Here is a 55,499-nt window from a genome sequence, read left to right as displayed (position 1 = left end):
TTGCAGATCGTCCTCCTTACGTGCTTGACAGTGATCCAAAAGATCGGGCATGTCGGACATGTCGTCCCCAATCGCGTTAACACGCAGGCAACTTGACTGTCGCAGCTCCGATATACGGACGTAGCAGTCTGAACAACGTACGGACGCGCGGTGACGACCGGCCCGCCGAGGCCGTGGCCGGGGCCTCGACCGGCCGTTTCGTGAACTTCCCCCGACCGCCTTTCGCATTTTTGAATCGACTGTTCCTACCCAAGTTGCGCGGGTATATCTGAGGGAACACTCGGCCGTCGGGGGAGAAGGCCATGCAGCAGTACATGCCCAACGACGCGGTGTCCGGCGGGGCGCCCGGCGTCCGGCGGGAGACCACGCTCAGCACGAACGCGCGGATGGCGGGGGCGCTGATCTGCGCGGCTCTCCTCGTCGTCGAGATCGCCTGGACCGTCAGGGACATCAACGCGATGGGATTCCACGACACCGTGTGGGGCTGGCTGAACCTCCAGCTCCCGGGAACCAAGCACGCGCTGCTGGCCACCGGCGGACTCGACGGCATCCTGGTCGCGGTGATCGCCGGGGCCTTCGTCTGCGCCTGGCGACCCGGCGCCGCCTGGGCCTTCGTGACCGCCGGCCTGTTCGCCGCGCTCTTCCGGATCCCCGCGCTGTGGGTATTCACCGCGCACTGGTCGCAGGGGGCGCCGCTGCGCGGCCGCGCGCTGGCCACCGGGATCGGATTCGCCGTCGCCGGGGTGGCACTGGTGCTGCTCGGCCTGCTCGGCAGGGAGCCGGTGCTGCCCGGCGGCAGCGGGGTCGCGCCCCGCCCGCCGCGCCGCGGGCCCGCGCTGGCCGGGGGAGTGGTGCTGCTCCTGCTGGCGGTGGAGCTGGCCGGGTGGCAGTTCTACGACCTGCAGAAATACAACGACGAAGGGTATCCGCCGCATCTGTACGAGCATCTGCTGACCGGCGAGGGCACCCTGTCGTCGCTGCTCGACGCGCCCTTCGTCTGGGCTTCCTGGGTGCTGGTGGCGCTGTCGGTGGCCGCGGCGGTCGCCGCCTTCCGCGGCGCCCCGCTGGCCCGGCCGCTCGGGATGGCCATCGGCGGCGCGATGTTCTTCAACGCCGTGGTGGCGCTCGACGCCTGGCACACCGAGAAGATGCTTTTCAAATTCAACCAGTTGCCGGACTCCATGAAGAGCCAGCAGGTGACTCTGGTATTCGAGTTGGTGGCGGGGCTCCTGCTATTCGTGTTGTTCGTGGTGCGTGGAAATCGCATTGTGCCGCCGAATTCGCCCTGGGCCCCGCAGCCGCCCCGCTACGGACAGCCCGGCTGGGGTGTGCCGCCCCAGCAGCCCGCTCCCGGCGGCTTCGGACCGCCGCCGCCCCTGCCGTCGAACTACCCGCCGGGAGCCCCTCCGTCGCCCTCCGGGCCGCCCTCCCAGCCCCCGGGAGCCGGGGGCTGGGGCCCGCGCTAGCCGGGCCACGGGCGGGCTCGGGCCGGGCGCCCCGGCCCGCCCGCTCAGGTCGCGGGGCCGGCCGTGCCCAACGCCCGCTTGAGGAAGTCCACCTGGAGCAGCAGCAGATTCTCCGCGACCTGCTCCTGCGGGGTCATGTGCGTGACGCCCGACAGCGGCAGCACCTCGTGCGGACGGCCCGCGGCGAGCAGCGCGGTGGACAGCCGCAGCGAGTGGGCGACCAGCACGTTGTCATCGGCGAGGCCGTGGATGATCATCAACGGGCGGGCGGGCTCGGCCAGTTCGGTGATGCCGGCCTCGGTGATCACCGAGTTGCGGTCGTATACCTCCGGCCGCTCGTCGGGGTGGCCCAGATACCGCTCCATGTAGTGCGTGTCGTAGAGCCGCATGTCGGTCACGGGCGCGCCGACGACCGCCGCGTGGAAGACGTCGGGGCGGCGCAGCGCCGCCAGCGCGGCGAGGTAACCGCCGTACGACCAGCCGCGGATGGCGACCCTGCCGAGGTCCAGCGGATACTGCGCGGCCAGCGCGTGCAGCGCGGCGATCTGGTCGCCGACCGAGACGCCGGCGAAGTCGAACGCGATGGCCTTCTCCCAGGCGGGGGAGCGCCCCGGGGTGCCGCGGCCGTCCGCGACCACCACCGCGAAGCCCTGGTCGGCGAACCACTGCGAGACCAGGTGCGCGTTGTGCGCCGCGAGCACCCGCGCGCCGTGCGGGCCGCCGTACGGGTCGAGCAGCACCGGCAGCGGCCCGTCGCCCTCCGCGTAACCGGTGGGCAGCAGCACGGCGCACGGGATGCGGTCCTCGCCCGCCTCGGTCAGCCGCACCCGCGCGGTCAGCGACGGCCGCTCCGCGTACGACGCGATGTCCACGACCGGCTTGCCGCCGCGCAGCACCTGGACGGTGCTTCCGGGCCGGTCGAGCGCCGCGGAGACCAGGACGGTCAACTCCCCGCCGCGCACGGCCCCGTGGACCCCGGGCCGCTCCGAGACGCGCACGGCGCCCAGCGCGCTCACCCGGTAGACGTGCACCTCCCCGGTCTCCGGCTCGGCGGCCCCCTCGCCCGCCGCCGCGGTGACCAGGACGTCCTGCTCCCCGGCGTCGAGCACCGCGCGCACCTGGAGGTCGGCGCCGGTCAGCACCCGGTCGCCGACCGCCAGCACCCGCGCGCCCGCCTCGTCCGAGATCCGCACGAGCCGCCCGTCCGGCGTCCAGGCCGGGACCCCAGGGAAGAGATCCAGCCAAATTCGATCTTCCTCCGCGTGCACCGGACGCGTGGCACCCGTCGACTCGTCCACCGTCAGGTAGAGCTGGCCGCGCTGGTCGCGGCTCTGCACCAGGAGCAGCGGCGGGCCGGCCGCCGACCAGTGCACCGAGGCCAGGTACGGATAGCGCTCCCGGTCCCATGTCACGTCCTGCCGGGAGCCGTCGAGGCCCAGCAGGGCCAGCGTCACCACCGCGTTGGCCGTGCCCGCGGCCGGGTAGGCCACCTCGGCCGGCGGCCGGTTCGGGTGCGCGGGATCGGAGATCCACCACCGCTCCACCGGGGACTCGTCCACCCGCGCGACCAGCAGCGCCGTGCTGTCGGGCGACCACCAGAAGCCGCGGCTGCGGTCCATCTCCTCGGCCGCCAGGAACTCCGCGAGCCCCCACGTCACCGACTCCCCGTCCGGCTCGGCCAGCGCCCGGTCCGAGGCCCCCGCGTCCTCGCCGTCCGCCGCGACCAGCCGCAGGGCGCCGCCCGACGCGTACGCCACCCAGCGGCCGTCCGGCGACGGCCGCGGGTCCACCACGGGCCCCGGCACCGGCAGTTCGCATGCACCCGGCCCCTGCGGCAGCAGCCCGGCGGTGAACAGCCGCCCCGACAGGGTGAAGGCGGCCATCGACGCCGCGTCGTCCACCGCGTAGCCGACGACGCCCGCGGAGCCCTCGCGGCTGCGCTCCCTGCGGGCCCGCTCCTCCGGCGACAGCCGCTCCTCGCCACCGCCCAGCAGCGCCGCCGGATCGGCCGCCACCCGCTCCCCGCCGTCCGCCACGTCCAGCACCCACAGCATCTGCGCGCGGTCGGATCCCGACCGCGACCGCAGGAAGATCACACGGGTCCCGTCAGGGGCCACCGAGAAGGAGCGCGGGGCGCCGAGGGTGAACCGCTGGGTCCTCGCGTACTGCCGGGGAAATGAGAGCTGCGTCATATCCGTGACAGTAGGGGGTACCTCTGACAGTCGGCCCGAACGCCGCGTCCGGACCCCCGGCGTACCGCCCCACCTGCGCCGGAGCGTCAGGGCGCCCCGGCGGCCGTTGGCTGGATCTGGTCATGCGCCCCCGTGTGCTTCCGTGCCCCGACATATGCGGTGGCACGTAAAGTTATGATCAGTAGCCGTGGGTGGGTAATAAGCATGTGGCAACTGACATGAACCCTGCGTACTGGGAGGTGAGCCGCTGTGGCACTCTCGATTTCGGCGGTGCTGCTGCTGCTGATCGTCGTGGTCCTGCTGATCCGCCGGTCCGGGCTGAAAGCCGGGCACGCCATCGCCTGTACGTTGTTGGGCTTCTATCTGGCGAGTTCGACGGCCGCGCCGACGATCACCGAGTTCACCAACAACGTCGCCGGGATGATCTCGGACATCAAGTTCTGAGTGGTCGCGGTGGGAGCCTTAGGCTTCCCCCATGACCGACCTTCCCGAGCGGCGGCTGTTGCTCGTCCACGCTCATCCGGACGACGAGACGATCAACAACGGCGCGACCATGGCCAAGTACGCGGCCGAGGGTGCCCTGGTCACCCTCGTCACCTGCACCCTCGGGGAAGAGGGTGAGGTGATCCCGGCGGAGCTGGCGCACCTCGCCGCCGACCGCGACGACACCCTCGGCGAGCACCGCGTCGGCGAGCTGGCCGCGGCGATGGCCGAGCTGGGCGTCAGCGACCACCGCTTCCTCGGCGGCCCCGGCCGCTACCGCGACTCCGGAATGATGGGCGTCGTCCAGAACGACCACCCCGACTGCTTCTGGCAGGCCGACGTCGACGAGGCGGCGGGCCATCTGGCCGAGGTCATCCTCGACACCCGCCCGCAGGCGATGGTCACCTACGACAGCAACGGCGGCTACGGCCACCCCGACCACATCCAGGCCCACCGGGTCGCCCTGCGCGGCTACGAACTCGCCGCCGACCAGGGCCACCTGGTCGACCGGGTCTACGAGATCTGCACCCCGCGCTCCGTGGCCGAGGAGGGCTTCGCGCGGCTGGCAGAGGCGGGCAGCCCGTTCCCGTCGATCGCCACGCTGGACGACATCCCCGGCGTGCTCGACGACGATCTGGTGACGGCCACCGTCGACGGCGCCGAGTTCGCCGGCCGCAAGACCGCCGCGATGCGCGCGCACGCCACCCAGATCGCCGTGGACGGCCCCTTCTTCGCGCTCTCCAACGACCTCGGCCAGCCGCTCTCCGCCATCGAGCACTACCGGCAGGTGCGCGGCGAGGTCCCCGAGGGCCGGGTCGACACCCTCTTCCCCGCCGAGTCCGTCGTCACGGCGGACTCCGTCACGGCGGATCCCGTCACCGCGGCGCAAGCGGAATCCGCCGCGAGCGGTGGGGAGGAGCGATGAGCCAGCAGGGCCGTATCGTCAGTTACATCCTCCTCGGGGTGCTCGGCGTCGTCGTCGCGGGCGCCGGGTCGCTGGTGCAGGCGGGCTGGTTCCCGGGCGGACTGCTGCTCGGGCTGGCCGGCTGCGCGGCCGTCTTCTACGGCGGCGCGAAGCTCACCGGGACCCGGCTCGGAGCCGTCATCCCCGCCGCCGTGTGGCTGGTGTGCGTGGTGTTGCTCAGCTCCACCCGGCCGGAAGGTGACTTCCTGTTCGCCGCCGGTCTCGGGCCGTATGTCTACCTGCTCGGCGGGGCGCTGGCCGGCGTGATCTGCGCCACCCTGCCCCAACTACCCGCATCCAGGGCGAACAGCACCTGACTTGGCGGTCCGGGGCGGGCGCGTGGTTGGCTGAGACCGAGCGTTCCGCAGGACCACGGTCGGTGTTCCGCACCGATGGGTATGGTGGTGCGCGCCGGCGAGCCGCCCGCGGAGAACCGTGACGGGTGGCGAAGCTAACCGGGAGAGCCTGCTTTGAGTCGTGAATCTGACAGTTCGTCCTCCGGGCCCCAGGGCCGCGGAGGTGCCGCGTACCCGTCGGGGACGCCGCCGTACGGCAGCCGTCCTTTTCCCTCGCTGCACCCGCAGGAGCGGCCGAGGCCGGGCGGCGCCGACGCCGACGGCGCTCCCGCCGTGCCCGAGGCGCCCGCCGCCGCGCCCGACGAGCCGAAGACCGAGACGACGCTGACCACCCGGATCCGGATCAACATCCCCGGGTCGCGCCCCATTCCGCCCGTCGTCGTCCGCACCCCGGTCGACGAGAGCACCGTGGCGCCCGCGCCCGAGCCCACTCCGGTCGCCGAGGCGGCGCCCGAGGCGGAGGCCCCGGCGACGGAAGCGGAACCCGAGAAGACCAGCGACTGGTTCGCGCCGCGCAAGCAGCAGGCGGCCGCCCCCGGGGCGGCACCGGCAGCCCCCGCGCCGCCGCCCGCCGCCGGCCCGGCAGCCGGTCCCGCGCCCTCTTCGGCGCCGGGCCCCCTGCCCGGTCCCGACTCCACCGGTTCCACCCCTTATCTCCCGCCGCCCGTCGGCGCCCCGTTCGACGACGGCCAGGGCGGCCCCTCGGCCCGCGGCCCGCACGACACCCCGGCGGGCGGCTTCGCGTCGCCGTTCGCCCCGGACGAGCCCTTCGCGCCGGAGCGGCCGCACGGTACGGAGGAGCCGCAGTTCGGCGGCGGTCCCTCCGTGTTCGGCACCGACGCCTTCCCGCCGGGCGTACCGCGCCCGAGCGAGGCGTTCCCCAACGAGCCGTTCCCCGGCCCCGATCCGTTCGCACCGCGCCCCGACGACCCGCAGGGCCCGCCCGCCGGGACGCCGTTCGGCACCGCGGCAGGGCCGTACGCCCCGCCGCGCGAGCCCGGCACCGACGACCCGTTCCCCGACTACCAGCCGCCCGCGGGCCCCACGGCGGGACCGGTCACCGGGGACATGCTGGTGCCGCCCATGCAGGGGGGCCGCGGTCCCGCCGGTTTCCGGCCGCCCGTGCCGCCGCCCGGCGCCGGACCCGACCAGAGACCCGGCCCCGAGTCGGGCCTCCGCTTCGACCCCGACTTCCGTCCGGACGAGCCCGGCTACCCGGCGCCCGGCGAGCGGGTGTCGGGCGACACCCTCGTCAGCGGCATCCCGGCCGTACCCGTCCCGGAGCAGCGCGCCCCCGCGGCGCCCGCGCCCGCCTCCCGGCCCGCCCCGGCGAAGAAGAAGGGCCGCTCCAAGTTGGTGCTGCTCGGCGCCGGTGTGTGCGCGCTGGTCGTGCTGGCGTACGGCGCGGGCCTGTTGATGGACCACGCCGACGTGCCGAAGGGCACCACCGTGCTCGGCGTCGACATCGGCGACCAGACCAGGGACGACGCGGTCAAGATGCTGGACAGCGCGCTCGGCAACCGGACCACCGCCCCGCTCGTGCTCACCATCGGCGGCCGCAAGGCGAGCCTGAAGCCGTCGGTGGCGGGTCTGTCCATCGACACCCAGGCCACGGTCCGCGCGGTCGCGCACTCCGACTACAACCCGGTCTCCGTCATCGGCTCCCTCTTCGGCGGCAGCCGTAACGCCGACCCGGTGATAGTGGTCGACGAGGACAAGCTGAAGGTCGCCCTCCAGTCGGTGGCGGGCGCCAACACCCCCGGCACCGACGGCATGGTGCGCTTCGCCGACGGCAAGGCCATCGCCGTGCCCGGCAAGCCGCGGCAGAGCTTCGACGTGGACGCCGCGGCCAAGCTGGTCGCCGCCGCGTACCGCACCCGGGCCGAGACCGGCGCCGACCAGCCGATCGCCCTCACCGTCACCACCGCGCCGCCGAAGGTCACCCAGGCCGCGCTCGACGCGGCGGTCAACGGCTTCGGCAAGACGGCGATGTCCGACCTCGTGTCCGTGCGGGCCGGTGTCCACAAGATCAGGTTCGGGCCCAACAAGTCGCTGCCGAAGTTCCTGACGATGGTCCCCGACGCCACCGGCAAGCTGCAGCCGCACATCGACCTGACCGTCCTGCAGAGCCTCTACGGCAAGACGTTCGTCGGTGTCCAACTGCAGCGCTCCAACGGCACGAAGAGCGCGGTGACCGCCCAGGACGTCGCCAACGCCCTGATCCCGGCGCTCAGCGCGACCACCACGGCGGGCCGCAACGTGGCGCTGCCCAACAGCTCCGGCTGAGCCCGCCCCTGACGTTCCGTCAGCCCCGGCGCCGCTGCCACCAGCGGCGCGGGCTGGTGGGGGCGAGGGCGTGCACGGCCGGGCGGATGCGGTCGAAGGTCACCACGGTGTACGGCGATTCGCCGGGCAGCACCAGGCCGAGGCAGACCAGCTTGAACTGCTCCTCGCCGAGCGGGATGCCGAGGAAGACCGGCGCGCCCGCGTAGCCCGCGGGGAGTTCACCCTCCCAGCGGACGACCCCGCCGTCGTCGCGGGTGACCGAGCCGACGACCGTCGACTGCGGGCGCTCGTCCTGCTCGGGGTCCGCGGCGTGCCCCAGGACGTACGCCGGGACCGGTTCGGCGCCGAGCGCGGCGATGTCGTCGGCGACGGCGGCCAGCCCCTCGGTGATCTCCTCGGTGGTCCAGGTCCAGCCCTTGCGCTCGGCGTGGGTGTGCAGGTCGACGGTGGGCATCACCGCGACGCCGAGGCCCTCCAGCCGGATCCACTTGCTCGCGAAGTCGGGCATCATCAGCTGGTCGGCGCTGCCCTCGGGGGAGCACAGGCCGTCCCGCAGCGTCCACTGCCCCAGCTCGTGCCGGGTCAGCTCCTCGGCCGTCACCAGATACTGCCGGATCACCTCCCGGCCGGGTGTGGAGGAGTCGACGAGGTCGTTGTACCAGAACGCCGTACCGGCGTCGCGGTGCGCGCGTGGCTCCGTGAACGGCAGGGTCGAACGACCCGCGACATCCAGGACGGCGTTGACGATCAGGCTCTGGGGAGCGGGAGTCTCAGGCACGCTGTCGGACACTACTACCCCGCCCCCCGCCGCTTCTCGCCCCATGCCCGTCGCGGGCCGGGCACGCGCCCTGGCCGGGCGCTAGTCGCCGAGCGGCTCGGCCCCCACGGGCGCCGGGTCGGTCGGGACCGTGGCGCGCAGCGTGAAGCCGCCGTCGCCCGCCCGGTCGGTGGTGAGGGTGCCGCCCGCCAGGATCAGGCGCTCGGTGAGGCCGGTGAGGCCGTTGCCCGGGGTGTGCTGCTCCGCGGGGCCGCGGCCGTCGTCCGAGACGGTGAGGGTGGCGGTGGTCGCGTCCGCGGCGGAGGACAGCGCGATGACGCACAACTGGGCGCCGCTGTGGCGTACGACATTGGTGACCGCCTCGCGCAGCGCCCACGCCAGGGCGCTCTCGCCGTCCGGGGCGAGGCCCGGCAGCCGCTCGGGCTGGTGCACCCGGGCGGCGATCCCCGCGGAGGCCAACGCCGAGCGGGCGGAGGCGAGTTCGGCGGCCAGCGTGGGCCGCCGGTAGCCGCTGACCGCTTCCCGTACGTCGACCAGCGCCTGCCTGCTGACCTTCTCGATGTCGGCGACCTGCTGGGCGGCGTCCTCCGGGCGGTCCGGCAGCATCCGTCCGGCGAGTTCGCTCTTCAGAGTGATCAGGGACAGCGAGTGCCCGAGCAGGTCGTGCAGGTCGCGGGCGAGCCGCAGCCGCTCCTCGGTGGCCGCCAGGTGCGCCACGGTCTCCCGGGCCTCCCGCAACTCCCGCATGGTCCGCACCAGTTGCCTGATGCCGACCATCGCGAAACCGCCGAGCAGCGCCGGGATCAGCAGCGCCGGGTAGAGGTCGCCCGGCCGGTCCACGGCGGTGCCGACCGCCGCCAGCGCGGCTGTCACGGCCGGTACCGCCCACCGGGACTGCCTGCCCGGCAGCGCCGCGCCGCAGCCCACCGACACGTACACGAAGAGCACCAGCCAGTCCTTGCCGAGCGTCGCCGACAGGGTCAGGGCGAGCACCGCCTCGGCGGCGAGGACCCCGTACACCCAGCGCTCCGGCGGGTGGCCGGTGTTGGTGCGCAGGAAGACCACGGCCAGGTACGAGCAGACGAAGGCGGTGAGGCCCAGGGCGGCCAGTACGGTGACGACCACGCCGTGGCCGCCGTCCGCCAGATCGCTCACCGGCGAGCCCAGGTAGAGCAGCCAGATGCCGATCCACATCAGCTTGACCAGCGCCTGCTTGCGGGTCTCGGGCACGCGTCCCATAGCGGTGGTGTCCATCGACTCCACCTCCTGGCGCCATGGCGGCCAGCGCTCTTCGAGGTTCATACGCTCATGCTTTCCGGGTGTCCTTGCGGTACATCCACGCCGCGCCGCCCGCGAACAGCAGCAGGTAGAACGCGAGGACCAGGATGTCCTTCATGTGCGGGGCGCTGCCGAACTCGATGGACTGGCCGAGCGCGGCGTACGGCCGTCCCGGCAGATAGCCCGCGAGGGTCTGCAGCCAGCCGGGGAAGTTGGTGATCGGCAGCCACAGGCCGCCGAGGCCCGCGAGCCCGAAGTAGAAGATCATCGAGATCGGCCGGGCCGCGTCCGCGGTGGCGATGTAGCCGATGGCCACGCCGAGCGCCGCGAAGACCATGCTGCCCGCCCAGGTGCTGAACGCGATGGCGATCCACTGCCAGGCGTCGAGCTTCACGTCCTTCACGGTCGCGCCCAGGACCAGCACGATCAGGATCGACGGCAGGCTGACGGTCGCCGCGGAGGCGATCTTCGCGATCACGTAGCTGCGGCCGGGCAGCGCGGTCAGCCGCAACTGGCGTACCCAGCCCTTCTCGCGCTCCCGGGCGATCCGCTCCGCGTTGCCCATCAGCACGGCGGTCATCGCGCCGAAGGACGCCATCGCCACCATGTAGTAGGCCACGTAACTCAGGTGCAGACCCTCGATCTGCTTGTGCTTGTCGGTGCCCAGGGTGCTGATCATGAACAGCATCGCCGGGTACAGCACCGAGAAGAACATGAACTTGCGGTTCCGCAGGGTGCGGACGATCTCCAGTCGGACCAGTGTCTTCATCGGTCTCCCGCCTCCTCGGCGGTGGCAGCGTCGGTGATGGCGAGGAAGGCCTGCTCCAGGCCGAGCCCGGAGACCTCCAGATTGCGCGGGTAGAGCCCCAGGCCGTACACCGCGTGCATCGTGGCGTCCGCGTCCTCGGAGCGGATCCGCACCGTCGGGCCGGTGACGTCCAGCCCGGCCAGGTGCGGCAGGGCACGCAGCGCGGCCTCGTCGACCGGGCCTTCGAGGTCGAAGGTGATCCGGCGGGCGCCCGCCCGCGCCTTGATCTCGGCGGCGGTGGCGTCGGCGATCAGCCGCCCGTGGTGCATGACCAGAACGCGGTCGGCGATCGCGTCCGCCTCCTCCAGGTAGTGCGTGGCGAACAGCACGGTACGGCCCTGCTGGACCTGGCCGCGCATCGTCGCCCAGAACGCCTGCCGGGCGCTGACGTCCATGCCGACGGTCGGCTCGTCCAGCACGATCAGGTCGTTCGCCCCGGCGGTGGCCAGCGCGAAGCGGACCCGCTGCTCCTGGCCGCCGGAGAGCTTGTTGACCTTGCGGTCGTGGATGTCGGCGATGCCGGAGTCGGCCAGCACCTGCTCGACGGGGTAGGCGCGCGGGTGCAGGTCGCAGGCGAGCCGGACCAGTTCGCGCACCGTCACCTCCTCCATCAGGCCGCCGCTCTGCAGCATCGCGCCGACCCGTCCGGCCGCGATGGCCTGCGTCGGCGTGGTGCCGAAGAGGCGGACGGTGCCGCTGTCCGGGTTGCGCAGGCCCAGCAGCAGGTCGAGCGCGGAGGACTTGCCCGCGCCGTTCGGCCCGAGCAGCGCCACGGTCTGGCCGGGGTAGAGGGCGAGGGACACGTCGGCCACCGCGTGCACGGCGCCGTAGCTCTTGTTCACTCCGGAGAATGCGACCACGGGTTCGCCCTCGTGGGCGGCTCCCGGGCCGTTCGCGGTGGTCACGACAGTTGCGGTCATGAGCACAGCTTCCCCGGCACGCGGGGTGCGGCGGCAGTGCCTGCGCGCGCGACATCCGCATGACAGATGTCATGCCGACGGCGTGACGGGCCACTCGCGCGGCGGCGGTAACGGCGGGCGCGCGGCTGCCGGGCCACGCCCGCCCGGCGCCCCGTCTGTGTGTGGGCGCGGCTGACCGGTGGGTACGGGGAGCCGGTAGCCTGCCCGCATGATCCGTGTGCTGCTCGCCGACGACCAGTCGATGGTCCGCGAGGCCCTTGCGACGCTGCTCGGGCTGGAGGACGACATCGAGGTCGTCGCGCAGGTCGCGCGCGGTGACGAGGTGCTGGCCGCGGCGCGGGAGCACCGGCCGGACGTGGCGCTCCTCGACATCGAGATGCCGGGGCTCACCGGGATCGAGGCGGCCGCGCTGCTGCGCAAGGACCTGCCCGCGGTGAAGATCGTGATCGTGACGACCTTCGGGCGGCCCGGCTATCTGCGCCGCGCCATGGAGTCCGGCGCCGACGCCTTCCTCGTCAAGGACGCGCCCGCGGCCCAACTCGCCGAGGCGGTACGCCAGGTGCTGCGCGGCCAGCGGGTCATCGACCCCACCCTCGCCGCAGCCGCCCTCGCCGAGGGCGCCGACCCCCTCACCGCCCGCGAGCGCGACGTCCTCAACGCCGCCGCCGACGGCTCCGTCAACGCCGACATCGCCCGCCGCCTCCTCCTCTCCGAGGGCACCGTCCGCAACTACCTCTCCACCGCCATCCAGAAAACCGGCGCCCGCAACCGCACCGAAGCCGTCCGCATCGCCCGCGAAAAGGGCTGGCTCTAACGCCTGGCCCCCGGGTGGGGGCGGGCCGTCATCCCCGGTGCTGACGCGGTCAGTTGAGCATGGCGCGGGCCGCGCGGGCCGCCTGGCGGATGTGGGTGGCGGATTCGGGGTCGAAGGCGCCGATGACTTCGGCGTATTCGTCCATGGCCTCGGCGCCGCCGAGGAAGTCGCCGAGGCGGACGAGGAGTTGGGCGCGTTCGTAGCGCAACTTGGCGGGGTGGCGGGGGAGGAGGAGGGCGAGTTCGACCGACCAGAGCTCGACGGCGGGGCGTTCGGGGCGGGCGGCGGCCCAGGCGCGGATGTTGTTCAGGACGCGGTGGACGATGTCGAGCGGGTCGGCGGGGGTGAGCATGGCCGGGGCCGCGGGGCCCCCGGTGGCGCCCGCGACCAGCAGATCGACGTCGGCGTCCGAGAGCAGGCGGCCGCCGTCGAAGGGGTCGGCGAGCACATGCGCCCCCGCCGGATCGCCGAAGCCGACGACGAAGTGGCCGGGCAGCGCCACCCCGTACACCGGCGCCCCGGCCCGCCGGGCGACCTCGATCCACACCACGGACAGCAGGATCGGCAGCCCGCGCCGCCGCCGCAGCACCTCCTGCAGCAGCGACGACCCCAGCTTGTGGTAGTCCCCGGGCAGCCCCCGGAAGCCGTGCTGCCGGCCCAGCACCCGGTGCAGCGCGGCGGCCCACTCCAGCGGCGTCGTCAGACCGTACGGCAGCAGCCCGGCCAGCCGGTCCAGCTCGATCTGCGCGGCGTCGGCGGCGTCCCCGTCCAGCGCGGGGTCGGCCTCCGCGCCGATCAGCAGGCACAGCTCGGCCAGATCGGGCCGCTCCTCGCGGGCCGCGGCCGCGAACCGCTCGCGCACGCTGCCGCCGCTCACCGTGCGGGCCGCCGGTAGTGGTAGCCGTGGTGGTCGGTGAAGCCCATGCCGTCGTAGAGCGCGCGGGCCGCGTCGTTGTCCGCCTCGACCTGGAGGTACGCGGCGAAGGCGCCCTCGGTGTACGCCTGCCGGGCCAGCGCGGCCATGACCGTGGTGGCCAGCCCCCGCCTGCGGTGCTCCGGGGCCACCTCGACGGCGCCGAACAGCGCCCACGGCCCGTCCACCACACAGCGCCCGATCGCCCCGGGCGCCGTCGCGAACCACACCGAGGCCCCGCCGGTGACCACCTTGAGCGCCTCCTCGGCCAGCTCCCCGGTGCGGTGGTAGGCCGAGAGCCACTCAGGACCCGGCGTGCGGGTGAGCGCGACCTCGGCGCCGCCCGGCAGCTCGGTGAGCGGCACCAGCGACGCCGTACGCACCAGGGTGTCCGCCTCGCGCACCCAGCCGCGCCCCTCCAGCTCCGCCGCGTACGGCGAGGAGTCGGGCAGCTGGAGATACGGCGTGCAGCCGCGCGTCCGGTACCAGTCCACGGTGTACGCCAGAGCCTCGTCCAGCGGGCGGCCGGGCCCGCCGCCGACCAGCGCGGAGTTCGCCCGCCGGGTGAAGCCCTCGGACCGGCGCCCGGCGCGCGGGTCGACCGTCGACCGCAGGGTCCAGCCGCCCAGCCGCTCCGTCTCGGTGGCGGGCCACGCCCGGGAGGCCAGCTCCTGTATCTCCTCGGCGCTCAGCGACGGCACCCGGGGCGGTCTGCGGGCCGGAGCGGGCGGTACCACTTTGCCCGCCACGAGCAGCGATTCCGCGATATGGACGTCCTCCCCGGTGCGCCGCGTGATGCACACCACTCCCGCATCCCAGGATGCGAGAACACCGATCGTGTCGGTGAACGTAGGATGCCCGTCGGTGATCTGGAGCACTTGCCGCACAGAAACGCGTTTTCCCACGTCAGCGGGGGTAATCCGGATCTCGAAACGTGCACCGGAAGAGAATTCCCCTGCCATGCGTGCCCCTCCTGTTCGGTTCGTGCCCAGGAACGGAGATACTAGGTGCGGGCATCGACGACGCCGCGCTCCCGCGCGAGATGAGCCCTATCGAGGAGGAACGACAGCGTGACCTACGTCATCGCGGAGCCTTGTGTCGACCTGAAGGACAAGGCTTGTATCGAAGAGTGCCCGGTCGACTGTATCTATGAGGGCTCCAGGTCCTTGTACATCCACCCGGACGAGTGCGTCGACTGTGGCGCCTGCGAGCCGGTGTGCCCGGTCGAGGCCATCTTCTACGAGGACGACACTCCGGAGGAGTGGAAGGACTACTACAAGGCGAACGTCGAGTTCTTCGACGAGCTCGGTTCGCCCGGTGGTGCCTCCAAGCTCGGCCTGATCGAGCGCGACCACCCCTTCATCGCGGCTCTGCCCCCGATGGCCACCGAGCACTAGTCCCCGGCCGTCACGGCACCAGGGCCGGCCTTCCGGCCCCGGGGCAGCTCCGCCGTGGGCCCCGTACGGCGACCGTGCCGTGCGGGGCCGCGGTGTTTCCGGTCCCGCCGCGCCCCGGCCCCGAACCCGTCCGCGCAACCCGAGAGAGTGAGCCAGTGAGCATCTCCGACCGCCTCCCCGTGTTCCCCTGGGACCGCCTGGAGCCGTACAAGGCCGCGGCCGGTGCGCACCCGGACGGTGTGGTCGACCTGTCGGTGGGGACGCCGGTGGACCCGGTCCCGGCCGTCATCCAGCGGGCGCTGACCGCCGCGGCCGACAGCCCCGGCTACCCGCTGACGTACGGCACCGCCGCCCTGCGGGACGCGGTCGCGGATTATCTGCGCGACCGGCACGGCGTCAGCGGCGCGGACCCGGCCGCCGTACTGCCGCTGATCGGCTCCAAGGAACTCGTCGGCTGGCTGCCGACCCTGCTCGACCTGCGCGAGGGCGACCAGGTCGGCTACCCGCAGCTCGCCTACCCGACGTACGAGATCGGCGCGCTGCTCGCCCGCGCGGAACCGGTCACCTACGACGACCCGGTGGCCGATCTCGACCCGGCCCGGGTGAAGCTGCTCTGGCTCAACACCCCCTCCAACCCGACCGGCCGGGTGCTGTCCGCGGCCGAGCTGCGCCGGATCGTGGTGTGGGCGCGCGAGCACGGCATCCTCGTCGTCTCCGACGAGTGCTACATCGAGCTGGGCTGGGAGGGCCCCGCACCGGTCTCGGTGCTGCACCCGGATGTCTGCGGGGACAGCCACGACGGGCTGATCTCCGTCCACTCGCTCTCCAAGCGCTCCAACTTCGCGGGCTACCGCGGCGCCTTCCTCACCGGTGACGCGGCCGTCGTGACCGAGCTGCTCGGCGTCCGCAAGCACGCGGGCATGATCGTGCCCGCGCCCGTACAGGCCGCGATGGTGGCCGCGCTCGGCGACCGGGAGCACGCGGTGGAGCAGAAGGAGCGCTACGCCCGCCGCCGTACCGCCCTGCGCGCCGCCTTCGAGGGCGCGGGCTTCCGGATCGAGCACAGCGAGGCCAGCCTCTACCTGTGGGCGACCCGCGGCGAGGACTGCTGGGACACCGTCGGCGACCTCGCCAAGAGCGGCATCCTGGTCGCCCCCGGGGAGTTCTACGGCGCCGCCGGCCAGGCTTTCGTGCGGATCGCCTTCACCGCGGTCGACGAGCGGGTCGAGGCGGCGGTACGGCGGCTGGCGGGCTGACCCGGCGGCGCGAGGACACGAGCGGGGCCCGGGAGCGACACGCTCCCGGGCCCCGCGTGCGGGTGCGGCCCGCGATCAGGTCAGCGGCAGGCCCTTGAGCGGGAGCTGGTCGGTGGTGGGCAGCCCGGAGGTCGGCAGGGCGCCCGCGTTCGGCAGCTCGGACAGCGGCAGCGCGTCGGTGCCGGGGAGCCCGCCGTGGCCGGTGAGGGCCCCGTGGCCGGGCAGCGCGCCGGTCGTGGACTCGGTGGTCTCGCCGAGGACCCGGCCCGCGGAGTCGGCGGCGCCTGCCGCGGTCTGCTGGGCGGCGGGGGCGGCGGTCCTGCCCGCGGTGCCCACCACCTTGCCCGCGGCGGGCAGCGCGGTCCTCATCGCCTGGGTGCCCGCCTGCCCGGCCGCCGCGGTGGCCTGCTGCGACGCGCTGTCGACGGAGGCGCCGGCACCGGCGCCGTCCACGGTGGACAGCCCGCCCAGCGCCTGCTGCTGCGGCAGACCGGCGGCGTGCGCGGCGCCCGCGCCCAGCAGAGGCGCGGCGGCGGCGCCGATCAGCAGGGCGGCCTGGGCGAACCGACGGGTCAGGGGGAGGGACATGGTGCTCCTTTTGCGGTGTTACGGCTTCGGGGTCCGCACGATGGGGGGACACGGGCTGTGCCCGCCGTACGGACGCCGTGGTTACCGCTCAGCGGCCCGTAAGGTTGCGGCCGTTCGAGGTAAAGAGTTGGCAATGCGTCGCATAATACGCATCCGGCAGTTCGGATATAACGGACAGCTCATATGACCGCGAAGAAACGTCACATCCCTTGCCGTACAAGGGAATCGCCCTTAAGACGAGCGAATTTCCGGACGCGCTTCGGCGTGGCGTTCCGCCCGCACCCCGCTCCGCCGTCACCCCGTCCTTCCGGGTGAACCGGCGCACTATTGCGCGACGGTGATCTGTACGTACGCGTCGGACGGGACCGGCGCCGAGGCGCCCTTCGCCGCGGTGACGGGCTTCTGCCGCTGCCAGCCCCGGCCGGAGTGCGCCGCCTGCCACCGCCGGTTGTCGAACGACACCTGCTCGACCTTCAGGTCGTGCGCGTGCGCCACCGCCCACTGCGCCACTGCCCAGCCGTGCCGGGCCCCGTCGCCCTCCGCCGCGCCGCCCCCCGGCGCGGACGCGATCTTCACCGTGCGCGGCGCGCCGCCGCTCACCGGCCGCACGTGGCCGCCGAACTCCCGGGTCAGCCGGGCCTTGACCTTCGCCGTGTCGCCGAACTTCCCGCCCGCGCTGTCCGCCGCGTCCGCGCCCGTCGTGCAGCTCAGCGCGGCGGGCTTGCGGCCGGTCAGCGCCGCCGACAGCAGCGTGGCGTCGGCCTCGTGCTTGGCGTACGCCTCCGGGTAGCCGCTCCGCTGCACGCGCTGCGCGGCGACGGTCAGCGGCAGCCGCGAGTAGCCCTTGATCTTGACCAGGCTGTCGAAGAACTCGTTCGAGGAGTACACCGGGTCGAGGATCTGCTTCTCGGTGCCCCAGCCCATCGAGGGCCGCTGCTGGAACAGGCCCAGCGAGTCGCGGTCGCCGTGGTCGACATTGCTCAGCCGCGACTCCTGCAGCGAGGTCGCCAGCGCGATGGTCAGCGCCCGCTCGGGCAGCCCGCGGGAGTCCGCCACCGCGGCGATCGTCGCCGCGTTGGACGCCTGCTCGGGCGAGAGGTCCATCGAGTCGCCGTCGGCGGTGACCGTACAGCCCGCCGCTCCCGGCGAGTTGATGTCCGACAGATGGTAGAGGCCGTACCCGGCCGCCCCGAGCAGCACCAGACCCGCGGTCACGAACCACGGTCCGCACCCGCGCCCTGAGCCCTTCTTGGGGCGCTTGGAAGAAGACGAGGTCACCCGGCGAGGGTATCCAACACCCGCCCCCTCAGACGCCCCCAAAGCGCCCACTTCCCACCAGTGATCCACACCCCGGGCTCCGCGGCCGCCCCGGGCCCCGTCCTGGCACGCTCTAGGCTCCCGGTATGAGCACACCCCTCGACCTCAGCCAGGACGCCGCCGCACTCACCGCGCAGCTCGTCGACGTACCGTCGGTGTCTCTGGAGGAGAAGCCGCTGGCCGATCTGGTGGAGAGCGCGCTGCGGGCGCTGCCGCACCTGGAGGTGGACCGGGACGGCGACGCCGTGGTGGCGCGCACCCGGCTCGGGCGGGCGGAGCGGGTGGTGCTCGCCGGGCACCTGGACACCGTGCCGATCGCCGACAACCTGCCGTCGCGGCTCGACGGCGACGGCGTGCTGTGGGGCTGCGGAACCTCCGACATGAAGGCGGGCGTCGCCGTGCAGCTCCGCCTCGCCGCCACCCTGACCGCGCCCAACCGCGACCTCACCTACGTCTTCTACGACGCCGAGGAGATCGCCGCCGAGTTCAACGGCCTCAAGCGGCTGGCCGAGCGGCACCCCGACTGGCTCGCCGGCGACTTCGCCGTCCTGCTGGAGCCGACCGACGGCCGGGTCGACGGCGGCTGCCAGGGCACCCTGCGGGTCCAGGTGCGCACCACCGGCAAGCGCGCCCACTCCGCCCGCAGCTGGCTCGGCGAGAACGCCATCCACAAGGCCGCCCCGATCCTCGCCCGGCTGGCGGCCTACGAGCCGCGCCGGGTCGAGATCGACGGGCTGGTCTACCCCGAGGGACTCAACGCCGTGATGATCGAGGGCGGCCACGCGGGGAATGTGATTCCCGACACGTGTGCGGTCACCGTCAACTACCGGTTCGCGCCGAACCAGACCGAGGAGGAGGCGCTGGAGCGCGTCCGGCGGGTCTTCGACGGATTCGAGGTCGTCCTCACCGACAGCGCGCCCGGCGCGCTCCCCGGACTCGCGCACCCGGCCGCCGTCGCCTTCGTCGCCGCCATCGGGACACCGCCCGCGGCCAAGGAGGCATGGACCGACGTGGCACGATTCTCCGCGCTCGGCGTTCCGGCCGTGAACTACGGCCCCGGCGACCCCACCCTCGCCCACACCCGCGAGGAGCACGTGGCGGTCGCCGCCGTCCTCGAGGCCGAGCGCCGGCTGACCGACTGGCTCACGACGGGCGACTGATCCACCCCGCTCGGTCACCGCCTGGGAATCTCGTCGAACACGGCCGAAACACCGCTCGATCGGGTGGCCAAGAACGGGACAAGCAACCGAACAGGGGTGCCATTGGGTCCTTCTCCCCGGCATGGTGAGATCGGGTACGTCCGATCCGGGATGGGGGGAAGAAGGCGTGTCGTGGGACTGACCAGCAGATGGTTCTCGATACTTCTCTTCGCCGTCGCGGTCGCCGCGGTGGTGGGTGCTGTGCTGCTCTGGCCGCGGGTGCGCGGCCCGCGGCCGGTACGGGTGGCCGCCAGGGTGGGCATGATCCTGCTCTGCCAGGCCACCGCGATCTTCGTCGTGATGGTCACCGTGAACAACCAGTACGGCTTCTACGCCTCGTGGGACGACCTGCTCGGCAACGCCAACAGCGGCGGCGGCAAGACCACCGCCGGGCCCAGCGCCTCGCCCACCCCCACCAAGCCCGACTACCAGGTCAAGTTCGCGTCGTATTCGCAGGGCTTCCAGCGCGCCTCCGTCCGCGGCTGGAAATCGTCCACCAAGGGCGACGTGATCGTCTGGGTGCCGCCGCAGTACTCCAAGAAGGAGTTCGCGCACACCCGCTTCCCGGTGATCGAGGTGCTGCACGGCATACCGGGCACGCCGCACAGCTTCCTGCGCGGCATGCGGCTGGGCCAGATCATGCAGGACGAGATCACCGAGGGCCGTGCCGAGCCCGCGATCCTGGTGCTGCCCACCATCACGCCCGACCGGGTGAACACCGGCTGCGCCGACGTGCCGGGCAAGAGCAAGGTCGCCACCTGGCTCACCGACGACGTGCCGCAGACCATCTCGCACAACTTCCGGACCCTTCCCGCCCCCCAGGGCTGGGCGGTGATGGGCATATCCACCGGCGGCTACTGCGCGGCCCGGCTCGCCCTCGAATACCCCCAGAAGTTCACCGCGGGCGCCGCGCTGGCCCCCGACAACCCCTCCCAGGGGGTCCGCTCGCCGGTGTGGCTGGCCCGCACCACCCACCCCGACGTGCAGCTCCTGGTCGAGTCCAGCCCGCAGGACCCGGAGAGCCCGCCCAAGTTCGCCGACTGGATCGCCTCGGTCGCCAAGGCGCCGACGGTGGTCACCAAGCTGCAGATCGACAACGGCGGGCACAACTGGAACACCTGGGGCCGGATGTTCCCGACCGCCTTCACCTGGGTGAGCGCCCGGCTGGAGGCGCCACGGGCCGTTCCGTTGGCCCCGTCCGCCGCACCCTGATGCGTACGCTTCCGGTATGACTGCATCAGACAGGGGAGAGACCCTGGGCTCAGCGGAGGCGCAGGACGCCGCGGCCGCGGCCAATGAGGCGGCGCAGACCGTCCGCTACGGGACGGAGTGGCCCGAGCGCCACACCGGCCCCGTCGTCAGGCGGCGCGGCCAGGTCCAGCCGGGCACCACCGACCAGCGGCTGCTGGACAGCCGCGCCGACGCCGACTGGGTGCACGGCGACCCGTGGCGCGTGATGCGGATCCAGTCGGAGTTCGTCGAGGGATTCGGCGCGCTGGCCGAACTCGGCCCCGCGGTGAGCGTCTTCGGCTCCGCCCGCACCCCCGTGGACTCCCGCGAGTACGAAGCGGGCGTGCAGATCGGCCGCGGCCTGACCGCCGCGGGCTTCGCGGTGATCACCGGCGGCGGCCCCGGCGCCATGGAGGCCGCCAACAAGGGCGCCCTGGAGGCGGGCGGCGTCTCCGTCGGGCTCGGCATCGAGCTGCCCTTCGAGCAGGGCCTCAACCCCTACGTCGACATCGGCGTGAACTTCCGCTACTTCTTCGTCCGCAAGACCATGTTCGTGAAGTACGCCCGCGGCTTCGTCGTCCTGCCCGGCGGCTTCGGCACCCTCGACGAGCTCTTCGAGGCGCTCACCCTCGTCCAGACCAAGAAGGTCACCCGCTTCCCCATCGTGCTCTTCGGCACCGAGTACTGGGGCGGCCTGGCCACCTGGATCCGCCGCACCCTCGTCGCGGAGGGCAAGGCGTCCCACGCCGACCTGGAGTTGTTCCACATCACCGACGACGTGGAGGAGGCCGTGGCGCGGGTGACGAAGGAGTCCGCCTGACCCCCGCGCCGCCCGCAGGCCGCCCGACGGGATCAGGCGAGCCCGCGCCGGGCCACCGCGGGCGGGCGGTGGCCCGCGATCGAGGCGACCATCTCCAGCACCTGCCGGGTCTCGGCGACCTCGTGGACGCGGTACACCTGCGCGCCGAGCCACGCCGAGACCGCCGTGGTGGCGAGGGTGCCGATCAGCCGCTCCTTGACCGGCCGGTCGAGCGTCTCGCCGACGAAGTCCTTGTTCGACAGCGACACCAGCACCGGCCAGCCGGTCGCCGTCATCTCCGGCAGCCGCCGGGTCGCCTCCAGCGAGTGCCGGGTGTTCTTGCCGAAGTCGTGCCCCGGGTCGATCAGCACGCCGTCGCGCCGCACACCCAGCGCCACCGCGCGCTCCGCCAGGCCCACCGTCACCCGCAGGATGTCCGCCATCACGTCGTCGTACCCGACCCGGTGCGGGCGGGTGCGCGGCTCGGCGCCGCCCGCGTGCGTGCAGACCAGCCCGGCGCCGTAGCGGGCGGCGACCTCGGCGAGCTTGGGGTCCACCCCGCCCCAGGCGTCGTTGAGCAGGTCCGCGCCCGCCTCGCAGACCGCCTCGGCGACCTCGTGCCGCCAGGTGTCGACGCTGATCACCACGTCCGGGTGGCGCCGCCGCACCTCGGCCACGAAGGCGACCGTACGGCGGATCTCCTCCGCCGCCGACACGTCCTCGCCGGGACCGGCTTTCACCCCGCCGATGTCGATGATCGCCGCGCCCTCCGACACCGCCCCCGCGACCCGTTCGAGCGCCGGTTCATCGCTGAACGTGGCCCCCTGGTCGTAGAACGAGTCCGGCGTCCGGTTCACGATCGCCATGATCACCGGCTCCCGTTCGGCGAATTCCCGGGTGCCCAGCCGAAGTGCCACTGCCGCTCCTCATCTCAGACTCATGCGATCGTGGCACGATCGTGCCTGACATGTTGAGTCGCACCCCAGGAGATCGACTTGTTCTGGTTCATGCTCATCGCGCTGGTCGCGGTGGTCGCCGCGGTGGCAATGGCCGTTCTCGGCGACGGCGGTGCGCTGCGGGACTCCGAACCCGACCGGCTTGACGACCGGCTGCCCGCCGACCGGGCGCTGGTCCGCGGCGACATCGACGCCGTACGGCTGCCCGTCGCGGTACGCGGCTACCGCATGATCGACGTCGACGAGGTCCTCGACCGGCTCGGCGCCGAACTCGCGGAGCGCGACGCCCGGATCGCCGACCTGGAGGCGTCGCTCGCCGGGGCGCAGGCCGGCGCCATGGGCCGCCCCTCGCTGCACAAGGACCAGCCGGAGCCGCCGCTGGACGGTGCCGGTGAGTGAGCCGGTGACCGGCGTCGTCGTCGGCGAGGACGGGCTGGCCCGCTGCCCGTGGGGGCTGTCCACGCCCGACTACGTCGCCTACCACGACACCGAGTGGGGACGGCCGGTCCACGGCGACGACGCGCTCTTCGAGCGGGTCTGCCTGGAGGCGTTCCAGTCCGGGCTGTCCTGGATCACCATCCTGCGCCGCCGCGAGACCTTCCGGGCCGCCTTCGACGGCTTCAAGATCGACGCGGTGGCGGAGTTCGGGGACGCCGACAAGGCGCGGCTGCTGGCCGATCCGGGGATCATCCGCAACCGCGCCAAGATCGACGCGTCGGTGGCCAACGCCCGTGCCGCGCGGGCGCTGCGCGACGAGGGCGGGCTCGACGCCCTCGTCTGGTCCTTCGCCCCCGACTCCGCGACCCGCCCGGCCCCGCGCACCGTCGGCGACGTCCCCGCCACCACACCCGAGTCCGTCGCCCTCGCCAAGGCCCTCAAGTCCCACGACTTCCGCTTCGTCGGCCCCACCACCGCCTACGCCCTCATGCAGGCCTGCGGGCTGGTGAACGACCACCTGACCGACTGCTTCGCCCGCCGACCAGAAGCAAAAATCAGCCCGTCCGGCGCTTGAGGACTCAGCGGCCCACGTAGCGCGGCCGTTCCTTCGCGAGGAAGGCGTTCACCGCGATGCGGTGGTCCTCGGCGGCGCCCGCCAGATTCTGGAGTTCGTCCTCCTTGGCGAGGGTGTCGACCAGGGAGTGGGCGGAGCCGTGGGCGAGCGACGCCTTGATCGCCGCGTAGGCGACGGTGGGGCCCTCGGCGAGCGTGCGGGCCACCGCCAGCGCCTCGGCGGCCAGGTCCGCCGCGGGCACGACGCGGTTCGCGATGCCCAGGTCCAACGCCTCGGCGGCCTTGATCGAGCGCGGGAAGAGCAGCAGGTCGGCCGCGCGCCCGGCGCCGACGAGGCGCGGCAGGGTCCACGACACACCGGAGTCGGCGGTGAGCGCGACGCCCGCGAAGGAGGTGTTGAAGGCCGCGGTGTCCGCCACGACCCGGTAGTCCGCCGCGAAGGCGAACCCGGCCCCGGCGCCCGCCGCCACCCCGTTCACCCCGGCGACGACCGGCTTCGCCATGGTCGCGATCGCGGTGACGATGGGGTTGTAGTGCTCGGCGACGGTGGAGAGCCCGCCGCCCGCCGCCAGGACGCCGACGTGCTCCTTGAGGTCCTGGCCGACGCAGAAGGCCCGCCCGGTGCCGGTCAGCAGCACCGCCCGTACCGCGGCGTCGCCCGCCGCCTCCTGAAGGGCGTCCCGCAGTGCGTTCTTGGTGTCCGTGTCGAGCGCGTTCATCGCCTCGGGACGGTTCAGGGTGACGATCGCCAGCCCCTCGACCACCTCGTACAGCACGCTGTCGGCCATGGCAGAACCCCTTCGTCGCGGCAATGGTCCTGGCCAGGATGCCGGACTTCACGGCGGGCGGACATGTGACGTACGTCAAACACTTCGGAGGGCCGGAAAGGTTCGCCGACCCGGCCGATGCCCGTCCCTTCGGCGAATTGGCCGGTTTTGTGGACGGTCGCAGCCGAAGGTAGTGCACCCGATGTTGGTCATCGGGTCGGCGGATGCGGGATAATGGCCGAGAACCAATGTGTTCGAGTCCGAGCTGGTTTCAGGAAGGGGAACGAGCATGGCGGCCATGAAGCCGCGGACGGGTGACGGCCCGCTCGAGGTGACCAAGGAGGGGCGGAGCATCATCATGCGCGTTCCGCTTGAGGGCGGCGGGCGGCTTGTTGTCGAGCTGACCCCGGACGAGGCGGATGCCCTCGGCGACGCGTTGAAGAAGGCCATCGCCTGAGACCAGCGGTCCCCCATTGATCGTCGCGGCCCCGTACACACATCGTGTACGGGGCCGTCGTCGTGTGCGGGGGTGTCCGCAGGGCGGGTGCGGGTGCTTCCGGGAAAGGCGCGCTATCGGCGGCGGACCGCGCAGAGCAGGCCGTCGTCGGTGGGCAGCAGCACCGGGGCCAGCCGGGGGCTGTCGCGTACCGCCCGCATCAGCTCGCGCAGCCGCAGCGACTCCGTGTCCTGGTGGGCGGCGTCGAGCGCGCGGCCCTGGGCGAAGGCGCCCTCGAAGCAGACCAGACCGCCCGGCCGCAGCAGGCGCAGCGATTCGTCGAGGTAGTCCAGGTACTCCAGCCGGTCGCCGTCACAGAAGACGAGGTCGTAGCCGCCGTCGGTGAGGCGGGGGAGTACGTCGAGGGCGCGGCCGGGGATGAAGCGGGACCGGTTGCCGGCGAAGCCCGCCTCCCGGTACGCCTCGCGGGCGAGCTGCTGGCGGTCCGGCTCGGAGTCGACGGTGGTCAGCACGCCGTCCGGCCGCATTCCGCGCAGCAGATGGATTCCGGAGACCCCGGTGCCGGTGCCGATCTCGACCACCGACTTGGCGTCACTCGCCGCCGCGAGAAGTCGCAGCGCGGCACCGGTGCCGGGGGAAACGGGCCGAAGACCGGCCGCGTGCGAACGGGAGCGGGCGCGTATGAGGGCGTCGTCCTCGGCGACGAACGCGTCGGCGAACGCCCAGCTCGCCTGCCGGTTGCCGGTAATGTCCCTCTCCCTGTCACCAGTCTGTTCCTGTCCAAGGTGCAGCCCGCTCGGCGACTGTATCCGCTGGAGCCGGGAACCCGCTGATGGGACTGCGCGTTAGCCATACGGGCAGGAGAACGAATGACATCTCCTTCCCGACGGCAACAGCGCACTTATCCGGAGCTAACGGGCGAGGTGGATATGGTAGGGGCTCTACTGGACACCACCAGAGCCGACAGGGGAGGTGCGGCTGCGGCCGGTGACCGGAAGGTGCTTTCGCGCTTTCGCCGGTCTGCCGGACAGCCGAAATCCGTGACCAACACCGCTGATGATCGTTCACGCGAAAATGGCTCCGCGACCGCGACCTTCGCCACCGACGGGGACGCTCAGGCGTGGACGCCTCCCACGTGGGAGGAGATCGTCAGCACGCACAGTGCCAGGGTCTACCGGCTGGCGTACCGCCTGACCGGCAACCAGCACGACGCGGAGGACCTCACGCAAGAGGTCTTCGTGCGGGTCTTCCGTTCCCTGTCCACCTACACCCCCGGCACCTTCGAGGGCTGGCTGCACCGCATCACCACCAACCTCTTCCTGGACATGGTGCGCCGCCGCCAGCGGATCCGCTTCGACGCCCTCGGGGACGACGCGGCTGAGCGACTGCCCAGCCGCGAGCCGTCCCCCGCGCAGCACTTCAACGACACGCACTTCGACGCGGACGTCCAGCAGGCGCTGGACACCCTCGCGCCGGAGTTCCGCGCCGCCGTGGTGCTCTGTGACATCGAGGGGCTGTCGTACGAGGAGATCGCCGCGACGCTGGGCGTGAAGCTGGGCACGGTACGGAGCCGGATCCACCGCGGCCGCTCCCACCTGCGCAAGGCTCTGGAACACCGGGCACCGGCTGCCCGGCCCGCTCCCGCGCTCGCTGCCGTCACCTCGAAACCTGGCCTGGAGGGCGGGAGAGCGTGAGCAGTAGCGGTTCAGGCGAGCAGCGAGCAGCGCCTGCCGAGCAGCACCTTGGCGACCGCCTCGCCGCGTTCGTCGACGGTGAGCTGGCGGACGACACCCGGGACCGGGTGCTCGCCCACCTTGTGACATGTCCGCAGTGCAAGGCCGCGGCCGCCGAGCAGCGGCGGCTCAAGAGCGTCGTGGCGGGCTCCGAGCCCCCGGCCCTGTCCGCGGGGCTGCTGGCGCGTCTGCAGGGCCTCCCCGGCGGCGGTGACGGCCCCCTGGACGGCCGTGGCGGTGGCCGGGACGACCACGACGACCATGACGACCGCGGTCCGTTCGACGGCAGCCTGCTGGGCTCGGGTGTGTTCCGTTCCGCCCTGAACCGCGGCGCTGACGGCGCGGGCCGGGTCGAGGAGTTCTCCTTCCTCACCCCCAGCCGCGACCTCGTGGCACCGGCCGGCTCCCGGGCGCGCGGTTTCCGTATCCACGAGATGACCCGGGCGGCGCAGCCGCCCCACGCGGACTCCGCGCACGGCCACCCGGCCCTCCCGGCGCACGGCGGCCCCGCCGCGGCCTCCCGCGGCCGCCGCTTCGCCTTCGCCGCCGCCGGCGCCTTCTCCATGGCGGCCATCGCCCTGGGCGGCGCGCTGCCCATGGAGGCGGCGGTCGACGGCGGCGCCCGGCCCGACGACGGCCCCGCGGTGAGCCCGCTGACCGCCAACTCGGTCTCCGACACCCGCGGGGACACCCCGCGTGGCGTCCTGGACGCCGGGGACCGCCGCCAGCTCCGCGCACCCGCCCGGATCTCCGCGGTGACCCCGGTCTCGGTGAGCCGTCCGCTGCTGGCCCCCGGCGACCTGCCGCTGGTGACGCCCGCCGCGACACCGGTGTCGCCGACACAGGCGGCCGCCTCCGTCCACCACTGACGGGGGCTGACCCTTTACCGGGTCGCGACGTACTGTTGGCCCCAGCTATCCCGCACCGCCGGGCCGGGCAGGTACCGTAATGTCCGCCGGACCCTGCCCACCCGGCTGTGGACGTCACAAGGAGCTGCAAGGTGTTCTTCGACATAGGCCCGCTGGAGCTGGTCGCGCTCGTGGTCCTTGCCGTCCTCGTGTTCGGCCCGGACAAACTGCCGAAGGTCATCCAGGACACCATGGCCTTCATCCGAAAGGTGCGGGAATTCTCCGACAGCGCCAAGGAGGACATCCGGCGAGAACTGGGACCTGAGTTCAAGGACTTCGAGTTCGAGGACCTCCATCCCAAGACGTTCATCCGGAAGAACCTGATGAGCGAGGAAGACGAGATGGGTCTCAAGGAGATCCGTAACGGCTTCGACTTCCGCAAGGAGATGGCCGAGGTCACCGACGCCGTGAACGGTGTGGAGCCGCTCTCCACCGGCACCGCCGCCGCCGCGTCCGGCACGACCTCCGCCGCGCCCGCGTCCGGCACCGCCCCGGAATCGCCCGATCGGCTGCGCAAGCGCGACCGGCTGGACCCCGACGAGGCTCCGCCGTTTGATTCCGACGCGACCTGAGTCAACCCCTTAGCGCCTTTTCACCCCATAGGGTGGCTATTGTCCATGTGTTCGCCGTCACCGTGAGCCGTTTCGGCCACCGAACCCACCCAGGGTCGGGCAAGATGGCGAGTCGCCCAGAAGGGCATGGAGGAGGCGCAACCCGCATGGAGACGAAGACCGGCACTGCGCACGGGACGGTCGACGGCTACTTGATGGCCGACTTCCCGTGGTACGGGCTGGACGAGGCGTTCACCGGGCGCCGCTGGCTGCACACGGTCGGCGCGAGCGCGGACGGCACTGTCGAACACGGTTCGATAGGGCATGGCGACGAGCCCTCGCTCAAGGCGGACCCGGCCGACGCGGCCGCTCTGCGATTCGCGGTCGTGGTGACGCTCGCCCGCCGCCCCGGCCGGCGCAGCGCCGACGGCACCGGCGTCCTGGAGGCCACCTCGGTCTCCTCCGCGGCCTGGCTCGCCGGGTCGGGACTGCTGTCCTGCACCTGGCCGACCACCATGGACCGCTCCCTGCGGCAGGACTGGATGGACCAGCAGACCGCCACCGCCTGGGAACTCGCCGACGACCTGACCGGCCCCGGCTGGTCCACGCTCACCCTTCCGGTCGACGGCGAGCCCGCGCCCTTCCACTACCGCGAGTCCGAGTACGGCTGGGTCATGGCGGGCGCCGCCCGCGGTGTCCACCTGGGCGCCTACGGCCGCGGCATGAGCGCGTACGGCCTCGGCCTGGCCGTGGTCAAGGACGTCACGACCTACGAGGGCTGACCGCCCCCTCCGCACACCCGAGGTCCCCGGCGGAACGCCCCGGTGCCGGCAGAACCGGCTCCAGGGCGTTCCAGGCGGCTCAGAACTTGTTGCGCGGGGTGATACCCAGCGACATGCCCGCCAGGCCGCGCTGGCGGCCTCCGAGCTTGCCCGCGATGGACCGCAGCGCGGCGCCCGCGGGGGAGTCGGGGTGGCTGAGCGCCACCGGGCGCCCGTCGTCGCCGCCCTCCCGCAGCCGGACGTCGATCGGGATCTGCCCCAGCACCGGTACGGTCGCGCCGGTGGTCCTGGTCAGCCCCTCGGCGACCCGCTCGCCGCCGCCGCTGCCGAAGACGTCCACGATCTCGTCGCAGTGCGGGCACGGCATGCCCGACATGTTCTCGACGACGCCCACGATCTTCTGGTGCGTCTGCACCGCGATCGACCCGGCCCGCTCGGCGACCTCGGCCGCCGCCTGCTGCGGGGTGGTCACCACCAGGATCTCCGCGTTCGGCACCAGCTGGGCCACCGAGATGGCGATGTCGCCGGTGCCGGGCGGCAGGTCGAGCAGCAGGACGTCGAGGTCGCCCCAGTAGACGTCGGCCAGGAACTGCTGGAGGGCGCGGTGCAGCATCGGGCCGCGCCACACCACCGGCGCGTTGCCCGGGGTGAACATGCCGATCGAGATGACCTTCACCCCGTTGGCCGACGGCGGCATGATCATGTTCTCGACCTGGGTGGGACGCCCCTCCACGCCCAGCATGCGCGGCACGCTGTGACCGTAGATGTCCGCGTCGACCACGCCCACCTTGAGGCCGTCGGCGGCCATCGCGGCGGCCAGGTTGACCGTCACCGAGGACTTGCCGACGCCGCCCTTGCCGGACGCCACCGCGTAGACCCGGGTCAGCGAGCCCGGCTGCGCGAAGGGGACCTCCCGCTCGGCCTGGCCGCCGCGCAGCGAGGACGCCAGCTCGCGCCGCTGCTCGTCGCTCATCACGTCCAGCGTGACCTGGACCGAGGTGACCCCGGCGACCCGCCCGACGGCCTCGGTGACCAGCGAGGTGATGGTGTCGCGCATCGGACAGCCGGACACCGTGAGGTAGACGGTCACGGCGACCGCGCCGTCGGCGGCGATGTCCACGGACTTGACCATGCCGAGGTCGGTGATCGGCTTGTGGATCTCCGGGTCGTTCACCGTCGCCAGCGCGGCGCGTACGGCGTCGTCGGTCGGCGTGGAGCCTGTGGGGTCGGTAGCCATACGTCGATGGTACGGCGGTGGCGGGGCGCCGATCAGCGCCCCCGGCCGTCGCCTTCGTCACTGCGGCCGGCCCCGGGACCGGTGACGGACCTGACCTGCCGGGAGAGGTGCCCGCCCGCCGCCTGCCGCTCCTCGATCTCCTTGAGCAGATCCTGGAGTTCGGAGCGGATCCAGTCCCTGGTCGCCACCTCGCCGAGGTTGATCCGCAGCGCGGCGACCTCGCGGGTCAGGTACTCGGTGTCCGCGATCGAGCGCTCGTTCTGCTTGCGGTCCTGTTCGAGGTTGACCCGGTCCCGGTCGTCCTGCCGGTTCTGCGCCAGCAGGATCAGCGGGGCCGCGTAGGACGCCTGGAGGGACAGCATCAGGGTCAGGAAGATGAACGGGTAGTGGTCGAACCGCATCACCGAGGGCGCGAAGACGTTCCAGCACACCCACAGGATGATGATGATCGTCATCCAGACGATGAACCGCCCAGTGCCCAGGAAACGGGCGATCCGCTCGGAGAAGTTGCCGAACGCCTCCGGGTCGTACGTCGGCAGCAGGCTGCGGCGCGGCGCGCGCGGCTGGTCGAGCCGTACCCGGGTACGCGGGGCGGCGGTCGCGCCCGCCGGGTGCCGGGCGCGGTGCGGGTCGCGCTCGTCAGGTGCCATCGTCCGCCCCCGTCAGGTGGTGCGCGTGGGCGCCGACGGCGCCGTGCAGATCGGTCTCCCGCCAGTCCTCGGGCAGCAGGTGGTCCAGGACGTCGTCCACGGTGACGGCGCCCAGCAGCGACCCGTTGGCATTGACCACCGGCGCGGAGATCAGGTTGTACGTGGCGAGGAAACTGGTCAGCGCGGGCAGCGCGGTGTCCGGCGGCAGCGGCTGCAGGTCGGTGTCCACGATCGAGCCGAGCAGGGTGAACGGCGGATCGCGCAGCAGCCGCTGGAAGTGCACGAGACCGAGGTACTTGCCCGTCGGGGTGTCGTCCGGCGGGCGGCACACGTACACCTGTGCCGCGAGCGCCGGGGAAAGGTCCGGGTTGCGGATCCTGGCGAGCGCGTCGGCGACGGTGGCGTCGGGCCGCAGGATGATCGGCTCGGTGGTCATCAGGCCGCCGGCGGTCCGCTCCTCGTACGACAGCAGCCGCCGTACACCCGCCGCGTCCTGCGGCTGCATCAGCGCCAGCAGCCGCTCCTGCTCGTCCTTCGGCAGCTCGGCCAGCAGGTCGGCGGCGTCGTCGGGGTCCATCGCCTCCAGGACGTCGGCGGCGCGCTCCTCCTTGAGCTTGCTGAGGATCTCCACCTGGTCGTCGTCCGGCAGCTCCTCCAGCACGTCGGCCAGCCGGTCGTCGTCGAGCGCCGCCGCGACCTCGCCGCGGCGCTTGGGGGACAGGTGGTGCAGCACGTTCGCCAGGTCCGCGGGGCGCAGCTGCTCGAAGGTGGCCACCAGGTTCTCGGCGCCCTGGCCGTCCTCGGCGAGCCGGAAACCGGTCACCGCCGACCAGTCGACGGTGAGCGTGGTCCCCTTGCGGCGCAGCGCGCCGGGCTTGCCGCGGCGGACGAAGACCTTGTCGATCTCCCAGTCGCGGCGGACCGGGAGCTGCGTCATCGCCACGTCGAGTACGGTCACCTCCTCGCCGGCCTCGGCGCCGTCCTGCCCCGCCTCGGGGGAGCCGCCGCTGGGCGGTGCGACCAGCCGCACCCGGCGGTCGAGCAGCTCACCCAGTACCAGGGTCTCGGTCTGCCGCTGCTCGAAACGGCGCATGTTCACCACACCGGTGGTGATCACCTGGCCGGACTCCACGCCCGTCACGCGGGTCATCGGCAGGAAGATCCGGCGCCTGCTCACCACCTCGACCACCAGGCCGAGCACCCGCGGCGGGCGACCGCCCACCCGCAGCATGACCACCACGTCACGGACCCGGCCGACCTGGTCGCCGTTGGGATCGAAGACCGCGACACCCGACAGGTGCGAGACGAAGACCCGGGGGGCGCCTGCGGCCATGAGGGGCCTCCTACCGGTCCACGGAGGGCGACTCCGGTCCACTCGTCATCGGTGGCCAGGCTACTCCCCGGGGATCTTGCCCGCCCTGCGGGGTGCTCCCCAGGGGGTACCCTGCGGTAGCTTCACGCCCGCCGTCTCCCCGAGGAGGACGAGTCACGTGTACCGCCGCCACCGCACCGCGGCCGTCCTCGCCACGCTCTGCGCGGGCACCGTACTCAGCGGCTGCCTCGGCATGGGCGGCGGCGACCCGGACGCGGGCACCAACGGCGTCGGCAAGCTCCCCGCCACGACCATCGAGCAGCAGGCGAAGGACGCCGCGGCGGGCGCCGCGACCGTACGGCTGGCCGGCACCGTGCTGAGCAAGGGCCAGACCTTCCGGCTCGACATGCGGCTGCGGGAGAACGGCGGCGTCGGCGAGGTCACCACCAAGGGCGGCACCTTCCAGCTGCTGAGGGTCGGCAAGGACCTCTTCCTCAAGGCGGGCGCCGACTTCTACGGCGACGGCGGCACCGACGAGGACAGCAAGGCCGCCGCCGCCAAGCTCAGCGACAAGTACGTCAAGGTGCCCACCGGCGACCCGGCGTACCAGCAGCTCAGCGGCTTCACCGACAAGAAGGTGCTGCTCGCCGACCTGTTCGTGCTCAGCGCCCCGCTCGCCGTCGGCGGCCACCAGAAGGTGGGGGACGCCCGGACCATAGCCGTCGAGGGCGCCAAGGGCGGCAGCCTGGACGTGTCCCTGGAGGGCCGCCCGTACCCGCTGCGCTACCAGCGGGCCTCGGGCGCGGGCACGCTGACGATGACCGACTGGGGCGAGGACTTCACGCTGGCCGCGCCCGACGCCTCCCATGTGGTCGACTACGGCACGTCAGTCGGTGTCACGCCGGCCCCGGCGCCGAAGAAGTAGCCGCGGCAGGCCCGCCGGGATCGGCCGCCGGGTCGTCGCGGAGGTCACGACGGGGACGGCGGCGCCCGAGCCGTCCGGCATCGCGCCGGGGCTCTCGACCGGCGCTCCGCGCGGAGTGAGGCGGAAGACCTGGCACTCGCGGGCCCAGCGCTCGGTGACGGTCTCCAGGTCCGGGATGTTCAGCCGCTTGCCGCGCAGTTCGTCGACGGCCGCGGTCCACGCCTGCTCGCCGGGCGGCAGCAGCGCCACGTCGGCCGTCCAGCTCACCAGCCGCCCGCCCTTGTCCTTGCTGCGGACGACCACGGTCGCGGCGCCGCCGTCGGCCAGCGCGGGCAGCGGCTGCTCGCCCGGCCCGCCGCCCACGACGCACATCGCCCCGTCGACCCACACATGCCACAGCGCCTGGCCGTCCACCCAGACCAGGCCGGACTTCTTGGTCGCCTCCTCGACGAGCGCGCGCTGCCCGCCGGTTTCCGTCGTCATGCCCCCACCCTATGGGCTGTACGGCGGCCCGCCCGGTGCCGCCCGGGGTGACAGGTGCTCACAGCCGTCACGGGCCTTACGCTTGAGGGCGCCGCCCACCGCCGGGCCGCAGATCCCGAGGAGCACCGTGACCGCCCCGCAGAGCCCCGCTCCCGCGCGCAGTTCCGTCGGTGGCGCAGTGCCGGAGACGGCTGCCCGCGTCCCGGCCGCGTCTTCCGCCGCCCCGCCCGAGGCCGGGGCCGCCCGCACGCTCGACTTCACGCTGCTCGCGGTGGCGATCACCGGAGTCTCGCTGTCGGCGCCGCTGATCGCGTCGACGGCCGCCCCCGCGCTGGCCATCGCCTTCTGGCGCAACGCGATGGCGGTCGGGGTGCTCAGCCCCTTCGCGCTGTGGCGGCAACGCGGCGAGCTGCGCCGGATGGGACGCCGGGCGCTGGGCACCTCGGTACTCGCGGGCGTCGTCCTCGCCGTGCACTTCGGCCTGTGGCTGCCGAGCCTGAGCATGACGTCGGTCGCCACCTCGACCGCGCTGTGCACCACCACCCCGATCTGGACCACGATCATCCTGCGGATCCGCGGCCACCGGCCGCCCGGCATGGTGTGGGCGGGCACCGCGCTCGCCGTGGTGGGCGTGGTGATCCTCACCGGCATCGACCTGTCGACCGACACCCGGGCGCTCGCCGGTGACGCGCTGGCGCTGGGCGCGGGCATCGCGGCCGCCGGGTACGTGCTGCTGGGCGCCGAGGTGCGGCGCACCGCCAGCACCACCGCGTACACCTATGTCTGCTACTCCACGACCGCCCTGGTGCTGCTGGCCGTCTGCCTGGCGTCCGGCTCCGCGCTCGGCGGCTACGACGGCGGCACCTGGCTGAAGATCGTCGGGCTCACGGTCGCCGCCCAGCTGCTCGGGCACACCCTGCTCAACCGGGTGGTGCACGGTCTGGGGCCGTCCACCACCTCGACGGCGATCCTGCTGGAGACGCCGGGCGCGGCGCTGATCGCCGCCGTGTGGCTGGGCCAGACCCCGGCCGCGGCCGCCTATCCGGCGCTCGGCGTGATCCTCGCGGGCCTGGCCCTGGTGATCCTCGCCGACCGCCGGAAGAGCGCGTAGGGCTCCGCCCGTCCGGGGCGCGGCGGTTACAGCCAGCCGTTCCTGCGGAAGCCGCGGTGGATCACGTAACAGATGGCCACGATCGCGATGAGCACCGCCGGGTAGCCGAACTTCCAGCGCAGTTCCGGCATCGTGTCGAAGTTCATGCCGTAGATGCCGGTGATCATCGTGGGCACCGCCAGGATCGCCGCCCAGGCGGTGATCTTGCGCATGTCCTCGTTCTGCACGACGGTGGCCTGGGCCAGGTTGGCCTGGAGGATCGAGTTCAGCAGGTCGTCGAAGCCCACGACCTGCTCGTGGACCCGGGCCACATGGTCGGCCACGTCGCGGAAGTACTTCTGGATCTCCGGGTCGATCAGCCGCATCGGCCGCTCGCCGAGCACCTGCATCGGCCGCAGCAGCGGGGAGACCGCGCGCTTGAACTCCAGTACCTCGCGCTTGAGCTGGTAGATCCGGCCCGCGTCGCCGCCGCGCGAGGACTTGCCCGGCTCGGCGGAGAAGACGTCGATCTCGACCTCGTCGATGTCGTCCTGCACCGCCTCGGTGACCGCGAGGTAGTCGTCCACGACCTGGTCGGCGATGGCGTGCAGCACCGCGGACGGGCCCTTGGCGAGCAGCTCCGGGTCGTCCTCCAGCCGGTGCCGCAGCGCGCGCAGCGATCCGTGGCCGCCGTGCCGGACGGTGATGACGAAGTACCGGCCGGTGAAGACCATCACCTCGCCGCTCTCCACCACCTCGCTGGTGGCGGTGAGTTCGGCGTGCTCGACGTAGCGGATGGTCTTGAAGACGGTGAACAGCGAGTCGTCGTACCGCTCCAGCTTGGGGCGCTGGTGGGCGTGCACGGCGTCCTCGACGGCCAGCGGGTGCAGCCCGAACTCCTCGGCGATACCGGCGAACTCCTGCTCGGTCGGCTCGTGCAGACCGATCCAGACGAAGCCGTCCTTGCCGTCGCACTGGTCGCCCGAGCGGCCCGCCCGTACCGATTCCAGTGCCTCGCGCAGGTCGATGGAGTCACTGCACCTGATGCCGTCGCGGTACACCGCGCAGTCGACCACCGCGCTCGTGGCGATGGCGGAATGATCGGCGCCGTAGTCGTAGGAGGCAGTGCTCTTGCGCAGCGCGGGGCGTACGACAGCACGCAGGTCACGGATCATCGACATGGCAAGCTCCTTCACGGACTGGCCGACGGCATCACGCCGCACTGAAATGCTGATCAGGACTGATTGATCACCAGGCAGTTCAGGGCGCTCTTCCGGCGCGGAGGTGCTCCGCGGGCACAACGTGAGGAGGCGCGTTTCACGGCGGGGAGGCCGGGTAGGAAGCGCGGAGGCTCACATCGCGGGGCGGCGCGAGGAAGAGCTGCCGGTACTGCACGGTCGACTAGGATCCACTGCAGCCCCACCTCCTCCGGCCTGTCCCCGCTGGGGGATGACGTGTGTGAACAACGCCCCACCTTAGCAAGACGCTGTGCCCGTACGGCCGCGCATGGCCGGTTCCTTACGCGTTCTATGCTCGCGGGATGGGCGATCTTCTGACACTGGTCGAGGCGCGGCTGCACTCCGCCTTCGGCGAGCCGGACGCGCGGGCCGCGGTGACCTTCCTGGGCGTCGAGCGCATCGAGGTGCTCCGCTTCTCCGACGGTGACCTGCTGCGTTACGCGACCCTCGGCATGTCGGCGCAGCCCATGAACGATCCGCTGGCCGCGGTCACCGATCCGGTACGCGGCCCCCGCGCCGAACTGCTGCTGACCGTACGCGCCGGACTGGCCGAAACCGACCGGGTCCTCCGCCCGCTGGCCGTCCTCGCCGCGTCCCCGCAGGTCGAGGGCGTCGTCGTGGCCCCCGGCAACTCCCTCGACGTCGGCGACCCGCTCTGGCCCGGCGCCCCCTTCTCCGCGGTGCTCGTCGCCGAGGGCGGTGGGCTGATCGAGGACCTCGCCCTCGACGCCCCGATGGACCCGGTCCGCTTCCTCCCCCTCCTCCCGATGACGCCGAACGAGGCCGCCTGGAAGCGTGTCCGCGGCGCCGGGCCCTTGCAGGAGCTCTGGCTCTCCCACGGCACCGACCTCCGCGACCCCTTGCGGGGGTCGGTCCCCCTGACCTCGTAGTGCCTTCGCCCCGTAGGGGCGCGGGGACGCGGGCTGCGCTTGCGGTGGGCCAGGTACCGGAGGTGCCCCGTCAGGGGCGCGGGGAACTGCGCGGCCCGCCCCCACCGGCCGGTGGTCGGGAGACCACGCGTCTGCCCCATTGGGGCCGGTGGTGACCTGCAGCCCGGTCATGGGCTGGTCGCGCAGTTCCCCGCGCCCCTTCGGGGCGAAGGCACTACGCGGGCTGGGGCGCCGTCGCAGGGGTGTGGCGGGCGATGACGTCCTCGCGGTGGACGACGGTGAGGTGGCGGCGCCGTAGGAGGACGACGGCGGCACCGGCAAGGGCGGCGAGGGCGGCGACGACGAAGGGAATGTGGACGTCGGTCCACCCTTCGATCTTGGGCGCCAGATAGGGCGCCGCCGCCGCGGCGAACCAGCGGACGAAGTTGTAGCCGGCGCTGGCCACCGGCCGTGGCGCGTCGGAGACGCCGAGAGCGAGCTCCGTGTAGACGGTGTTGTTCACGCCGATGAGCGCGCCGGAGACGATCGTCGCGGCGACGGCCGTGGTGTGGTTGCCGTAACCGAGCACGACCAGGTCGGCGGCGAGCAGCACGAGCGAGCCGCCGAGCACCTTCAGCGACCCGAACCGGGCTTGGAGGCGCGGCGCGACGAGGACCGAGAAGACGGCGAGCAGCAGGCCCCAGGCGAAGAAGACGGCGCCGGAGCGGTACGGCGACATGTCCAGCACGAAGGGGGTGAAGGCCAGCACGGTGAAGAACGCGTAGTTGTAGAAGAACGCGGAGGCCGCGGCCGAGGCGAGACCGCCGTGGCCCAGTGCCTTGAGCGGGTCGAGGAGCGAGGTGCGGCGGGCGGGCTTGGGCTGTTCCTTGAGGAAGAAGGTGATGGCCACGAAGCCGATGGCCATCAGCGCGGCCGTGCCGAAGAACGGGTAGCGCCACTTCATGTCGCCGAGCACGGCGCCGAGCAGCGGACCGCAGGCCATGCCGAGGCCGAGCGCGGACTCGTAGAGCAGGATCGCCGAGGCGGCGCCGCCGCTGGCCGCGCCGACGATGACGGCGAGCGAGGTGGAGACGAACAGCGCGTTGCCCAGGCCCCAGCCGGCCCGGAAGCCGACGAGCTGGGCGACCGAGTCGGAGGTGCCCGCGAGCCCGGCGAAGACCACGACCAGCGCCAGCCCGGCAAGCAGCGTCTTGCGGCCGCCGATCCGGCTGGAGACGAAGCCGGTGATCAGCATGGCGACCGCGGTGATCAGGAAGTAGCTGGTGAAGAGCAGCGAGACCTGGCTGGGGGAGGCGGCCAGGCCCTTGGCGATGGACGGCAGGATCGGGTCGACCAGGCCGATGCCCATGAAGGCGACGACGGCGGCGCCGGCGGTGGCCCAGACCGCGGTCGGCTGGCGCAGGATGCTCGGCTTGTCCTCGATGTCCATGGAGCGTTCCCTTCTCGCCGGGGACGGCGGGCGGTTCAGGAAGTAGTTGCGATATACACATACTAGTTGTACGAGGCAACTGATGCAACCACCAACTACTTTTGGTCCGTGACTGCCGGGCCCGGACGGGTGATCGTCCTTGACGGGGGCACAGTCGCGGAGGACCGTTGAGCGGTATGAGGGGCGAACCCAGTTGCCCGAAGTGCGGTGGCAGGGTGCGCGCACCCGGCCTCTTTGCCGACTCCTGGCAGTGTGATGTCCACGGCATCGTGCATCCGCTGCAACCTGTCGTCCCGCCGAGCGTCGAGGCGCTCGGCGTCGTCGTGCACCGCGCGCAGGTGCCCGTCTGGATGCCCTGGCCGCTCCCCGTCGGCTGGCTGTTCTCCGGTGTCGCCGCCGCGGGCGACGACCGCAGCGGCGGACGCGCCACCGCCGTCGCCTGCTCGGGTCCCGGACCCCTCGGCGGCCCCGGTGAACTGATGCTGATCGCCGAGGAGCTGGGCGTCGGCCTCGGTGCCCGCTACGCCGGGATCGACGGCCCCGACCCCGGCCCCTCGATGTGCGTGGACCGGCCGCCGCACGCCAAGGTGCTGGCCGCGGGCCGCCCCACCCCGCTGTGGCATGTCGGCGGCGCCCCCGACGACCGGGTGGTCTTCGCGGGCGAGGCCCGCGGGCTCTGGCTGTGGGCGATCGTCTGGCCGGAGCAGACCGGGCTGCTGATGTACGACGAGCTGGTGCTGACCGATCTGCGGGACGCGGGCGCCGAGGTCGACCTGCTGCCCTGCGGGGCGCTCACCCCGCGTCTGCTGTCCTGAGGCCGATTCCGGCCGCCGCCCCGCGCATCCAAGGGTCCGCTGACGGTCCGCCGAAGGTCCTACGCCTGGGGCGCGTTGAGTCCTGTGAATCGCAGGCGGATTCGGACGCTATCCTGGTATCCCGTCCCCTGTCCCCACCGTCCTCCGGGAGCCCGTGCCGTGCGTGTCGACCTGCACACCCACTCCACGGCGTCCGACGGTACGGACACGCCCGCGGAACTGGTGCGCAACGCCGCCGAAGCGGGCCTGGACGTCGTCGCCCTCACCGACCACGACACGGTCGGCGGATACGCCGAGGCGACCGCCGCGCTGCGCCGACTCCCGTCCCGGGGCGCCTCCTTGACGCTGGTCACCGGCGCCGAGCTGTCCTGCCGTATCGACGGCGTCAGCATGCACATGCTGGCCTACCTCTTCGACCCCGACGAGCCCACGTTGCACCGCGAGCGCGAACTCGTCCGCGACGACCGCGTGCCCCGGGCCCGTGCCATGGTCGCCAGGCTCCAGGAGTTGGGCGTGCCGGTCACCTGGGAGCGGGTGGCCGCGATCGCGAACGGCGGCTCCGTCGGGCGGCCGCACATCGCCACCGCGCTGGTGGAACTCGGCGTCGTCGACACCGTCTCCGACGCCTTCACCTCGCACTGGCTCGCCAACGACGGCCGCGCGTACGTGCCCAAGCACGAACTGGACCCCTTCGACGCCGTACGCCTGGTCAAGGGCGCGGGCGGGGTCACCGTCTTCGCGCACCCCGGCGCGCACAAGCGCGGCGAGACCGTGCCCGACGTGGTGATAGCCGAACTCGCGGCGGCGGGCCTGGACGGCATCGAGGTCGACCACATGGACCACGACGCGCCCACCAGGGCCCGGCTGCGGGCGCTCGCCGCCGAGACCGGGCTGCTGGCCACCGGCTCCAGCGACTACCACGGCAGCCGTAAGACCTGCGGCCTCGGCGAGTTCACCACCGACCCGGAGGTGTACCGGGAGATCGCCCGCAGGGCGACCGGCGCGGAGCCGATCAGCGCCGTCTAGCGCGCGTCCCGCTCCCGCCCCCGTAACCCTGCCCGCACGCGGGCCGCGCCGTCGCGCGCGACCGTGTCCGCCCACCCGCCGAAAGCGCTGTGCCCACCATGTTCGACATCACCCTCTTCGGGTCGGTCTTCTTCACGCTCTTCGTGATCATGGACCCGCCCGGCATCACCCCGATCTTCCTCGCCCTCACCTCCGGCCGCGCTACCAAGGTGCAGCGGCGGATGGCCTGGCAGGCCGCGTCGGTCGCGCTGGGCGTGATCACCGTCTTCGGCATCTGCGGCCACCAGATCCTCGACTACCTGCATGTGTCGGTGCCCGCGCTGCGGGTGGCGGGCGGTCTGCTGCTCCTGCTGATCGCCCTCGACCTGCTCACCGGCAAGGCCGACGAGCCGACCCAGACCAAGGACGTCAATGTCGCCCTGGTCCCGCTCGGCATGCCGCTGCTGGCCGGTCCCGGCGCCATCGTCACCGTGATCCTGGCCGTGCAGCACGCCGACGGCTTCGGCCAGCAGGTCTCGGTGTGGCTGGCGATCGTCGCCATGCACGCGGTGCTGTGGCTGACGATGCGCTACTCGCTGGCGATCATCCGGCTGATCAAGGAGGGCGGTGTCGTGCTGGTGACCCGGCTGTCCGGCATGCTGCTGTCCGCGATCGCCGTCCAGTCGGTGGCCAACGGCATCTTCGGCTTCATCCACGGCCAGGGGTGACCACCGGCGCCCGGACATGCGAAAGCGCCCCGTACGTCCTTCCGGTACGGGGCGCCGATGCGTGGGTCAGTGGAGTCGTCAGTCCGCGGGGCGGATGTAGATGCGCTGGCCTATGGCAGCGGCCTGCTGGACGATCTTGTTGACGGCGGTGGCCTCGACGACGGTGCTGTCCACAGCGGTGCCGTTCCTGTCGTCGAGTCGCATGATCTCGAAGCGCATGGGGCTTCTCCCTTCGTCCCTCGTTACATGTGTGGTCAACCAACACCCCCTCGAAAACATTCCCTACACTAAAGAAATCTTTTTGCGGCCTAACTAATCCCTGCTCCAGAAGCCGATCAGCGCCGCCGCGGTCTCGGCCGGGCGCTCGGCGTTCGGTGAGTGCTCGGCGCCCTTGATCACCACACGGGGCGCGTTGAGCCGTACCGCCATCGCGTCCACCCAGGGGACCGGCCAGGCGTAGTCCACCTCACCGGAGATGACGAATTTCGGCAACGGTACGGCCGCAAGCTCGTCGACTCGGTCGGTTTCGGTCATCAACTGCCGTGCGGTCGCCATAAGTTGCTCAGGAACGGTGGTCACCCAGCGCCGGTGCAGAAACGCGTCGATCGCGGCGGGGGTGTCCGGCTGCTCGCTGTTCTCCGCGTCCAGCGAGCGCATCACCTGCCAGACCGCTTCCATGTCGAAGCCGAGGGCGGGCAGGCCGTCCAGCAGCATCTGCGTACGGGCCTGCTGGGACGCGTCGATCGCGGCCGGCCCGCTGCTCATCAGCGTCAGCGACGCCCATGGGTGCCGGCCCTGGGCCGCCTCGGAGATCACCGCCGACCGTGTGATCAGACCGCCCAGCGAGTGCCCCAGCAGGTGCGGCGGGCCGCCGCCGTCGACGAGCGCCGCGGTCTGCGCCACCACGTCGGCCGCCAACTCGCGCTGTGCGTACGCCCGTTCGTCCCGCGGGCCGTCCGTCTCGTACTGCCCCCTGCCGTCCACCGCCACCACCCGGTACCCGGCCGCCGACAGCGGGCCCAGCAGCGCGGTGAAGTCCTCCTTGCTGCCGGTGAAGCCCGGGATCAGCAGCGCGGTCCCCCGCGCGGGCACCTCCGCCGCGGGCGCGGCGTCCAGCACGGCGAACGCTCCCCGCGACGTCTCCAACCGCCGCGCGACGACGGTCTCCGGCAGGTCCAGGGCAGTGGGTCGGCTCATGACGCGAGATTACGCGCCGCATATGTCCGAGAGGTTGCCTCCGGCGGAGTTCCCGCCACCCCGTTCCCCGGGATGGCCCCGAACCGGCCTTGCGCCTCCGGCGCGGGGAAGCGGGCTGCGCTTGCGGTGGTCCAGGCACCGGACGTGCCCCGTAGGGGCGCGGGGACGCGGGCTGCGCTTGCGGTGGTCCAGGCTCCGTAGTGCCCCGTAGGGGCGCGGGGAACTGCGCGGCCCGCCCCCACCGGGCCGGTGGTCGGGAAACAACGCGTCTGCCCCATTGGGGCCGGTGGTGACCTGCAGCCAGGTCATGGGCTGGTCGCGCAGTTCCCCGCGCCCCTAACGGGGCACGCCCCCGGCCCTGGGGGGCCGGGGGCGGGGGTGTCAGCTCTCGGTGGTGGCGGCCGGCTTGCGGGCGGCGCGCTTGCGGGGGGCCTTCGGGGCCTCCTCGGTCACCGCGACCGCGGCCTCGGGGGCGGCGGTCTTGCGCGGGGCGCGCTTTCGGGGGGCCTTGGGGGCCTCCACCACGGCCTCGACGGCCTCCGTGGTCACCGTTTCCGCGGCGGTCTTGCGGGTGCGGCGGCGCGGGACCGTGACGGCCTCTTCGGTGACCGGCTCGGCGACCGCGACGGCGACCGCGGTGTCCGCGGTGGCCTTGCGGGTGCGGCGGCGGGGGACCGTGACGGCTTCCTCGGCGACGGGCTCCGCGGCCTCGACGGCCTCCGTGGTCACCGCTTCCGCGGCGGTCTTGCGGGTGCGGCGGCGGGGGACCTTCGGGGTGTCCTCGGGGGCCGACGGCTCGACGAAGACGTCCGGGATGGCCCTGCGGGCCCGGCGCTGCGGGACCCGGGAGGTGACCGGCGCCTCGGCGACGGCGGTGGCGGCGGGAGCCGCCTCCACGACCGCTTCCACCGCCGCTTCCACGAGGGGCGCCGCGGCCGTCACCTCGGAGGCGGCGGCGGGAGCCGAGCCGCGGGTGCGGCGACGGCGGCGCGGGGTCCTGGGGGCGTCCTCGGACGCGGCGGGCGCGGGCACGGCCTCCGGGGAGGTCACGGCCTCGGCCGCCACCTCGCCGCCACCGCGGGTGCGGCGGCGCTGGCGCGGGGCGCGGGTACGGGCGGGGCGCTCCTCGGCGGCGGGACGGCTCGCGGCCGCCGGGCGGCGGCCACCGCGGGCGCCACGGCCACCGGTCTCACCGAGGTCCTCGACGACCTCCGCGTCGAGCCCGGCACGGGTCCGCTCGGCGCGCGGCAGTATCCCCTTGGTGCCCGCCGGGATGCCCAGCAGCTCGTACAGGTGCGGGGACGTCGAGTACGTCTCCTCCGGGTCGTTGAACGACAGGTCCAGCGCCTTGTTGATGAGCTGCCAGCGCGGGATGTCGTCCCAGTCGACCAGGGTGATCGCGATACCGGACGCGCCCGCGCGGCCGGTGCGGCCGATGCGATGGAGGTACGTCTTCTCGTCCTCCGGCGTCTGGTAGTTGATCACGTGCGTGACGCCCTCGACGTCGATACCGCGGGCGGCGACGTCGGTGCAGACCAGCACGTCGACCTTGCCGTTGCGGAACGCGCGCAGCGCCTGCTCACGCGCGCCCTGGCCGAGGTCGCCATGGACCGCGCCGGAGGCGAAACCGCGCTTCTCGAGCTGCTCGGCCACATCGGCGGCCGTCCGCTTCGTACGGCAGAAGATCATCGCCAGACCGCGGCCCTCGGCCTGGAGGATGCGGGAGACCAGCTCCGGCTTGTCCATCGAGTGGGCGCGGAAGACATGCTGGGTGGTGTTGGCGACCGTCGCGCCCTCGTCGTCCGGCGAGGTGGCGCGGATGTGCGTGGGCTGCGACATGTAGCGGCGGGCCAGGCTGATCACGGCGCCGGGCATGGTCGCGGAGAACAGCATGGTCTGGCGCCGCACCGGCAGCATGCCCATGATCTTCTCGACGTCGGGCAGGAAGCCCAGGTCGAGCATCTCGTCGGCCTCGTCGAGGACGAGCGCGCGCACGTGCTTGAGGTCGAGCTTCTTCTGGCCCGCGAGGTCCAGCAGGCGGCCCGGGGTGCCGACGATCACGTCGACGCCCTTCTTGAGCGCTTCGACCTGCGGCTCGTAGGCCCGGCCGCCGTAGATGGCCAGGACGCGGACGTTACGGACCTTGCCCGCGGTGAGCAGGTCGTTGGTGACCTGCTGGCACAGCTCGCGGGTCGGGACCACGACGAGCGCCTGCGGGGCGTCGGTCAGCTGGTCGGGCGTGGCGCGGCCGGCCTCGACGTCGGCGGCGACGGTGACGCGCTCCAGCAGCGGGAGGCCGAAACCGAGCGTCTTGCCGGTGCCGGTCTTCGCCTGGCCGATGACGTCGCTGCCCGCGAGGGCGACCGGGAGCGTCATCTCCTGGATCGGGAACGGGGTGACGATGCCGACGGCCTCAAGGGCCTCGGCGGTCTCGGCGAGGATGCCGAGACTGCGAAAAGTCAGGGTGCTGGTCAGGATGCTTGCCTCTTCTGTGAGACGCGGCACTGAGCGGCGAGGGGGGTCGAGCAGCCGGGTCGTGTGAGGCGACGCCGGTCACTGACCGCGCAGAGGTGAGTGCGGCTGATGTAGCCGCGTAGCGCGGGACCGCTGCCCTCGCTCATGCCGCGAGTGGGCCCCTCCCGATGTCAGGAGGGCGGTCGGTTCGGAGCCGATCGGGCCACCGACCGGGCATCCAGGTACTGCATACGTCGCCCGCCGGGGATCGGAAACAAGCCGAATACCGGCGGGTGCATTACCACTCTACCCCGGAAACACGTACCTGCACCCGATCAAATGTTTCGTTCGGGATGTTGGTGATCGTTCAAGGGTGCTTACGACCCTCCGGGACTTGGCTATTGTGCGCTCCATGGAGACGCCAGACGAGACCCCCGCCCCCGCCACCGGAATCGCCGCACAGGACTGGACCGCCGCGTCCGCGGACCCGCAGTACCGGGCCGCCGTCGTCGATCTGCTGGGCGCGCTGGCCTACGGGGAACTGGCCGCCTTCGAGCGGCTCGCGGAGGACGCGAAGCTCGCCCCGACGCTGGAGGACAAGGCGGAGCTCGCCGCGATGGCCGCGGCCGAGTTCCACCACTTCGAGCGGCTGCGGGACCGGCTCTCCGAGATCGGCGAGGCGCCGAACCGCGCGATGCAGCCCTTCGGCGCGGCGCTGGACGAGTTCCACCGCCAGACCGCGCCATCGGACTGGCTCGAAGGGCTGGTCAAGGCGTACGTGGGCGACTCGATCGCCTCGGACTTCTACCGTGAGGTCGCGGCCCGCCTCGACACCGACACCCGCACCCTGGTGCTCGCCGTCCTCGACGACACCGGGCACGCCACCTTCGCGGTGGAGAAGGTCCGCGCGGCCATCGAGGCCGAGCCGCGGGTCGGCGGCAGGCTGGCGCTGTGGGCGCGGCGGCTGATGGGCGAGGCGCTCTCCCAGGCCCAGCGGGTGGTCGCCGACCGCGACGCGCTCTCCACCATGCTGGTCGGCGGCGTCGCCGACGGCTTCGACCTCGCCGAGGTCGGCCGGATGTTCTCCCGGATCACCGAGGCCCACACCAAGCGGATGGCCGCCCTCGGACTTGCTGCCTAAGGCCCCGACGGCCGTGTAACGCCCCGACCGGCGCCTAGGCGCCGGTCGGGCTCACTTTGGCGTGGCGGCCGCGCCGTGGCGGCCTGGCCAGCAGGCTGAGCAGCGCGGCGGCCACCAGCAGCGCGGCGGGCAGCGTCGCCTCCGGGTGGCCGGGGCCGACGATCGTGTACGTGACCAGACCGCCGAGCAGGCCCGCCACCGGTCCCGTGGCCAGCGCCAGCGGACTGGGAGGCAGCCGTGACGGGAAGAGCCGGGTGGCCGCCACGGCGGCGGCGAATCCGAGAACGGCGAAGGCTGCGGCTTCCCAGAGCATCGTGATCCCTCCGGTGGTACGGATGGCACGGACCGGTCCGTACGGGTCCTACCCCCGGAAGAGGCGCGACAAAACGGAGGGGTGGCAGCCGGTTACTACCGGTTGCCACCCCTCCATGGGCTTTCGCCCGAATCGTGCGAGGCGCGTTGCGTCAGAGCGAGGCGCCGAACCCGACCTTGCGCGCGGCGGGCTCACCGATCTCCACGTAGGCGAGCCGGTCGGCGGGGACCAGGACCTTGCGGCCGTGCTCGTCCTCCAGGCTCAGCAGCTTCGAGGCACCGGAGAGGGCGTCGGATACGGCCTTCTCGACCTCCGCGACCGACTGCACGCTCTCGATGCTGATCTCGCGCGGCGCGTGCTGCACGCCGATCTTGACCTCCACGGCTGGGATACCTCCGATGGTCTGGCGGTGTGCGCGGTGGGAATCGCGCCGTACGCAGCAAGACTAGCCCGCCGTGACCGGCCGGAATCCGTACATCGAGAACGCCGTGAGCGAACACGCGGGGCGTCGCCCACGGCGGTGCCGGTCGTCAGTGGTGGCCGTCGGCGCCGTGCAGCGGGAAACCGGCGATACCGCGCCAGGCGAGCGAGGTCAGCAGGTCCACCGCGGTGTCGCGCGGGACGGTGCTCTTGCTGGCCAGCCAGTAGCGGGCCACGACCTGGGAGACGCCGCCGAGCCCGACCGCCAGCAGCATCGACTGGTCGCGGGACAGACCGGTGTCCTCGGCGATGACCTCACTGATCGCCTCGGCGCACTGCAGCGAGACCTTGTCGACCCGCTCGCGCACCGCGGGCTCGTTGGTCAGGTCCGACTCGAAGACCAGCCGGAAGGCGCCGCCCTCGTCCTCGACGTAGGCGAAGTACGCGTCCATGGTCGCCGCGACGCGCTGCTTGTTGTCCGTGGTGGACGCCAGCGCGGTGCGCACCGACTGCAGCAGTGACTCGCAGTGCTGGTCGAGCAGCGCCAGATACAGTTCGAGCTTGCCGGGAAAGTGCTGGTAGAGCACCGGCTTGCTGACTCCGGCCCGCTCGGCGATGTCGTCCATCGCGGCGGAGTGGTAACCCTGCGCGACGAAAACCTCCTGGGCCGCGCCCAACAGTTGTTCACGTCGGGCCCGTCGGGGCAGGCGGGTGCCGCGCGGCCGCGCCTGAGTCTGCTCGATGGCTGTCACGCCGCCTCCCAATTCTGGTGAAGGAACGAAGAACACTGCGATGGCCATCGTACTTTTGAGTAACGACCCTGTGCGCGGTGCGAGCGCACATTCTCACTACCTGGAAGCTTTCGGCCAGTGCCGGTGCATATGCCGGGCCGGTGGCCGAACCCGGTCGAGGCCGCCCGCGGCGCCCGTCAGCGGTAGTCGTCCTCGTCCATATCGACGACGCGCCGCTGCTCCGCGGTGTCCGCGGGGTCGGCCTCCTCGACCCGGTCGGCAGGACGCTCGGTGATCGGTTCGTCGCGGTGCTGCAGCAGTTCGATGTGCTGCTCGGCGGTGTCGGCCTCGGGAGCCTCCAGGTCGAGCTCGGCGTCGAGGGCGATCTGCGCCGCGTCGAACTCGTCGGCTTCCCTCTCGAAGCTCGCGATCTCGTCGGACATGGCCCCTCCTTTCCGTGCCTCACCTTGGAGCCTAGGCCGTGTCCGGCACATCCCGCCTGTCTGGGGACGTCCGGCCCGGCCCAGGAGCACGGCGCCTCGCGCGCGATTCCGGCGGCGCGTGGCTGTTTGTCGGTTCCTGTGACGGCGAACACACCGACCCGCGTGTGATCGTCTCGTAACATTCATCCATGCCCCCGACCGACGCTCCTCACACGGCCACCGTCCCGGTGCTTCTGCCGGCGCCGGGTCCGCTGCTGTCACCTGGGGAATCGGCGCAGATGGTGAGCCTGCCGGGGCTCAGCGTGATGGTGCGGTCGCACGAACCGGCGGCTTCCGGGCTGCCGCCCGCGCTGTACGTGCACGGGCTGGGCGGATCGTCGCAGAACTGGTCCGCGCTGATGCCGAAGCTGGCCGACCGGGTCGACGGGCAGGCGCTGGATCTGCCCGGATTCGGCCATTCCCCGCCGCCTGACGACAGCGACTACTCGATCGCGGGACACGCCCGGGCGGTCATCCGGCTGCTGGAGGCGCAGGGGCGCGGCCCCGTCCATCTCTTCGGCAACTCGATGGGCGGCGCGGTGTCCGTGAAGGTCGCCGCCGCCCGGCCCGACCTGGTGCGCACGCTCACCCTGATCTCGCCCGCGCTCCCGGAGCTGCCGCCGCAGCGCACCGCCTGGCCCACCGGCCTGGTCTCGGTGCCCGGCATCCCGGCGCTGTATCTGCGCGCCACCCGCGACTGGCCGATCGAGCGCCGCACCGCGGAGCTGATGGCGCTCTGCTACGGCGACCCGTCGCTGGTCGGCGAACCGGCCCGCGCGGCGGCCGCCGACGAGTACCAGCGGCGGATCTCCCTGCCGTACTTCTGGGACGCGCTGGTCCGCTCGACCCGCGGGATCGTCAACGCGTACACCCTCGGCGGCCAGCATTCCCTGTGGCGCCAGGCGGAACGGGTGCTGGCGCCCACGCTGCTCGTCTACGGTGGGCGCGACAAACTTGTTTCGGTACGGGTCGCGCCCCGCGCGGCCAGGGCCTTCCGCGACGCGCGGCTGCTGACGATTCCCGGCAGCGGCCATGTGTCGATGATGGAGTACCCGGAACTGGTGGCACGGGCCTTCCGCGACCTGCTCGACGAGGTCGCGGTGGCCGCCGAGCGCGAGGCCGGCACGGCCGGAGGGGACAGCACGGACCGTACGAGCCCTACGAACGCCACGGCGACCGGGAGCTGATCGAGGACGTGGGCAAGCACAGTGCGAGGGGCGGCCAGGACGGCCGCGACAACCCCATACCGGGCCCGGTCGGCCTCCCCGGCCGCGGACCCGTCGGCCCGTCGTCCGCCGGAGCGCCCGGCAGCGGCCGCCGCCGCCGCGGCCCCGGCACGGGTCCCGGCATCGGTCCCGTCAGCGACCACGACGCCGACGCCTTCCTCAACTACCGGCCGCAGGACCACGACGGGCCGCCGCCGGCCCACCCGGAGCACCGCGAGCACGGCGCCTGGGGCGCGTCCGGCGGCTGGCCCGCGGCCGCGGAGACCGGCCGCTACTACGGTCCGGCGCGCACCCGCGGTGTGCTCGACCCGATCGAGGAGTGGGCCGAGGACTGGGCCGCCTACGACACCGCCGCCGCGCTCAGCGGGCCCACCACCGGGCCGGTCATGGGCGGTTCCGGCATGTACGGCCGGGCCGCGCATGCTCCGGCGACCCGGCTGATCCCGCGGCCCCGGCAGGAGTTCGTCGACGCCTTCGGGCCGGACGCCCCGCCGGTGACGACGCTGCCCGCGGAGCCGCTGACGCCGTCGGTCACCGAGGTCGACGAGACGCGCGGCAAGAGCGGCGGCAAGGGGCGGACGCTGAGCGGCGTGGCCGCCGCCGCGGTCGTCACGGTGCTCGCGGTGGTGGCCACCGGCCAGCTGCACGGAAGTGACAAGAAGCACAGCGACCCGCCGTCCGGTGACCCCACGGCGCGGTCGACGCCGGACGAGGCGTCCCGCTCGCAGAACCGGTCGGCCGCCCCCACCGGGGCCCCGTCGGCGACCGTGGCACCGGCGTCGTACGACGAGCTGATGGCCAGGCAGTACCCGCTCGACCCGCACCTGGCGCTGTCCGGCGCCTTCACCACGGTGGCCGGGCACCAGGCGGCGCCGGGCACCGGCAAGCTCATGAGGTTCCGGGTCGACGTGGAGCGGGGGCTGCCGCTGGACGCGGACCTGTTCTCCGAGACGGTCTTCAAGACACTGAACGACGACCGCAGTTGGGGTCACGGCGGGAAGATGACCTTCGAGCGGGTCTCCAGCGGCCCGGCGGACATCGTGATCACCCTGGCCAGCCCCGCCACCACGGCGAAGTGGTGTGCCAAGTCCGGTCTGGACACGTCGATTGAGAACGTGTCATGTGACGCGGCGTCAACTCCGCGCACGATGATCAACGCCTACCGCTGGGCGCAGGGCGCCGACACCTACGGCGCGGCGCGCATGCACGAGTACCGCCAGATGCTGATCAACCACGAGGTCGGGCACCGGCTCGGGCACAGCCATGTCGGCTGCCCCGCGCAGGGCGCGCCGGCGCCGGTGATGATGCAGCAGACCAAGTTCCTGTCCCTGGACGGCGGTCCCACCTGCAAGCCGAACGCATGGCCGTTCCCGTAGTGGATCACGCGGCGTCCATAAGCGATCGTTGGGGATCGTATTGATTCGGCTTTGACATTCGAGGGTGCCGCGCTGCACCCTTGCGTCCATGCCGCACCGCCATTCACGTCCGTCCGCGAGCGCCAGCATCGAGCTGGCGCTGATCGGCGTGACCTGGCACAGCGTCGCCGACGTGCACTGTCGTTGACCCACGGCTCCGCCGCGTAGAGGCCCTTCTTCAGGGCCTCCGCCGCGGGCTGTTCCGGCGCGTTCCCTTCTCTCGCTCACCACCTTCTCCGTGCGCCCGCACGGCTCTGAAAGGCTCCTTTGATGCGTCATTTGTCCGTTAAGTCCCGCCATGTTGGCGTGATCGTCGTCGGTCTGGCCCTCGCCGGAGGGGCCGTCGCCTGCGGCCCGAAGAGCGGCGGTGACGCGAAGGCGAGCGACGGCAAGCCGCAGCGCGGCGGCACCCTGTACGTGCTGAACAACCAGCCGCAGGAGGACTTCGACCCGGCCCGGCTCTACACCTCGGGCGGCGGCAACGTCCCCTCGCTGGTCTACCGGACGCTCACCACCCGCAACCGCGCCAACGGCCCGGCCGGCGCCAAGGTGGTCCCCGACCTCGCGACCGACACCGGCGAGCCCAGCAAGGACGCCACCGTCTGGACGTACCACCTCAAGGACGGCCTCACCTACGAGGACGGCAGCCCCATCACCTCCGCCGACATCAAGTACGGCATCGAGCGGTCCTTCGCCGCCGAGCTGTCGGGCGGCGCGCCCTATCTGCGCGACTGGCTGATAGGCGGCGCCGCGTACCAGGGCCCGTACAAGGACAAGAAGGGCCTGGCGTCGGTCGAGACGCCGGACCCGAAGACCATCGTGTTCCACCTGAACAAGCCCGAGGGCGAGTTCCCGTTCCTGGCCACGCAGACCTCCTTCGCGCCGGTGCCGAAGGCCAAGGACGACGGCACCAAGTACGCCTCGCACCCCGTCTCGTCGGGCCCGTACCGGGTGGTGAAGAACGAGAACAACGGCGAGCACCTCGTCCTGGAGCGCAACCCGCACTGGTCGGCCGCCACCGACAGCCAGCGCAAGGCGTACCCCGACACCATCGACGTCCAGTCGGGCCTCGACCAGGCCGTCATCAACCAGCGGCTGTCCGCGGGCGTCGGCAAGGACGCGGACGCCGTCACCACCGACACCAACCTCGGCCCCGCCGAGCTGGCCAAGGTCACCGGCGACAAGAACCTGGCCGGCCGGGTCGGCACCGGGCACTTCGGCTACACCGACTACATCGCCTTCAACCCCAAGGTGAAGCCGTTCGACAACATCAAGGTGCGCCAGGCCATCGCGTACGCCGTCGACCGCACCACGGTGGTCAACGCCCAGGGCGGCTCCTCGCTCAACGACCCCGCCACCACCTTCCTGCCCGAGCAGGCGTCCTTCGGCTACACGCCGTACGACCCGTTCCCCGCGGGCAAGGACGGCGACCCGGCGAAGGCCAAGGAGCTGCTGAAGGAGGCCGGTTACCCCAACGGTCTGACCGTCTCCCTCACCCACGAGTCCACCAAGGGCGACGAGCAGGGCCCCGAGGTCGCCACCGCCGTGCAGGAGGCGCTCAAGGCCGCCGGGATCACGGTGAAGCTCGACGCCCAGGAGCACGCCGCCTTCGGCCAGAAGATCCGCACCATCAAGACCGAGCCCGGCTTCTTCCTCACCGGCTGGGGCGCCGACTGGCCGTCCGGCGGCCCGTTCCTCGGCCCGATCTTCGACGGCCGCCAGATCGTCAGGGACGGCGACAACTTCAACAACGCCCAGCTCGACGACCCGGCCGTGAACAACGAGATCGACGCGATCAACAAGATCACCGACCTCAAGGCCGCCGCCGTTCGCTGGGGCGCGCTGGACAAGAAGATCGGCGAGCAGGCGCTGACCGTGCCGCTGTTCCACCCCGTCTACAAGCGGCTGTTCGGCAAGGACATCAAGAACGTCGTGATCAGCGACTGGACCGGTGTGCTGGACATCTCGCAGGTCTCGGTGAAGTGACACCGTGACCGTCGAAGCACTCTCGGCCGCCGGGGCCGGGGCGGACGCCGTCGCGTCCGCCCCGGCCTCGGGGGCCCGGCAGGTCTGGCGGCGGCTGCGCACCCAGCGCGCGGCCCTCGCCGGGGCCGCCGTCATCGTCCTGCTCGTCCTGGTCGCCGCCGGGGCGCCGCTGCTGGCCGCCCTCGAAGGCCAGGACACCACCAGCTACCACGCCGGCCTGGTCGACTCCGCCTCCGGCGGCGTCCCGCTCGGCTCCTTCGGCGGCGTCTCCGGCGCGCACTGGCTCGGCGTCGAACCCGGCACCGGACGCGACCTGTTCGCCCGGCTCGTCTACGGCTCGCGGATCTCCCTGGTGGTGGCGCTCGGCGCCACCGTCCTCCAGGTCATCCTCGGGGTCGTCCTCGGCCTCGCGGCCGGGCTCGGCAACCGCTTCGCCGACAGCGTGCTCAGCCGGGTCACCGACATCTTCGTCACCATGCCCGCGCTGGTCTTCGCCATCGCGCTGCTCGCGGTGGTCCCCGACGGCTTCCCCCGCCCCGTACTGCTGATGCTGGTCCTCGGCCTGCTCGCCTGGGGCGGCATCGCGAAGATCGTCCGGGCGCAGGTGCTCACCCTGAAGTCCCTGGACTACGTGGCAGCGTCCCGGCTCGGCGGCTCCAGCCCGTGGCGGACCGCCCGCCGCGAATTGCTGCCCGCGCTGGTCGCCCCGGTCCTCACCTACGCGGCGATCCTGCTGCCGTCCAACATCGTCTCCGAGGCGGGCCTGTCCTTCCTCGGTATCGGCGTCACCCCGCCGACGCCGTCCTGGGGGCAGATGCTCTCCAGCGCCAGCACCTGGTACCAGGCCGACTCGGCGTACGTCCTGCTGCCCGCCGCGCTGCTGTTCTTCACCGTGCTGGCCTTCACCGTCTTCGCGGACGGCGTCCGCACCGCGCTGGACCCGCGGGTCGCCAGCAGGCTGCGGGTGGGCACCGGGCGCGGGTCCTCCGACGACGGTTTCGACGCCGCCGCCGACAAGGGGAGTGCCGCGTGATCCGTTTCCTCGGGCGGCGCGCCCTGCAGGCCGCGCTGGTCCTCCTCGTGCTGGCCGCCGTGCTCTACGCGGTCTTCTACCTCGCCCCCGGCGACGCCGCCCGGCTCGCCTGCGGCCCCAAGTGCTCCACCGCCCAAGTGGTGCAGATCCGCGAGCAGATGGGGCTCGACGACCCGGTCTACGTGCAGTTCTGGCACTTCCTGCAAGGCGTCTTCACCGGCCACGACTACAGCACCGGCACCGGCGTGCTGCACTGCCCCGCGCCCTGCCTCGGCCAGTCCTACCGCTCCGGCGAACTCGTCACCTCCCTGGTCGGCCAGAAGTTGCCCGCCACCGCGTCGCTCGCGCTCGGCGCGATGGTGCTGTGGCTGGTCATCGGCGTCGGCACCGGCCTGCTGTCGGCGCTGCGCCGCGGCACCCTCACCGAGCGCCTGCTGACCGGCTTCACCCTGATCGGCACCGCCACACCGGTGTTCATCACCGGCATCCTGCTGCTGCTCGTCTTCTGCTCCTGGCTGCAGTGGCTGCCGTACCCGTCGTACGTGCCGCTCACCGCCGACCCGCAGCAGTGGGCGTGGAACCTGCTGCTGCCGTGGCTGGCGCTGGCCCTGCTGGAGTCGGCCAAGTACGCCCGGCTCACCCGCAGTTCGCTGCTGGAGACGCTCGCCGAGGACCACATCAGGACCTTCAGGGCGTACGGCGTCAGCGAGCGGGCCGTCATCGGGCGGCACGCGCTGCGCGGGGCGCTCACCCCGGTGATCGCGCTGTCCGCGCTCGACCTCGGCACCATGTTCGGCGGCGCCCTGCTCACCGAGACCCTCTTCGGGATCCCGGGGCTCGGGCAGCAGCTCGTGCAGTCGGTGCAACTCAAGGATCTGCCGGTGGTGGTGGGGATCGTGCTCGTGATGGGCCTCGCCGTCGTCCTGGCCAACGCCGTCGCCGACGTGCTCTACGCGGTGGCCGACCGACGGGTGGTGCTGCTGTGACGCCGACCGACGAACCGCTGGTGGAGGTCGCCGACCTCCGTATCGCGTTCCCGACGCAGGGCGGCGCCGCGGACTCCGCCGGTTCGGTGCGGGCTGTCGACGGGCTGAGCTTCACCCTCGGCGCGGGTGGGGCGCTCGGTCTGGTCGGCGAGTCCGGCTCGGGCAAGAGCGCCACCGCGTACGCGCTGCTCGGCCTGCACCGCGGCACCGGCGCCCGGGTCTCCGGCACGCTCCGGGTCGCCGGTACGGACGTGCTGACCGCGAGCGACGCCGAACTGCGGCGGCTGCGGGGCGGGGTGGCCGCGATGGTCTTCCAGGACCCGCTGTCCTCCCTCGACCCGTACTTCGCCGTCGGCGACCAGATCGCCGAGGTCTACCGTGTGCACCACCGCGCCTCGCGGCGGGCGGCGCGGGCGCGGGCCGTCGAGGTGCTCGACCGGGTCGGCATCCCCGACGCGGCCCGGCGCGCCAGGTCCCGGCCGCACGAGTTCAGCGGCGGCATGCGGCAGCGGGCGCTCATCGCCATGGCGCTGGCGTGCGAGCCGCGTCTGCTCATCGCGGACGAGCCGACGACCGCGCTGGACGTCACCGTCCAGGCGCAGATCCTCGACCTCCTCCACGAGTTGCGCGCCGAGACCGGCATGGCCCTCCTCCTCGTCACCCACGACCTCGGCGTGGTCGCGGGCAGCGTCGACGAACTGCTCGTCCTGCGGGGCGGCTCCGCCGTGGAACGCGGTCCCGTGGCGGAGGTCCTCCGCCAACCGGCCCATGCGTACACGCGAGCACTGCTGTCGGCGGTGCCGCGCATAGACGCCCAGTTGCCGCCGGGGCTGAGTCCTCAATCGCCGGACGGCAGATTCCTCTCGACCCCGTCCTCGCACCGCCCGGCCCTGGCGGGCCGTTCGGGCTTCGACCGGCTGCGCCGGACTCCGTCCGTCGGCGGACCGGACGGCACTCGGTCGGCGGACGCGCGTCCTCAATCTCCGGACGGGCTCAATAAGAGGGATGCGGGCCTGCCGGGAGCGGCGGGCGGGCGGAAGGAAGCGCCGGGGGCGGGCGCGGTCGCATGGGGCGAAAAGCGTGCGGGGGTGCCGGACGGGTCCGACGAGACGCTGCTGGAAGTCAGCGGGCTGCGGCGGGAGTTCGGGCGGCGGGGGAAGGTTGTCGCTGCCGTCGACGGGGTGTCGTTCGGGGTCAGGGCGGGGGAGACGCTGGGGGTGGTCGGGGAGAGCGGGAGCGGGAAGACCACGCTGGGGCGGATGCTCGTGCGGCTGCTCGACCCGACCGCGGGCGAGATCCGGTACGGCGGGCGGGACATCGCCGCGCTGGGCGAGAAGGCGCTGCGGCCGCTCCGCCACGAGCTGCAGATGGTGTTCCAGGACCCCGTCTCCTCGCTGAACCCGCGCCGCAGCATCGGCGAGTCGATCGCCGACCCGCTGCGGGCGGCGGGCGAGTTGGGCGACAAGGCGGTCGTCGCCCGGGTGCACGAGCTGCTGGAGCGCGTCGGGCTCGACCCCGCCTGGTACCACCGCTACCCGCACGAGTTCAGCGGCGGCCAGCGCCAGCGGGTCGGTATCGCACGGGCGTTGGCGCCCGCGCCCAAGCTGATCGTCTGCGACGAACCCGTCTCCGCCCTGGACGTCACCACACAGGCGCAGATCGTCGCCCTCCTGGGTGAACTCCAGCGCGACCTGGGCCTGTCGCTGGTCTTCATCGCGCACGATCTGGCTGTGGTACGGCAGGTGAGCGACCGGGTCGCGGTGATGCGCGACGGCCGGATCGTGGAGCTGGGCACGGCCGACGAGGTGTACGACGCCCCCCAGGACCCGTACACCAAGGGCCTGTTGGCGGCCGTGCCGGTGCTGGACCCGGCGGAGTCGGCCGCCCGCAGGGCCGAGCGCCGCGCCCGGCGGGAGTCCGCCGCCGCCCCGGACCCCGGGAGAGTGACGGTTGCCGCACGTTAGGTGACAAGAACGCCTGGCGTTGCGAGAAGTTACGTCTGTTCACCCCTTTTGGTGGCGCGGGCCGGACCCCTCCCCCCCGCCCCCCCCCCACCCCGACACCAAGGGCGCGGCCCGGGGGCGCCGCCCCCCACCCGCCGCGC

At 72.5% G+C, this 55,499-nt stretch carries 57 protein-coding genes; 32 read left to right on the top strand and 25 right to left on the bottom strand.

Annotated elements, in window-relative coordinates; genetic code table 11:
- Positions 1–302: 302 nt before the first annotated feature.
- Entirely contained in the window at positions 303–1,466 is a 1,164-nt protein-coding gene (locus tag AB0M29_RS32430) for a hypothetical protein (RefSeq protein ID WP_365389198.1), read from the top strand.
- 44 nt (positions 1,467–1,510) lie between these two features.
- On the opposite strand, the gene AB0M29_RS32425 is transcribed toward AB0M29_RS32430, so the two are convergent.
- Entirely contained in the window at positions 1,511–3,658 is a 2,148-nt protein-coding gene (locus AB0M29_RS32425) for an alpha/beta fold hydrolase (protein WP_365389196.1), read from the bottom strand.
- A 249-nt stretch (positions 3,659–3,907) separates the two neighbouring features.
- Here AB0M29_RS32425 and AB0M29_RS32420 point away from each other — a divergent pair, with 249 nt between their 5' ends.
- The 4 genes from AB0M29_RS32420 (at position 3,908) to AB0M29_RS32405 (ending at position 7,747) form a co-directional block, all read left to right on the top strand.
- Entirely contained in the window at positions 3,908–4,102 is a 195-nt protein-coding gene (locus AB0M29_RS32420) for a hypothetical protein (protein WP_365389194.1), read from the top strand.
- A 31-nt stretch (positions 4,103–4,133) separates the two neighbouring features.
- Positions 4,134–5,066, top strand: coding sequence for an N-acetyl-1-D-myo-inositol-2-amino-2-deoxy-alpha-D-glucopyranoside deacetylase (gene mshB, locus AB0M29_RS32415; protein ID WP_365389192.1), 933 nt, complete (start codon positions 4,134–4,136; stop codon positions 5,064–5,066).
- A complete protein-coding gene (locus AB0M29_RS32410; protein WP_365389190.1) occupies positions 5,063–5,422 on the top strand; it encodes a DUF6113 family protein in 360 nt (119 codons plus the stop codon). Before mshB ends, AB0M29_RS32410 begins: the two co-directional genes overlap by 4 nt.
- 153 nt (positions 5,423–5,575) lie before the next feature.
- The gene (locus AB0M29_RS32405; protein ID WP_365389188.1) at positions 5,576–7,747 is read left to right on the top strand and encodes a hypothetical protein; all 2,172 of its coding nucleotides are present in this window, start codon (positions 5,576–5,578) and stop codon (positions 7,745–7,747) included.
- Positions 7,748–7,766: 19 nt separating this feature from the next.
- Here AB0M29_RS32405 and AB0M29_RS32400 read toward each other — a convergent pair whose 3' ends face one another.
- The 4 genes from AB0M29_RS32400 to AB0M29_RS32385 all read right to left on the bottom strand — a co-directional run bounded on the left by AB0M29_RS32400 (position 7,767) and on the right by AB0M29_RS32385 (position 11,531).
- The gene (locus AB0M29_RS32400; protein WP_365389185.1) at positions 7,767–8,525 is read right to left on the bottom strand and encodes a hypothetical protein; all 759 of its coding nucleotides are present in this window, start codon (positions 8,523–8,525) and stop codon (positions 7,767–7,769) included.
- Between the two features lie 81 nt (positions 8,526–8,606).
- Positions 8,607–9,779 (bottom strand): sensor histidine kinase, encoded by a 1,173-nt coding sequence (locus AB0M29_RS32395; protein ID WP_365389252.1) that lies wholly within the window; start codon positions 9,777–9,779, stop codon positions 8,607–8,609.
- Between the two features lie 52 nt (positions 9,780–9,831).
- Positions 9,832–10,572, bottom strand: a complete 741-nt coding sequence (locus AB0M29_RS32390) for an ABC transporter permease (protein ID WP_365389183.1) — start codon at positions 10,570–10,572, stop codon at positions 9,832–9,834.
- Positions 10,569–11,531, bottom strand: a complete 963-nt coding sequence (locus AB0M29_RS32385) for an ABC transporter ATP-binding protein (RefSeq protein ID WP_365389180.1) — start codon at positions 11,529–11,531, stop codon at positions 10,569–10,571. The genes AB0M29_RS32390 and AB0M29_RS32385 overlap by 4 nt, the downstream gene beginning before the upstream one ends.
- Before the next feature lie 208 nt (positions 11,532–11,739).
- Between AB0M29_RS32385 and AB0M29_RS32380 the strand changes: the two genes are divergently transcribed.
- Positions 11,740–12,345, top strand: a complete 606-nt coding sequence (locus AB0M29_RS32380; RefSeq protein ID WP_365389178.1) for a response regulator transcription factor — start codon at positions 11,740–11,742, stop codon at positions 12,343–12,345.
- A gap of 49 nt (positions 12,346–12,394) precedes the next feature.
- Here AB0M29_RS32380 and AB0M29_RS32375 read toward each other — a convergent pair whose 3' ends face one another.
- Together AB0M29_RS32375 and AB0M29_RS32370 are read right to left on the bottom strand one after the other, a co-directional pair.
- Positions 12,395–13,222: a transglutaminase-like domain-containing protein gene (locus AB0M29_RS32375; protein ID WP_365389175.1), complete on the bottom strand. Its 828-nt coding sequence runs from the start codon at positions 13,220–13,222 to the stop codon at positions 12,395–12,397.
- Positions 13,219–14,220 (bottom strand): GNAT family N-acetyltransferase, encoded by a 1,002-nt coding sequence (locus tag AB0M29_RS32370; RefSeq protein ID WP_365389173.1) that lies wholly within the window; start codon positions 14,218–14,220, stop codon positions 13,219–13,221. Before AB0M29_RS32370 ends, AB0M29_RS32375 begins: the two co-directional genes overlap by 4 nt.
- Positions 14,221–14,328: 108 nt before the next feature.
- Between AB0M29_RS32370 and fdxA the strand changes: the two genes are divergently transcribed.
- Both fdxA and dapC read left to right on the top strand, forming a co-directional pair.
- A complete protein-coding gene (gene fdxA / locus AB0M29_RS32365; protein WP_365389171.1) occupies positions 14,329–14,655 on the top strand; it encodes a ferredoxin in 327 nt (108 codons plus the stop codon).
- Positions 14,656–14,810: 155 nt separating this feature from the next.
- Positions 14,811–15,911: a succinyldiaminopimelate transaminase gene (gene dapC / locus AB0M29_RS32360; protein ID WP_365389168.1), complete on the top strand. Its 1,101-nt coding sequence runs from the start codon at positions 14,811–14,813 to the stop codon at positions 15,909–15,911.
- Positions 15,912–15,986: 75 nt separating this feature from the next.
- On the opposite strand, the gene AB0M29_RS32355 is transcribed toward dapC, so the two are convergent.
- Together AB0M29_RS32355 and AB0M29_RS32350 are read right to left on the bottom strand one after the other, a co-directional pair.
- Positions 15,987–16,499, bottom strand: coding sequence for an ATP-binding protein (locus AB0M29_RS32355; RefSeq protein ID WP_365389165.1), 513 nt, complete (start codon positions 16,497–16,499; stop codon positions 15,987–15,989).
- 324 nt (positions 16,500–16,823) lie between these two features.
- Positions 16,824–17,777, bottom strand: coding sequence for a heavy metal transporter (locus AB0M29_RS32350; RefSeq protein ID WP_365389163.1), 954 nt, complete (start codon positions 17,775–17,777; stop codon positions 16,824–16,826).
- A gap of 125 nt (positions 17,778–17,902) precedes the next feature.
- Here AB0M29_RS32350 and dapE point away from each other — a divergent pair, with 125 nt between their 5' ends.
- From dapE to AB0M29_RS32335, 3 genes are all read left to right on the top strand, one after another.
- A complete protein-coding gene (gene dapE / locus AB0M29_RS32345) occupies positions 17,903–18,976 on the top strand; it encodes a succinyl-diaminopimelate desuccinylase (RefSeq protein ID WP_365389161.1) in 1,074 nt (357 codons plus the stop codon).
- Between the two features lie 171 nt (positions 18,977–19,147).
- Complete coding sequence (locus AB0M29_RS32340; protein WP_365389158.1) at positions 19,148–20,227, top strand: alpha/beta hydrolase-fold protein; 1,080 nt, start codon at positions 19,148–19,150, stop codon at positions 20,225–20,227.
- Positions 20,228–20,243: 16 nt separating this feature from the next.
- A complete protein-coding gene (locus AB0M29_RS32335) occupies positions 20,244–21,065 on the top strand; it encodes a TIGR00730 family Rossman fold protein (protein WP_365389156.1) in 822 nt (273 codons plus the stop codon).
- Between the two features lie 32 nt (positions 21,066–21,097).
- Here AB0M29_RS32335 and folP read toward each other — a convergent pair whose 3' ends face one another.
- Positions 21,098–21,910, bottom strand: coding sequence for a dihydropteroate synthase (gene folP / locus AB0M29_RS32330; RefSeq protein ID WP_365389250.1), 813 nt, complete (start codon positions 21,908–21,910; stop codon positions 21,098–21,100).
- A gap of 129 nt (positions 21,911–22,039) precedes the next feature.
- Here folP and AB0M29_RS32325 point away from each other — a divergent pair, with 129 nt between their 5' ends.
- Both AB0M29_RS32325 and AB0M29_RS32320 read left to right on the top strand, forming a co-directional pair.
- Positions 22,040–22,399, top strand: coding sequence for a DivIVA domain-containing protein (locus AB0M29_RS32325; RefSeq protein ID WP_365389154.1), 360 nt, complete (start codon positions 22,040–22,042; stop codon positions 22,397–22,399).
- Positions 22,392–23,012, top strand: a complete 621-nt coding sequence (locus AB0M29_RS32320; RefSeq protein ID WP_365389151.1) for a DNA-3-methyladenine glycosylase I — start codon at positions 22,392–22,394, stop codon at positions 23,010–23,012. The genes AB0M29_RS32325 and AB0M29_RS32320 overlap by 8 nt, the downstream gene beginning before the upstream one ends.
- Before the next feature lie 4 nt (positions 23,013–23,016).
- Here AB0M29_RS32320 and AB0M29_RS32315 read toward each other — a convergent pair whose 3' ends face one another.
- Complete coding sequence (locus AB0M29_RS32315) at positions 23,017–23,799, bottom strand: enoyl-CoA hydratase-related protein (protein ID WP_365389149.1); 783 nt, start codon at positions 23,797–23,799, stop codon at positions 23,017–23,019.
- Positions 23,800–24,067: 268 nt separating this feature from the next.
- Between AB0M29_RS32315 and AB0M29_RS32310 the strand changes: the two genes are divergently transcribed.
- A complete protein-coding gene (locus tag AB0M29_RS32310; RefSeq protein ID WP_069464762.1) occupies positions 24,068–24,235 on the top strand; it encodes a DUF3117 domain-containing protein in 168 nt (55 codons plus the stop codon).
- A gap of 113 nt (positions 24,236–24,348) precedes the next feature.
- Here AB0M29_RS32310 and AB0M29_RS32305 read toward each other — a convergent pair whose 3' ends face one another.
- Positions 24,349–25,026, bottom strand: coding sequence for an O-methyltransferase (locus AB0M29_RS32305; RefSeq protein ID WP_365389249.1), 678 nt, complete (start codon positions 25,024–25,026; stop codon positions 24,349–24,351).
- Positions 25,027–25,164: 138 nt separating this feature from the next.
- Here AB0M29_RS32305 and sigE point away from each other — a divergent pair, with 138 nt between their 5' ends.
- From sigE to AB0M29_RS32285, 4 genes are all read left to right on the top strand, one after another.
- Positions 25,165–25,929 carry an RNA polymerase sigma factor SigE gene (gene sigE, locus AB0M29_RS32300; protein ID WP_365389146.1) on the top strand — a complete coding sequence of 255 codons (765 nt, stop codon included), beginning with the start codon at positions 25,165–25,167 and terminating at the stop codon, positions 25,927–25,929.
- Entirely contained in the window at positions 25,926–26,837 is a 912-nt protein-coding gene (locus tag AB0M29_RS32295; RefSeq protein ID WP_365389144.1) for a zf-HC2 domain-containing protein, read from the top strand. Before sigE ends, AB0M29_RS32295 begins: the two co-directional genes overlap by 4 nt.
- Before the next feature lie 131 nt (positions 26,838–26,968).
- Complete coding sequence (locus tag AB0M29_RS32290; RefSeq protein ID WP_365389142.1) at positions 26,969–27,448, top strand: sec-independent translocase; 480 nt, start codon at positions 26,969–26,971, stop codon at positions 27,446–27,448.
- A gap of 146 nt (positions 27,449–27,594) precedes the next feature.
- Positions 27,595–28,209: a hypothetical protein gene (locus AB0M29_RS32285; RefSeq protein ID WP_365389141.1), complete on the top strand. Its 615-nt coding sequence runs from the start codon at positions 27,595–27,597 to the stop codon at positions 28,207–28,209.
- A gap of 79 nt (positions 28,210–28,288) precedes the next feature.
- Here AB0M29_RS32285 and AB0M29_RS32280 read toward each other — a convergent pair whose 3' ends face one another.
- From AB0M29_RS32280 to AB0M29_RS32270, 3 genes are read right to left on the bottom strand one after another with little or no spacing between them, the layout of a single operon-like run.
- A complete protein-coding gene (locus AB0M29_RS32280; RefSeq protein WP_365389139.1) occupies positions 28,289–29,446 on the bottom strand; it encodes an Mrp/NBP35 family ATP-binding protein in 1,158 nt (385 codons plus the stop codon).
- A gap of 32 nt (positions 29,447–29,478) precedes the next feature.
- Complete coding sequence (locus AB0M29_RS32275; RefSeq protein WP_365389137.1) at positions 29,479–30,096, bottom strand: DUF1003 domain-containing protein; 618 nt, start codon at positions 30,094–30,096, stop codon at positions 29,479–29,481.
- Complete coding sequence (locus tag AB0M29_RS32270; protein ID WP_365389136.1) at positions 30,086–31,429, bottom strand: CBS domain-containing protein; 1,344 nt, start codon at positions 31,427–31,429, stop codon at positions 30,086–30,088. The genes AB0M29_RS32275 and AB0M29_RS32270 overlap by 11 nt, the downstream gene beginning before the upstream one ends.
- 157 nt (positions 31,430–31,586) lie before the next feature.
- On the opposite strand from AB0M29_RS32270, the gene AB0M29_RS32265 reads away from it, so the two are divergent.
- Positions 31,587–32,333, top strand: coding sequence for a hypothetical protein (locus tag AB0M29_RS32265; protein ID WP_365389133.1), 747 nt, complete (start codon positions 31,587–31,589; stop codon positions 32,331–32,333).
- On the opposite strand, the gene AB0M29_RS32260 is transcribed toward AB0M29_RS32265, so the two are convergent.
- Positions 32,295–32,816, bottom strand: coding sequence for a hypothetical protein (locus AB0M29_RS32260; protein ID WP_365389131.1), 522 nt, complete (start codon positions 32,814–32,816; stop codon positions 32,295–32,297). The genes AB0M29_RS32265 and AB0M29_RS32260 overlap by 39 nt on opposite strands.
- A 262-nt stretch (positions 32,817–33,078) precedes the next feature.
- Between AB0M29_RS32260 and AB0M29_RS32255 the strand changes: the two genes are divergently transcribed.
- Positions 33,079–33,927 (top strand): DMT family transporter, encoded by an 849-nt coding sequence (locus AB0M29_RS32255; RefSeq protein WP_365389246.1) that lies wholly within the window; start codon positions 33,079–33,081, stop codon positions 33,925–33,927.
- Between the two features lie 26 nt (positions 33,928–33,953).
- Here AB0M29_RS32255 and AB0M29_RS32250 read toward each other — a convergent pair whose 3' ends face one another.
- The gene (locus AB0M29_RS32250; protein ID WP_365389129.1) at positions 33,954–35,087 is read right to left on the bottom strand and encodes a magnesium and cobalt transport protein CorA; all 1,134 of its coding nucleotides are present in this window, start codon (positions 35,085–35,087) and stop codon (positions 33,954–33,956) included.
- A gap of 359 nt (positions 35,088–35,446) precedes the next feature.
- Between AB0M29_RS32250 and AB0M29_RS32245 the strand changes: the two genes are divergently transcribed.
- Positions 35,447–36,034: a suppressor of fused domain protein gene (locus tag AB0M29_RS32245; RefSeq protein WP_365389126.1), complete on the top strand. Its 588-nt coding sequence runs from the start codon at positions 35,447–35,449 to the stop codon at positions 36,032–36,034.
- Between the two features lie 214 nt (positions 36,035–36,248).
- Here the strand turns inward: AB0M29_RS32245 and AB0M29_RS32240 are convergent, their stop codons facing one another.
- Positions 36,249–37,463: an MFS transporter gene (locus tag AB0M29_RS32240; protein WP_365389124.1), complete on the bottom strand. Its 1,215-nt coding sequence runs from the start codon at positions 37,461–37,463 to the stop codon at positions 36,249–36,251.
- Between the two features lie 176 nt (positions 37,464–37,639).
- On the opposite strand from AB0M29_RS32240, the gene AB0M29_RS32235 reads away from it, so the two are divergent.
- The 3 genes from AB0M29_RS32235 to AB0M29_RS32225 all read left to right on the top strand — a co-directional run bounded on the left by AB0M29_RS32235 (position 37,640) and on the right by AB0M29_RS32225 (position 40,011).
- The gene (locus AB0M29_RS32235) at positions 37,640–38,278 is read left to right on the top strand and encodes a DUF6758 family protein (protein ID WP_365389122.1); all 639 of its coding nucleotides are present in this window, start codon (positions 37,640–37,642) and stop codon (positions 38,276–38,278) included.
- A gap of 159 nt (positions 38,279–38,437) precedes the next feature.
- Entirely contained in the window at positions 38,438–39,304 is an 867-nt protein-coding gene (locus AB0M29_RS32230; protein ID WP_365389120.1) for a PHP domain-containing protein, read from the top strand.
- Between the two features lie 98 nt (positions 39,305–39,402).
- Entirely contained in the window at positions 39,403–40,011 is a 609-nt protein-coding gene (locus tag AB0M29_RS32225; protein WP_365389118.1) for a MarC family protein, read from the top strand.
- A gap of 78 nt (positions 40,012–40,089) precedes the next feature.
- Here the strand turns inward: AB0M29_RS32225 and AB0M29_RS32220 are convergent, their stop codons facing one another.
- From AB0M29_RS32220 to AB0M29_RS32210, 3 genes are all read right to left on the bottom strand, one after another.
- The gene (locus AB0M29_RS32220) at positions 40,090–40,230 is read right to left on the bottom strand and encodes a hypothetical protein (RefSeq protein ID WP_365389115.1); all 141 of its coding nucleotides are present in this window, start codon (positions 40,228–40,230) and stop codon (positions 40,090–40,092) included.
- A 93-nt stretch (positions 40,231–40,323) separates the two neighbouring features.
- On the bottom strand, positions 40,324–41,208 hold the full coding sequence (locus AB0M29_RS32215) for an alpha/beta fold hydrolase (RefSeq protein WP_365389113.1): 885 nt from the start codon (positions 41,206–41,208) through the stop codon (positions 40,324–40,326).
- A gap of 381 nt (positions 41,209–41,589) precedes the next feature.
- Positions 41,590–43,584: a DEAD/DEAH box helicase gene (locus AB0M29_RS32210; RefSeq protein WP_365389245.1), complete on the bottom strand. Its 1,995-nt coding sequence runs from the start codon at positions 43,582–43,584 to the stop codon at positions 41,590–41,592.
- Between the two features lie 490 nt (positions 43,585–44,074).
- On the opposite strand from AB0M29_RS32210, the gene AB0M29_RS32205 reads away from it, so the two are divergent.
- Positions 44,075–44,803: a ferritin-like fold-containing protein gene (locus AB0M29_RS32205; RefSeq protein WP_365389111.1), complete on the top strand. Its 729-nt coding sequence runs from the start codon at positions 44,075–44,077 to the stop codon at positions 44,801–44,803.
- A 34-nt stretch (positions 44,804–44,837) separates the two neighbouring features.
- On the opposite strand, the gene AB0M29_RS32200 is transcribed toward AB0M29_RS32205, so the two are convergent.
- From AB0M29_RS32200 to AB0M29_RS32185, 4 genes are all read right to left on the bottom strand, one after another.
- Entirely contained in the window at positions 44,838–45,116 is a 279-nt protein-coding gene (locus AB0M29_RS32200) for a hypothetical protein (protein ID WP_365389109.1), read from the bottom strand.
- A 151-nt stretch (positions 45,117–45,267) separates the two neighbouring features.
- On the bottom strand, positions 45,268–45,498 hold the full coding sequence (locus tag AB0M29_RS32195; RefSeq protein ID WP_365389107.1) for a DUF3107 domain-containing protein: 231 nt from the start codon (positions 45,496–45,498) through the stop codon (positions 45,268–45,270).
- Positions 45,499–45,646: 148 nt separating this feature from the next.
- Positions 45,647–46,288 carry a TetR/AcrR family transcriptional regulator gene (locus AB0M29_RS32190; protein WP_365389104.1) on the bottom strand — a complete coding sequence of 214 codons (642 nt, stop codon included), beginning with the start codon at positions 46,286–46,288 and terminating at the stop codon, positions 45,647–45,649.
- A 176-nt stretch (positions 46,289–46,464) separates the two neighbouring features.
- Positions 46,465–46,710 carry a hypothetical protein gene (locus tag AB0M29_RS32185; protein ID WP_365389102.1) on the bottom strand — a complete coding sequence of 82 codons (246 nt, stop codon included), beginning with the start codon at positions 46,708–46,710 and terminating at the stop codon, positions 46,465–46,467.
- A gap of 278 nt (positions 46,711–46,988) precedes the next feature.
- On the opposite strand from AB0M29_RS32185, the gene AB0M29_RS32180 reads away from it, so the two are divergent.
- The 7 genes from AB0M29_RS32180 to AB0M29_RS32150 all read left to right on the top strand — a co-directional run bounded on the left by AB0M29_RS32180 (position 46,989) and on the right by AB0M29_RS32150 (position 55,359).
- Positions 46,989–47,936, top strand: coding sequence for an alpha/beta hydrolase (locus AB0M29_RS32180; RefSeq protein WP_365389242.1), 948 nt, complete (start codon positions 46,989–46,991; stop codon positions 47,934–47,936).
- An 8-nt stretch (positions 47,937–47,944) separates the two neighbouring features.
- Positions 47,945–49,351 (top strand): DUF3152 domain-containing protein, encoded by a 1,407-nt coding sequence (locus AB0M29_RS32175; RefSeq protein WP_365389100.1) that lies wholly within the window; start codon positions 47,945–47,947, stop codon positions 49,349–49,351.
- A gap of 88 nt (positions 49,352–49,439) precedes the next feature.
- Positions 49,440–49,538, top strand: coding sequence for an Ms4533A family Cys-rich leader peptide (locus AB0M29_RS32170; protein WP_365389098.1), 99 nt, complete (start codon positions 49,440–49,442; stop codon positions 49,536–49,538).
- A gap of 122 nt (positions 49,539–49,660) precedes the next feature.
- Entirely contained in the window at positions 49,661–51,376 is a 1,716-nt protein-coding gene (locus AB0M29_RS32165; RefSeq protein WP_365389096.1) for an ABC transporter substrate-binding protein, read from the top strand.
- Between the two features lie 4 nt (positions 51,377–51,380).
- On the top strand, positions 51,381–52,409 hold the full coding sequence (locus AB0M29_RS32160; RefSeq protein WP_365389094.1) for an ABC transporter permease: 1,029 nt from the start codon (positions 51,381–51,383) through the stop codon (positions 52,407–52,409).
- Positions 52,406–53,395, top strand: coding sequence for an ABC transporter permease (locus tag AB0M29_RS32155; protein WP_365389092.1), 990 nt, complete (start codon positions 52,406–52,408; stop codon positions 53,393–53,395). Before AB0M29_RS32160 ends, AB0M29_RS32155 begins: the two co-directional genes overlap by 4 nt.
- A gap of 20 nt (positions 53,396–53,415) precedes the next feature.
- Entirely contained in the window at positions 53,416–55,359 is a 1,944-nt protein-coding gene (locus AB0M29_RS32150; protein ID WP_365389240.1) for an ABC transporter ATP-binding protein, read from the top strand.
- Positions 55,360–55,499: the final 140 nt, after the last annotated feature.

It is taken from the genome of Streptomyces sp. NPDC051976 (assembly GCF_040680795.1).
Lineage (GTDB): Bacteria > Actinomycetota > Actinomycetes > Streptomycetales > Streptomycetaceae > Actinacidiphila.
Note: the sequence above shows the minus strand (reverse complement) of the source record. Positions and strands in the feature narration are given on the sequence as shown.

Excerpts from the sequence above, each read along its gene's own strand:
- AB0M29_RS32430 (WP_365389198.1), top strand. The coding sequence starts at position 303 with ATGCAGCAGTACATGCCCAACGACGCGGTGTCCGGCGGGGCGCCCGGC.
- AB0M29_RS32425 (WP_365389196.1), bottom strand. The coding sequence starts at position 3,658 with ATGACGCAGCTCTCATTTCCCCGGCAGTACGCGAGGACCCAGCGGTTC.
- mshB (WP_365389192.1), top strand. The coding sequence starts at position 4,134 with ATGACCGACCTTCCCGAGCGGCGGCTGTTGCTCGTCCACGCTCATCCG.
- AB0M29_RS32410 (WP_365389190.1), top strand. The coding sequence starts at position 5,063 with ATGAGCCAGCAGGGCCGTATCGTCAGTTACATCCTCCTCGGGGTGCTC.
- AB0M29_RS32395 (WP_365389252.1), bottom strand. The coding sequence starts at position 9,779 with ATGGACACCACCGCTATGGGACGCGTGCCCGAGACCCGCAAGCAGGCG.
- AB0M29_RS32390 (WP_365389183.1), bottom strand. The coding sequence starts at position 10,572 with ATGAAGACACTGGTCCGACTGGAGATCGTCCGCACCCTGCGGAACCGC.
- AB0M29_RS32385 (WP_365389180.1), bottom strand. The coding sequence starts at position 11,531 with ATGACCGCAACTGTCGTGACCACCGCGAACGGCCCGGGAGCCGCCCAC.
- AB0M29_RS32380 (WP_365389178.1), top strand. The coding sequence starts at position 11,740 with ATGATCCGTGTGCTGCTCGCCGACGACCAGTCGATGGTCCGCGAGGCC.
- AB0M29_RS32370 (WP_365389173.1), bottom strand. The coding sequence starts at position 14,220 with ATGGCAGGGGAATTCTCTTCCGGTGCACGTTTCGAGATCCGGATTACC.
- AB0M29_RS32355 (WP_365389165.1), bottom strand. The coding sequence starts at position 16,499 with ATGTCCCTCCCCCTGACCCGTCGGTTCGCCCAGGCCGCCCTGCTGATC.
- dapE (WP_365389161.1), top strand. The coding sequence starts at position 17,903 with ATGAGCACACCCCTCGACCTCAGCCAGGACGCCGCCGCACTCACCGCG.
- AB0M29_RS32335 (WP_365389156.1), top strand. The coding sequence starts at position 20,244 with ATGACTGCATCAGACAGGGGAGAGACCCTGGGCTCAGCGGAGGCGCAG.
- folP (WP_365389250.1), bottom strand. The coding sequence starts at position 21,910 with ATGGCGATCGTGAACCGGACGCCGGACTCGTTCTACGACCAGGGGGCC.
- AB0M29_RS32315 (WP_365389149.1), bottom strand. The coding sequence starts at position 23,799 with ATGGCCGACAGCGTGCTGTACGAGGTGGTCGAGGGGCTGGCGATCGTC.
- AB0M29_RS32310 (WP_069464762.1), top strand. The coding sequence starts at position 24,068 with ATGGCGGCCATGAAGCCGCGGACGGGTGACGGCCCGCTCGAGGTGACC.
- sigE (WP_365389146.1), top strand. The coding sequence starts at position 25,165 with ATGGTAGGGGCTCTACTGGACACCACCAGAGCCGACAGGGGAGGTGCG.
- AB0M29_RS32285 (WP_365389141.1), top strand. The coding sequence starts at position 27,595 with ATGGAGACGAAGACCGGCACTGCGCACGGGACGGTCGACGGCTACTTG.
- AB0M29_RS32280 (WP_365389139.1), bottom strand. The coding sequence starts at position 29,446 with ATGGCTACCGACCCCACAGGCTCCACGCCGACCGACGACGCCGTACGC.
- AB0M29_RS32275 (WP_365389137.1), bottom strand. The coding sequence starts at position 30,096 with ATGGCACCTGACGAGCGCGACCCGCACCGCGCCCGGCACCCGGCGGGC.
- AB0M29_RS32270 (WP_365389136.1), bottom strand. The coding sequence starts at position 31,429 with ATGGCCGCAGGCGCCCCCCGGGTCTTCGTCTCGCACCTGTCGGGTGTC.
- AB0M29_RS32260 (WP_365389131.1), bottom strand. The coding sequence starts at position 32,816 with ATGACGACGGAAACCGGCGGGCAGCGCGCGCTCGTCGAGGAGGCGACC.
- AB0M29_RS32250 (WP_365389129.1), bottom strand. The coding sequence starts at position 35,087 with ATGTCGATGATCCGTGACCTGCGTGCTGTCGTACGCCCCGCGCTGCGC.
- AB0M29_RS32245 (WP_365389126.1), top strand. The coding sequence starts at position 35,447 with ATGGGCGATCTTCTGACACTGGTCGAGGCGCGGCTGCACTCCGCCTTC.
- AB0M29_RS32240 (WP_365389124.1), bottom strand. The coding sequence starts at position 37,463 with ATGGACATCGAGGACAAGCCGAGCATCCTGCGCCAGCCGACCGCGGTC.
- AB0M29_RS32235 (WP_365389122.1), top strand. The coding sequence starts at position 37,640 with ATGAGGGGCGAACCCAGTTGCCCGAAGTGCGGTGGCAGGGTGCGCGCA.
- AB0M29_RS32225 (WP_365389118.1), top strand. The coding sequence starts at position 39,403 with ATGTTCGACATCACCCTCTTCGGGTCGGTCTTCTTCACGCTCTTCGTG.
- AB0M29_RS32220 (WP_365389115.1), bottom strand. The coding sequence starts at position 40,230 with ATGCGCTTCGAGATCATGCGACTCGACGACAGGAACGGCACCGCTGTG.
- AB0M29_RS32215 (WP_365389113.1), bottom strand. The coding sequence starts at position 41,208 with ATGAGCCGACCCACTGCCCTGGACCTGCCGGAGACCGTCGTCGCGCGG.
- AB0M29_RS32210 (WP_365389245.1), bottom strand. The coding sequence starts at position 43,584 with ATGACGCTCCCGGTCGCCCTCGCGGGCAGCGACGTCATCGGCCAGGCG.
- AB0M29_RS32205 (WP_365389111.1), top strand. The coding sequence starts at position 44,075 with ATGGAGACGCCAGACGAGACCCCCGCCCCCGCCACCGGAATCGCCGCA.
- AB0M29_RS32200 (WP_365389109.1), bottom strand. The coding sequence starts at position 45,116 with ATGCTCTGGGAAGCCGCAGCCTTCGCCGTTCTCGGATTCGCCGCCGCC.
- AB0M29_RS32185 (WP_365389102.1), bottom strand. The coding sequence starts at position 46,710 with ATGTCCGACGAGATCGCGAGCTTCGAGAGGGAAGCCGACGAGTTCGAC.
- AB0M29_RS32180 (WP_365389242.1), top strand. The coding sequence starts at position 46,989 with ATGGTGAGCCTGCCGGGGCTCAGCGTGATGGTGCGGTCGCACGAACCG.
- AB0M29_RS32170 (WP_365389098.1), top strand. The coding sequence starts at position 49,440 with ATGCCGCACCGCCATTCACGTCCGTCCGCGAGCGCCAGCATCGAGCTG.
- AB0M29_RS32165 (WP_365389096.1), top strand. The coding sequence starts at position 49,661 with ATGCGTCATTTGTCCGTTAAGTCCCGCCATGTTGGCGTGATCGTCGTC.